Raw genomic sequence first — 57,671 nt, forward strand, 5'->3', positions numbered from 1 at the left:
CCGGAGGTGCCGGGAACGTCTCCCCCAGCGCCTCCTCCGCCGTGCGCCCGTAGCCGTCGAGGAACTCCTCCGTCCAGGCCTCGGCCACCCGCTCCGGAGTCCCCATCAGGTTGGGGTCGCCCTCCTGCCGCAGGCCGGCGGCGCGCAGGAAGTCCTGGATGGCGGCGGCCATGGCCACCCGGTCCGGCTTGCCCGCTCCTGCCGGCGGGGACTTCACGCCTCCTTGCACGCGACGCGCTACTCGGGGGTTTCCCACAGGCGAAGCTCCTTGAGGCCGTCGAGCTGGAGTCCCTCCCGGCCATCGATACTCAGGGGGCGGGCAACCTACCCGAAGCCGCCACCTGAATCTCGTCTCCGATGACACGTACAGCGTAGATGCGCACCCGCGCGCCGGGATGCGTGGGGCTGTCGCCGGTGCGGACGTCGAAGGCCCAGGCATGCAGGGGGCAATAGAGGAGGCACCCGTCCTGATCCCCCTCCGACAGGGGTCCTCCCCGGTGAGGGCAGGCCTGCTGCACCGCATGCAACCGTCCGTCGACCCGGACCAGGGCCACCCACTCCTCCCCTACCCTCACCACCGCCCGGCCCCGCTCATCCAGCTGAGCCAGACGTGCCACGGGAATGAAGTGCTCGTCGGCGTGTCCGTCCATCGCGCTCCCCAACGCACCGCGAAGCTCCACCCGTCCTCGCGTGAATACGGTGGGAGGGCCCTCGTCGCTCCCTTGACACCTCTATAGGGGACCAGTAGAGCAGATAATTACCGTTTTCCTGCCCGATGCGAATGCGCTCCCACATCGCTGGACACCTCCTTGCCCTGCTGGTGGTGGCGGTGTGGATCGTCCAGCCGCTGATCGCCATCGCCCATGCGCGGGAGCACGTGCACCGCTACTGTCCGACGCACCGCGCCTTCGAGGAGGCTTCGGCCAACGGGGGTACGGCGCGCGCCACGTGGATCCGGAACGCCAAGGCCCTCGAGAAGCAGCCTCCCGCCGCCTTCGGCCCCCTGCTCCATGAGGAGTGCGCCTTCGTGTCGGTCAGCGCGCGGGAGGAGCTGCCCGGGCCTCCCGAGGTCCAGCCCGTCGTCCAGGCCTGCCTCGAGGTGAGCCTGCCGGCCACCGCGCCGCCCCGGCCCCTCTGCGCGCTGTCCGTTCTCGATACCGCCCCCAAGGCCTCGCCTCCGGCGCGCGTCTAGCGCCGTCGAAGCGAAGTCATGGGTCGGCGTCCGCCCTCATCCGGACGTCTGGTTCGAGGAGTCCTTGTGTCCCCCACATCGCGCCGGCTCGCCGGCCTCGCCGTCTGCCTGTCGTTCTGTCTCTCCCCGTCCGCATCGGCCCAGACGTCGCCCGACGCGGGCACCCCTTCCGGGTCCTCCGACGCGGGCACGTCGCCCGAGGAGACCTCGCCGGACACGGGTGTCTCCGCCGAGGATCTGAAGGCGCTCGAGGAGGCGCTCGGGCAGGACGCCGCCGCGGCCGCGCAGTCCGGTGCCTCGGCCAGCACCCCGGCCCCATCGCCCTCCAGCGGCGTCACGATCAGCCCGACGAACATCAACATCCGGGGGCTGGAGCTGTCCTTCGTGCTGGACGTGGCGGGCGCCGCCTTCACCTCGAAGGAGCCCCTGCAGACGGGCGGGCATGATCCCACCGGCAGCGGCTTCAACTTCCAGCAGCTGGAGATGTCGCTCAACACGGCGGTGGACCCGTACTTCCGCTTCACCGGCAACATCGTCTTCAGCCAGTTCGGCGTCGAGGTGGAGGAGGCCTACGCCACCACCACCTCCCTGCCCGCCAACCTCCAACTGCGCGCCGGCCAGTTCCTCACCCGCTTCGGCCGGCTCAACCCCACGCACCCGCACGCGTGGGACTTCGTGGATCAGCCCTTCTCCATCGGCCGCGTCTTCGGTGGCGAGGGCAACCGCGGGCTGGGCGTGGAGGCCTCCTGGCTCACCCCGCTGCCCTGGTACGTGGAGGTGATCGGCTCGGTCACCGACGCCAGCGGCGAGGGCACCGCGCGCAGCTTCCTCGGCTCCTCGGGCAGCGGCGTCACCTCGCCCTTCGACTTCCAGTTCACCGGCACGGTGAAGCAGTTCTTCCCGCTGTCGGATGACCTGTCGCTGATGTGGGGCCTGTCGGGCGCCAATGGCCCCAACCCCACCGGCTACCACAACCGCACCGACGTCCTCGGCACGGACGTGTACCTCAAGTACCGGCCCATCTCCGGCGGCAGCACCACGATGGTGACCCTCCAGGGCGAGCTCTTCTACCGGCGCCGGCAGGTCCCCCAGGACGTGCTGTCGGACTTCAACGGGTATGGCCAGGTGCTCTGGCGCTTCGCCCAGCGCTGGGCCACCGCCGCGCGCTACGAGTTCGGCAGCCCGGCGCTCACCCGGGGCGGGCTCGTCACGGATGATCCGCTCGATCCCGAGTGGACCGACGACCGCCAGCGCATCTCCGCCAACCTCACCTTCTGGCCCACCGAGTTCTCCCGCCTGCGCCTGCAGGGCGCCACCGACCTCGCCAGCTGGCGCGAACGCCCGGACTACTCGGTCTTCCTCGCACTCGAAGTGGTGATGGGCGCGCACGGCGCCCACGCCTTCTGAAACCCTCTTGCTCCAGGAGTCTCCGATGAGTCCCTCTCGATGGATCGCGGCCCTGAGCGCCGCCCTCTGCGTCCTCCTCTCCTTCCCCGCGCGTGCCGACCTGAAGGTGGTGACGTCCGTGCCGGACCTCGCCGCGCTCGTCAAGGCGGTGGGCGGCGACAAGGTGCAGGTCACCTCGCTGGCCCTGTCCACGCAGGATCCGCACTTCGTGGACGCCAAGCCCAACCTCGCCCTGGATCTCAACCGGGCGGACCTGCTGCTCGCCATCGGCATGGAGCTGGAGATCGGCTGGCTGCCCACGCTCCAGAACGGCGCCCGCAACGAGCGCATCCTCACGGGCAACAACGGCTACCTGGACGTGTCCCAGTTCGCGCGCAAGCTGGAGGCCCCCACCACGCCGGTGGACCGCAGCCAGGGCGACGTGCACCCGGGCGGCAACCCGCACTTCCTCTATGACCCGCGCGCGGGCCTGGCGGTGGCCACGGGCATCGCCGACCGGATGATCTCCCTGGATCCGAAGAACGCGGACACCTACCGCGCCAATCTGGCGAAGTTCTCCACCGAGTTGGAGCAGGCGCGCGCTGGCTGGGAGAAGCGCCTGGCCGGGATGAAGGGCGTGCCCGTCATCGCCTACCACCGGACGACGGCGTACCTGGCGGACTGGACGGGCTTCCAGACCATCGCCTACCTCGAGCCCAAGCCCGGCATCCCGCCCAACCCCGCCCACGTGGCCCAGGTGCTGGGAATGGGGCGGCAGAAGAAGGCCCGGATGGTCCTCCAGGAGGAGTACTACCCCGCCACCACCAGCAAGCAGCTGTCGAAGCTCCTCCCCGCGCCGCTCGTCGTCCTCCCCGGCGGTACCAACTTCCGTGGCGGACAGACGTACCTCCAGCGCCTCGAGGAGATCGTCACGCGCCTGGAGAACGGCCTGAAGGGACAGGGGACCTGACCGATGCGACGCGCTCTCCTCTTGCTGTGGGGACTGACGCTCGGTGGCTGCGCGTGGGAGCCCGGCCAGGGCTTCGCGGTGGTGCAGCCCTCGGTGCGCGTGGCCTACGAGCCGCTCGCCGATCGCGCCACGAGCGACGGCTACCAGCGGCTGAGCTCGGACTACCAGGTGCGCGTGGACATGGCCATGATGCGGCTGTCCGGCATCGAGCTGCTCGCCAGCGCGGGCGGCGCCAGCGGCGCCTTCGATCCGTCCAACCCGCCTCCGGGCTACTCGCTGTGCCACGGTGGCCACTGCCACCGCGACGACGGGGCGCTCATCCCCTACGAGCAGATCTCCGCGGAGATGGGTGGCGGCGGAGGCTCCCGCACGGTGGTGACGCTCCCCGTCACGGAGCCACTCGATCTGCTCTCTCCAGAGAAGCGCACCGTCAGCTGCTCGCCCCGGTGTGCCCTGCCGGAGACCCAGGTGTCCCAGGGCCGCTGGGGCGTCGAGTCCCTGCGCTTGGAAGGCTCCGTGCGCGACGGGCGCGTTCCCCCGCGCATCGCCGACGCGCGCCGCTTCCGGGTGGACTTCGCGCCGGGCGAGGAGAGTGATGCCCCCGTGGCGATCCTCACCGGTGAGTTGGATCTGCCCTCGGACCGCTCCACCCCCCCGGAGGCGAAGCTGGACCTGGACCTGAAGTTGACGGCCGCGCTCTTCGATCCCCTGGACTGGAACCCGCTGAGCCAGGACGCAGATGGCGTGGTGATCATCAACGCCTCGAGCAACCCCGAGGCATACAAGGCGCTGGTGGAGCGGCTGGCCCGTTTCTCCCCCGAGGCGGAGGTGACCCGTGCAGACCCATGACCATGCCCATGCCCACACCCACGCGGATGGCCATGCCCATCACCAGCACGAGCACTCGTCCGACCTGCTGCTGTGCTGTGAGGACCTGGTCGTCGGCTACAACGGCAAGCCGCTGCTGCCGGCCATCAGCCTGCAGATCCGCCGAGGCACCTTCCTGTCCGTCATCGGCCGCAACGGCTCGGGCAAGAGCACCTGGTTCAAGACGCTGCTCGGCATGCTGCCGCCCGTCTCCGGCAGCGTGGCCCGCACCAGCGAGCACGTGAAGAGCGCCTACGTGCCGCAGACCTCCGGCATCGACGCGCTGCTGCCGGTGCGCTCGCGCGAGCTGGTGCAGTGGGGGCGGCTGTCCGGGTGGAACTTCCTGTGGCCCTTCCCCAAGAAGCAGGATCGGGCGGTGGTGGAGTCGGCGCTGGACTCGGCCGGAGCGCGGCCCATCGCCAACCGGCCCTACCGCGACCTGTCCGGAGGCCAGAAGCAGCGGGCCCTGCTGGCACGGGTGCTGGCCACCGAGGCGGACCTGGTGCTGCTGGACGAGCCCACCGCCTCCATGGACGCCGTGGCCGAGCGCGAGACCATGCAGCGGCTGGCGGAGCTGGCGCGCGGGCCCCGGCGGCTCGCGGTGGTGGTGGTGAGCCACGACCTGCAGATGGCCGCCGACTTCTGCGACCAGTTCCTCTTCGTGGACAAGGACGGCCCCGCCATCGTTCTGGGGGACGCGAACACGGTCTTCTGCCATCCTGCGTTCCGCCACAAGTACGGCGACGACTACTGCCCCACCCACAACCCCGTCCACCCTCGATAGGACAGCCGCTTGGATCCGCAGCTCGCCGAGACCTCCACCTGGGCACAGTTCTGGGATGCATACGAGCTGTTCAGGGACCCCATGCTCTGCGCCCTCATCGCCGGGTGCGCGCTGGGGTTCCTCAGCGTGTACGTGGTGCTGCGGCGCATGGTGTTCGTCAGTGCCGCCGTGACGCAGTCGGCCGGCCTGGGCGTGGCGCTGGCCTTCTTCGCGCAGATCCATGTGGGCGTCCCCATCGAGCCCACCCTGGGCGCGGTGGGCATGGCGCTGGTGGCCACGATGCTGCTGATGACGGATCCCTCCCGGCTGCGGCTCACGCACGAGAGCATGCTGGGCCTGGCCTACGCGCTCACGGGTGGCGCGGCCATCCTGGTGGGAGACCGCATCTCCCAGGAGGCCCATGACATCCAGGGCATCCTCTTCGGCACGGCGGTGCTGGTGGAGCGGCCCCAGCTCATCGCGGTGACCGTGGTGGGCACCACCACCCTCTTCCTCCACCTGTGGTGGTTCCGAGGCCTCACCTTCGCCAGCTTCGACCGCACCGGGGCCATGGTGCAGGGGCTGCCGGTGCGGATGCTCGACGCGGTGGTGATGATCTCCATCGGCCTCATGGTGGGCGTGTCGGCGCGGGCCCTGGGCGCACTGCCGGTGTTCGCCTTCTCCACCCTGTCGGCCATCGCCGCGCTGATGTTGGATCTGCGGCTGCCGTGGACCTTCCTGCTGGCCACGCTCGCCGGAGCCATCTCCGGCCTGGGCGGCTACCTCTTCGCCTACTTCTACAACTTCCCCGTGGGCGGCTCGCAGACGGTGCTCGCGAGCGCGCTGGTGGTGCTCGCGATGATCGTGCGGGCCCTGCGCCAGCTCTTCACGCACGGCACGTCCAGCTGAACCGGGCCCCGCCAGGCCCCTCGGGGGCCTGACAGGCAGCCGGCGGGTGGAGCGGAGGAAGCGGGCGCCTGATGCACCCTCCCCGGCCACCCATATTGGGCCTGGGAGGTCCATGAGAGGACAAGAGCGCCTCCCAGGGGGCCTTCCATGGTGGACACCACCTCTGGAGAGAAGAGCAAGCACCTGCCCACGGGCGTGACCGGGCTGGATGTCGTGCTCCACGGAGGGCTCCTGCGCGGCGCGATGTACCTCGTCACGGGCGCGCCGGGCACTGGCAAGACGGTTCTTTCGAGCCAGATCGCCTTCCACCGCGCGGCCGCTGGCGAGAATGTCGTCTACGTCACGACGTTCTCCGAGTCCCATGCACGACTGCTGTCCAACCTCGAGACCTTCACCTTCTTCGACCGCTCGCTCGTCCAGAGCCGCCTCACCCTGCTGAGCGGGGTCGCGGCGCTCGAGGAAGGCGGCCTCAAGCGATTCCAGGCGATGCTCAGCCAGGCGGTGCGCGAACATCACGCGTCCCTGATCGTCATCGACTCGCTGAACACGGCTTCCGAGCTGGCGTCCTCTTCCTTCGTCTACCGCAAGTTCCTGCGGGAGCTCGGCACCCTCCTGTCACTCGTGGGCTGCACGGCGCTGCTGGTCGCGCACAAAGGGGAAGGACAGGAGATGCTCCATCAGTTCGCCGCCGACGGCATCATCGAGCTCGACCAGAAGATGCTCGGGATGCGACTGACGCGCGAGGTCATGATCCTCAAGCAGCGGGGCAGTGCGCACCTGGGAGGCCGGCACGTCTTCGACATCGGAGACTCGGGCCTCACGGTCCACCCGCGAAGGGAAGCGCTCCTGCTCGATCGGGAGCTGGCCACCCGTCCTTCGGAGCACAAGAGCCGCTTCGGTATTCGCGGGCTCGACGACATGTTGGAGGGAGGCGTGCCCTCGGCGTCGATGACGGCGGTGATGGGCGCTCCCGGCAGCGGGAAGACCTTGCTCGGCCTCCACCTGCTGAAGGAGGGACTGAGCCTGGGGCAGCCGAGCCTCTATTTCGGATTCTACGAAACGCCCCCGCGGCTGATCGCCAAGGCGGAGGGTGTGGGCCTGCGATTGCGCGAGTCCGTGGAGTCCGGACTGCTGGAGGTACAGTGGCGGCAGCCGACCGAGCAGTTCCTCGATTCCATCGCCGAGCAGATATTGGAGAGGGTGTACCGCAACAAGGTGAAGCGGCTGTTCCTCGACGGCGTCGACGGGCTGATGCAAGCCGTGGCACACCCGGAGCGCTTCCCCGTCTTCTTCACCGCGCTGAGCAACGAGCTGCGCGCGCTCGGAGTGAGCAGTGCCGTCTCGATGGAGACGCCCTTCGGCGGCCCCGAGCTCGGCCTCGCCCCGGTGGGTCTGTCCGCGACTGTCGAGAACATCATCTTCGTGCGGTACGTGGAGCTCCGCGCGCGGCTCCACCGGCTCATCTCCATCTTGAAGGTCCGCGAGAGCAACTATGACCCGTCCATCCGCGAGTTCCACATCACGCCCCAGGGTCTCGAGGTCGCGAGCACTTTCGACAGTGCCGAAGTGGTGCTCGGCCAGATGGCCCTGGGAGGAATGAGGGCCCCCGCCCCCGGCCCTCCTTCCTCGCACTCCCGCTCCCCCCAGGAAGGCTCGGGAGAAGACGTATGAGTCATGTGCTCATCGTCGACGACGAGCCGGACATCGCGAGCGTGCTGGCGGAGCTCCTGGGTGATGAGGGCTTCGACGTCCGCGTCGTGCACGATGGCCGCCAGGCCCTGGCCGCCATGGCGGAGAAGAAGCCGGATCTGCTCATCACCGACCTGATGATGCCCAGGATGGACGGGCACACGTTGATCCGAGAGGTCCGCGACAGCGCGCCGCTCCGGGACATCCCCATCCTGGTGATGAGCGCCGGAACACTGGACAGGAACCTCGTCACCCCCAAGACGCGGTTCCTGCCCAAACCCTTCGAGTTCGACCGGATGCTCGAGGTGCTCAAGCAACTGCTCGGGTGAGGACTCAGAACACGCTGCGCACGAGGCCGCCGTCGACGCGGAGGGCCGCCCCGTTGATGGCGGAGGCGAGCGGGCTGCTCACGTAGGCGGCGAAGTCCGCGATCTCCTTCGGGTCGATGAGGCGCTCGATGAGCGACGTGGGACGGTTCTCCCGCATGAAGCGCCGCTCCGCCTCCTCGAGGGACACGCCGGGGAAGAGATCCTGGACGAACTTGCCGACCCCCTCGGTCCGGGTCGAACCCGGCAGGAGGGTGTTGACGGTGACCGCCGTCCCCTTGGTCAGCTCGGCGAGGCTGCGGGACACGGAGAGCTGCATGGTCTTCGTCGCGGCGTAGTGGGCCATCTCGGGCGAGGGGCTGATGGCGGACTCACTGGCGATGAAGATGATGCGGCCGGTCTTCTTCGCCAGCATGGCCTTGAGGTAGTGGCGGGCCAGGCGCACGCCGCTCATGATGTTGACCTCGAACAGGCGCTGCCAGGCCTCGTCCGTCTCGTCGAAGAAGCCCACGGCTTCGTAGATGCCGAGGTTGTTGATGAGGATGTCCACCTCGGGGAACTGGCGGAGGGTCTCCGCGGTGCCCTCGGCGGTGCCGTTGTCGGCGGCCAGCTTCTCGAGCTTCGCGCCCGGCACGCGGGCACGGATGTCGGCGATGGCGGACTCGACGCTGGAGGCGGTGCGTCCGTTGACGATCACCCTGGCGCCTTCACGGGCGAGCGAGGTGGCGATTTCCTTGCCGATGCCTCCAGAGGATGCGGTGACGAGGGCGAGCTTGTTGTCGAGTTGCAGATTCATGGGGGTGCTCTCTAACGAGGGAGGGCCTTCGATGCAGCCCTGAGGCAGGACACTAACGGACCGCGGCGGAGACCTTCTTGAACTCGGGAGTGCCCGCGCACCCGAGCAGATCGAAGAGCGCGGCCTCGACGGTGACGATGTGCGCGCCCGCCTCGCGGCACATCTCCAGGCCCACGCGGCGATCCTCCGGGCTGCGCGACATCACGGCGTCTGCGCAGAGAAACGGGGTGAAGCCCTTCTCGGTCAGGTCGCGCACCGTCTGGAAGACACAGACGTGCGTCTCCATGCCGATGAGGAGCACCTGCTTGCGCTCGCCGAGCCGCGTGGCCACGTCCGGCACACAGGCGGTGAACTCGAGCTTCTCCACCGCCGAGTAGTTGCCCAGCCGCATCTTCACCAGCGAGTGCGTGGGGCCCAGACCCTTGGGGTACTGCTCGGTGACGATGATGGGCAGCTCGAGCGCCTTGGCGCCCTCGATGGCGGCGTTGCAGCGGTTGAGCACCCGGTCGAGCGCGTCCCGCTCCATGGCGGCGCACAGCCGCTCCTGGATGTCCACGACGAGGAGCGAGGCCTGGTCTCTCTTGAGTCGGAAGGTGGGCATGGGGGCGGATTGTCCGAAGCCATGCCCCCTCGTCAAGCACGGCGCGCGGGCGATTGATGCCCCCCGAACGGGTCCGCTGGGGTATGCGGGAGCGTGATGAGCGCTCCCCTGCATCTGGATGACTGGGGTGGCACCGGCCCGGTGCTGCACCTCGCCCATGCCAACGGCTTTCCCCCGGGCAGCTACCGCAAGCTCATCGAGTCCCTCAAGCCGCGCTACCACGTCTTCACCCTCCGCAGCCGCTGCCTCGTGCCGGGGGCGGATCCGCGCTCGATGCGGGACTGGGACGACATGGCCGAGGATCTGGCCCGGGCGCTGCGCGCACGCGGGCTGGAGGGGGTGGTGGGCGTGGGCCACAGCATGGGCGGCGTGGCGACGCTGCTCGCCTCCGTGAAGGACCCGGGGCTCTTCCGGGCCGTGGTGGCGTTGGACCCGGTGCTGTTCACGGGCAAGCGACTGCTGCTGATCCAGGCGCTGAGCCTGCTCGGTCTGCGGCATCGGGTTCCCCCCGCGAGCCTGGCCCGGCGCCGCCGCGAGGCCTGGGGCTCCCGAGAGGAAGCCGCCACGAGCTACCGCAAGAAGGCCCTCTTCCAGCGGTTCGATCCCGAGTGCTTCCAGGACTACATCACCCACGGCCTCACCGAGGTGCCCGGAGGCGGCTTCCGGCTCACCATCCCCAGGGACTGGGAGGCCCGCGTCTTCGAGACCTCACCGCGCGGCGTCTGGCGGAAGCTGCGCGCGGTGCCCGTCCCCGCGCTCGTGCTGCGCGGGCGGGACTCGGACACGCTCCTCCCGGAGGCACTGGAGCGCGTCCGTCACACGCTCCCCGGTGTCCTCACCGAGGAGCAGCCCGGCACCCACCTCTTCCCGCTGGAACATCCGGAGGACTGCGGACGGCGCATCCTCTCGTTCCTCACGAGACACTCTCCAGGGCCCGGAGCGGGATGACGTTGGAGTGCGCTACGGCCTCCACGCCGAGCCCTCCTCCCCGGCTCGCCAGGAAGGCGCGGGCACGCCGGCCCTCGGGCAGGTGCGGATCCGCATCGAGCCAGCACTCCAGGACGGAGGCGAAGGCCGAGGCCGCCTCGGAGAGGGAGCCCCGGGCGACATGCGCCTCGGCCACGAGGAGCCAGGCATGGCCACAGCCAGGACGCTCCTTCACGAGCGCCTCGGCCAGGTCCAGGGCCCTGTCCGCCCTGCCCGAGCGCAGCCGAGAGCGGGCCAGCGTCTCACGCGCCGGGCGGGAGAAGGCCGCCGGACCCGCCGCGCGCAGCCGGCGCTCCAGCCGCATCGCGCGGATGAGCGTGGCCTCGGCATGGGCGTCATCCCCTTGACGGGACTCCAGCGCGCCGCGCAGCTCGCAGGCCGCCAGCTCCACCACCCGGGCGACGTCGCGCGGGCACAGCATGCGGCTGTCGCCCTTGCGCTCCTCGGACAGCGGCGGGTGCAGCGCGTCGAGCTCGTCGCAGGCCCGCTCCGCCTCCACGAGCTTGCCGGACTCCAGGGCGCGCAGCCCCCGCGCATACGTCTCCAGGCCCGTGAGGAACCCGCGCTCCGCCGGGCTCGCCTCGGGCGGCAGCTCCACGCGAAGCTCCGCCGCCGCGCGCCAGAAACCGAAGCGCAGGTGCAGGCTGGCGAGCGCGCCGGCCGCGAACACGAGCGCCTGTCCCGAGTGCGGCTGCACCGACTCCGCGCGGGAGCGCAGGCGGCGCGCCCAGGACTGGGCCTCGCCATAGCGCCCCGCGTCGGCGCACGCCACGGTGAGCAGGCGCAGCGCCTGGCCCGCCACCGGCGCGGCGGACTCGGGCAGCGACTCCTGGGCGAGCCAGGCGTCATCCGCGGCCACCGCCGCCTCCAGCACCTCACGCGCCTCGCGCGTATGCCCCACGCGCAGCAGCAGCCGGCCGGAGCCGAGCAGCGCCGTGCTCGCGCGAGGTGCCAGCAACCGCAGGCGCCGCGCGCTCTCCAGCGCCGCCTCGGGGCGGTGACTGTCCACCATCACCTGCACCCACGCATGGTGGACCCCCTCGTGGTTGGGGTGCGTGCGCAGCAGCTCGCGCAGGAGCGCCTGGGCATACGGCTGGCCCGCTCCGGGGCGCCCATCCGGCTCGTACCCGTCCGCGAGGAAGCTGGCGAGCAGCAGGCGCGCCTCGGCGTCCTCGGGGAAGAGGTCGACGAGGGACTCCATCTCGCGCACGAAGCCGTGGCGGCCGTTGGAGGGGCCCTTGTCGGCCAGGAAGGTGGCCGCGACGATGTAGCGCTGCTCCGCGTCCGTCACGTCCTCGCTGAGGGCCAGCGCCCGATGGATGGCCTCCGCCCGCTCCCCCGCGTAGCGGGCACCGGCCCCACGCGTCATCGCCAGGCCCCAGTACGCCATGGCCAGCCGTGGATCCCTCCGCGCGGCCTCCGCGAAGGCGCGCCGGGCCTCGGCACCCCACCCGAGGTGCAGCAGACGCAGGCCCTGATCGAAATACGCCTGGGCCAGGGGCACCCGGGTGCTCACCTGGAGGTGCGCGCGGCCGAGGCCCTCGCGCAGCGGTGGCGTGGACAGCTCCACGTCCGGGACGTCGTCCCAGGGGGCGGAGGGGAAGATGGAGGGTTCCTCGGCTCGAAGGAGTCGTGCCAGCATGATGACCTCTCTCACGCCCCGACGGGGGCGAACGATTCGTCCACAACGGGCCGCTCCAGCGCCTCGACGCGACTGGCCAGCCCCCTCCACGCCACCGCCAGCTTCTCCACGGGCACCGGCGGCGCCTTGCGCCGTGCCGCGACGCACTCGTGCCGCCAGCCCATCCCCATCACCTCCGCCACCCACTCCTCGTACCCGGCCAGCCATCCGGCCAGGCACACCACCGCGGCGCGCGCGGCGGAGCGCTCGTCCGGGGTGACGGGCTCGCGAGGAGCCCCGAGCCCCTCCGCGTGGAAGACCGGCCACACCACGTGGCCCTCCTCCACCAGGGACGGGGAGAAACCGTCGCGCGGCACGTAGACGGTCTCGCCGCACACGCGGCACAGCGCCCCGAAACCCCACAGCGTGAAGGCCCCTCCCCCCGGCAACGCACCCGAGTAGGCGCTGGTGCCCCGCTGTCCCGCTGGAATGCGCTCGCGCGTGAGGCCCCGGCGCAGCAACAGGTTGTCCTCGTGGGTGACATCGCGGCCGATGCACCACATGGAGACGTCGAACAGCCGCTCGCCCTCGCGCCGCACGTCCTGCGGGAGGAGCTGGAAAAGGGAGGAGCCCATGACGTGCCTCAGCTCGCCTTGGCCGCCGCGCCCTTGCGGACCGGCACCTCGCCGAACAGCGCCTTGAAGTCCACCTGCTGGCCGCCCTTCTTGCCCAGCACGGCATTCACCGCGCGCACCAGCTTGCCGCGCACCTTCGGCGGCAGCGGCTTGTCCTCCAGGGCGGCGTTCACCTGCTGCACGCTCACGCCCCGGCCGCTCTTCGGCTTGCCGATGCCCAGCTCCGCGTACGGCTTCGTCTGCTTCTCCTTGTCGCGCCGCTTGTCGGAGCGCTGCTTCGCCAGCTTGCGGTCATCCTCGGCGCGCGCCTCGAGCTGGCTGGACAGGCGCACGAGCGCCTCGGGCTGGAGCTGCTGATCGTTCAGGAACTGCTTGAAGGTACCCATGGTCGTCTCCTGTTGAGTGGGTGGAAGGGGTGGAGCGGGGGCGGACCGTGCCCCCGCTCCGGGTGTGACGTGTGCTCAGTGCTCGTGCTCGTGCTCTTCACCCTCCTCCTCGATGACGAGCGAGACGCTCGTCTGGGAGGTGGGGCCGAAGGTCAGCGTGTACGCGCCCACCTGGAGCTCGGCGACGTAGCGGCCCTTGATCTCGCTGCACGCCTCCGAGTCCTTGGCCGAGGACTCGAACGACACGGACGAGGACCCGGAGGTGCTGGTGATCCCCAGGTTCACGTCGGAGCCGAGGAAGAAGACGTAGTGGGCGGCCTCGCCCACCTGGAAAGACACCGAGCCCGTGTTGCCCCCGGTGCCCGCCGGCAACGAGATGTCGTAACGCTTGTGATCATTGCTCACGGCGGGCGCTCCGCTCGCCGTGGCGCTCGCGGTCACGGGGGCGCTGGGGCCTTCCTTGAGGTGCTCGCACCCCTCGGTATCGGCCTCGCTGGTATTGCCGCACCCCACGACAAGGGCACTCGACAGCAGGCAGGCGAACAGGGACTTCTTCATCATGGTGTCTGACTCCAGCTAGGGACTGCGTTGTGGTGCTGCGAACATCCCCACGCTCCCGTCCCGAGGACGACATGGGACGCCCGGAGCGAGGGGAAAGTCGTGAGAGTGGACGCTGAGCGGAATGGGCCTCGCCTCACGCGCCACGGCCCTGGATTCGGAGCGCCGTGGACATGCACGGACCGCGCGCTCCGAGCCTCAGCGAGGCACGGGCATGCGTTCGGGTGCGGGAAACGGATCCGAGTGGGCTGGGAGCGCTGGCGATGCGCGAGGGGATCACGGCCGCGCGCGAGGAGGGTCGATACCCTCACCCCGACCCTCTCCCAGAGGGAGAGGGAGGGGATGCGCGGAGCGGAAACCCCTTGGGCTCAGACCACGGGCGGTGAGGACTTGGGCGCCAGGTGGAGCCACTCCACCGGCGGCTCCACGCTCTCGCTGTCCACCACCAGCACCGGCCCCGACAGGACCGGCGCCTCTGGCGACAACATCACTCCGGCCGGCGGCGGCGCCACCCGGCGGAGGAAGACATGCGCACAGTGTGCATCCGCGCCGTGTACGGAGGCCTTCGCCTCCGCGCGCGTGATGCGCTCGTCCTCGAAGGACACCTTCGCCTGGACCTGCGCTTCACCCTGCTCCACTCCCACCTCGTGCAGCAGCTCGCCGTGCTCGAGGCACGTGGCGTGCTGTACCAGGACGAAGTGCGCCACACTCCCCAGGTACGCCAGCACACACAGCAGCACCAGCGGCAGCGCCAGCAGGCGCGACCGTCGGGACAGCAGGGGCTCGGAGAAGGGGCGGCTCACGGGAAACGTGGTTTCAGGGGAAATACAGTTGCGTCTTGGAGTTGTACGCGAGGGCGCGCCCGCGTGCAAGTGATTGCCGAGTCAGACGGCGTAGCCCATGGCGCCAGCCTTCACCGGGGCCTCCGGGTCGAGCATCACGTTGACGCAGGCCACCGTGCCACTGGCCAGGGCCCGCTCGAGCGCGGGGCGGATCTGCGCCGGTTCCGTCACGAGCTCGCCATGGCCGCCGAACGCCTCCACCACTTTGTCGTAGCGGGTGGGCGCCAGGCGCGTGCCCGGAGACTTGTCCTCACCGAACATCTGCACCTGGGGAATGCGGATCTGCCCCCAGGCGGCGTCGTTGCCCACCACGCACACCATGGGGAGCTTGAAGCGCAGCGCCGTCTCGAAGTCCATGCCGTTGAGGCCGAAGGAGCCATCGCCCTGGATGATCCAGTGCGTGCGCTCCGGGTGCAGCACCTTCGAGGCGAGCGCGAACGGCGCCCCCACCCCGAGGCACCCGAGCGGGCCTGGATCCAACCACCGGCCCGGCCGGTTCAGCTCGATGACCTTGGCCGCCATGGCGACCCAGTTGCCCCCATCGGCGATGAACACGGGATCCTGCCCCGGGCCGTTGGCCACCTCCGACATCTCCCGGGCCAATCGGTAGTGGTGGATGGGCACGCTGTCGTTCTTCGTCCACTCCTCGAGGTCGCGCAGCTTCTTCCGCTCGCGCTCACGTAGCTGGGAGATGAACGTGTCCCGCGTCGCCCTGGGCGCCGCGTCCGCGAAGGCGGTGAGCGCGCTGTAGCTGTCCGCGATGAGGCCCACGTCCACCGCGCGGTTGCGCCCCACCTCGGTGGGATCGATGTCCACCTGGACGATCTTCGACTCGGCGCTGAAGGTGGGCTCGGCGCCGTAGTTGAGCCGGAAGTCGAAGGGCGTGCCGATGACGAACACCAGATCCGCCCCGCTCAGCGCGTCCTTGCGCGTGTGCTGGAAGAAGAGCGGGTGGTTCGCCGGCAGGCAGCCGCGCCCCGCGCCATTGAGGTACACGGGAATGCGCGCCGTCTCCGCGAAGCGCCGCAGCGCGTCCCAGGCCCCGTCCCAGTACACCGACGAGCCCGCGATGATGGCCGGGCGCTCGGCGGACTTCAGCAGCGCCATGGCCTCGTCCACCTTGCGCGGATCCGGCGCCTGCCGCGCGTCCGTGCGGTAGCTCCGGGGCAGCTGCAGGGTCTCCTCGTCCACGCCGTTGCAGAGCACGTCCCACGCCAGCTCCAGGAACACCGGCCCCGGCCGCCCGGAGAGCGCCACGCGGAAGGCCTTGGCCAGGTACGCCGGCACCAGCTCCGGCGTGGGGATGCGGTCCGACCACTTGGAGATGCGGTGGAACAGGTCCACCTGCTCCATCTCCTGCAGGGAGCCGCGGCTCTGGTTGAAGATGGGGGCCGCGCCGCCCAGCAGGATCATGGGCGAGCTGGCCGCGTGGGCGTTGGCCACGCCGGTGAGCGCGTCCGTCACCCCGGGGCCCGCCGTCACCACCGCCACGCCTACCCCACGCGTCACCCGCGCATAGGCATCCGCCGCATGGGCGGCCGCCTGCTCGTGACGGGTGTCGATGACCTGGATGCCCTCCTCCACGCACCCCGCGTAGATGGGGGCCACATGCAGCCCCGAGAGGGTGAAGATGTGTCGGACGCCCTCCTTCTTCAGCATCCGTCCGACGAGCTGCCCACCGGTGACCATGCCCATGGCGTGCGTCCTCCCTGTGTTGGGAACCTCGGAAGTCCGGCCATCATGGCCGAATCCCGCCGCCCTGGAAGCCCCTGGATGCCCGGTCCCCCCTCGGCCGGCATGGAAAGGTGCGCCTTGTCCTGTCGAAGGCACTCCCCGGACGGCCCCGGGCGGGATAGGAAGGGCGCTCGAAACGAGAAGGATCCCCCCGTGCAAGAGTTCCTGGAAGTCCTGCGGCGTCAGGCGGTCCACTTCGGACCCGAGCTGGCCCGCACCGCATATGCGCGAGGCCTGGCCGTCACCCAGAAGGACGGCACCACCCGGCCCATCCCCGTCACCGCCACCCCCGTCATCCTCGACGCCGCGGAGATCCGCCGGCGCTCCGCCCTCTCCGCGCTCCTGGCCTCGGCCACGGTGAAGATGACGCGCGCGGTGCTCGCCAGCGACCAGCGCGAGCTGCTGCTCGGCGGTCTCTCCCCCCTGGAGCGCGCGCTCACCGAGCGCACCTTCGCCAACGTGCAGCGCCTGGCCACCACGCGGGTGGACTACTTCGTGGACTCGCAGCCGCGCGCCCTCGAGGTCAACGCCACGATTCCGGCCATGCAGGGCTACTCGGACATCGCGGCCCGCACGTTCATCGAGGTGGTGGGCCGGCACTTCCGCTACCCCGAGAAGGCCCTCCACGCGGTCATCACCCCCAATGGCAGCAACGCGCTCGCCCTGTACCGGGCCCTGCTGGACGGCTACGCCGCCGAGCGCGACGGGAAGATGCCGGAGACGGTCGCCCTGCTCTGCCGCCGCAACGACGCGCAGATCACCGAGCAGCGCTACCTGTGCGAGCGCTTCCGCGAGTTCGGCGCGGACGCGGACATCGTCCACCCGGACGAGGTGTCCGGCGAGGAGTACTTCGAGGTGCGCGGCAAGCGCTATGACCTGGTGTACCGGCACCTCTTCGTGCGGCGGTTGGAGGAGACGCCAGCGCCGTGGGTGGAGGAGTTCTTCGGCACGGTGCCAGGGCGCAAGGCGGTGCTGCTCAACCCGCCGGTGTCGCCGGTGGAGGTGAAGACGACCTTCGCGCTGCTCTCCCAGTCGCTCGTGGAGCCCGCGCTCGCCGAGTCCGCCGGGCTGTCCGCCGAGGAGATGGAGGCGGTGCGCGCGTCGGTGCCCTGGACGAGGCCCTTCCGGCACGGCCCCGGCGTGGGTCCGGACGGCGAGCGCGTGGAGGACCTGGTGGCGTGCGTAGTGGCGGAGCCCAAGCGCTTCGTCCTCAAGCGGGCGTGGGATTACGGCGGCCGGGCGGTGTACCTCGGCCGCTCGGTGGGCACTCCGGCGTTCGAGGAGCGCGCGCGCGCCGCCTACGGCACCGTGCCCACCTGGGCGGAGCTGTGCGAGCGGGCCGCCACGGATCCAGCGGGCGGCGGCTTCGTGGTGCAGGAGGTGGTGGAGACCACCCCCGAGGAGCACCTGCTGTGCGAGGAGAGCGGCGTGACGTCGCTGCGGCTCCACGTGGACTACTCCGCGTACGCCTCGGTGGGACTAACGAAGCAGCCGGCCTGGGGCGGGGTGTGCCGGGGCTCCACCTCGGAGATCGTCAACATCGTGGGCGGAGGTGGCGTGCTTCCCCTCATCACCACCGAGGTCGCCCAGAAGCTGCTCATGGCCTGGAAGGCGCTCTGATCGCGGCCCCACCGGACATCCGGGAAGGGATACCCGGCACACGGGTTGTAGGCGCGCTATAAAGACCGCGCCGGGTGGGAGTTCTCCGCCCGACGCAAGGAAAGGACACAGGAACCTATGTCTTGGGAATCTCCCGGTTGGCAGACGGCTCGCGCCGAGGTCAGTGACATCCTCGTGCAGGAGTCCCAGCGCGCCTTCATGTCGCGCGTGTACGGCTGGATGTTCGCCGGGCTCACCGTGACGGGCCTGGTGGCGCTCTTCGCGGCCTCCAGCGAGGCGGTGCTGACGCAGGTCATCCAGTGGCGCTGGCCGCTGTTCTTCGCGCAGCTCGGCCTGGCCTGGGGCCTGTCGGGGATGGCGCAGCGGCTCTCGGGCCTGGTGGCCGGGGCGCTCTTCCTCCTCTACTCGATCATCACCGGGCTCACCTTCTCGGTCATCTTCCTCATCTACACGTCGGCCTCCATCAGCAACGCCTTCCTGCTGACGGCGGGCACCTTCGGAGCGATGAGCATCTTCGGGACCGTCACCAAGAAGAACCTGAGCGGCTGGGCCACCTTCCTCATCATGGGCGCCATCGGCTGCGTCATCGCCAGCGTCGTCCAGGCCATCTGGCCCAACCCGATGCTCAACTTCGTGCTGGGGTGCGCGGGCGTGCTCGTCTTCGCGGGCCTCACCGCGTACGACACGCAGAAGCTGCGCGAGATGCACGCGGGCGCGGGTTACAGCTCGGCCGCCACGCTGAGCATCGTCGGCGCCCTGGTGCTCTACATCGACTTCATCAACCTCTTCATCTCGATGCTGCGCCTCTTCGGCGATCGCCGCCGGTAGACGCACTCGCGTTGGACGAGTCCGGGGCGGTGGGCTTCGCGGCCCACCGCCTTTTCATTTGGGGAGCACCTTCCGGTCGCGCGCCGGACGAACTGGTCTGACTGTCAGACCAGTTGCTCCCGAGCGCGCCCGGGACCTCCCCTGACAGGACCGCCCCTACCTGGCCTAGACTTTCCGGCATGGGCCAAGAGAACGGGCGACCACGGCGGGACGACGAGCTGGAGCTGGATTGGAAGGGGCGCACCGCACCGGAGGAGCGCGTCCAGCAGACCGCGCTCGCGGAAGCGGGGGCGGGCCGTGGAGCGCCGGGAGATCCCCGCTACATGGGACTGGAGCTGCGTAGCGTGCTCGGCCCGGTGATCGAAGGGCCGGGCCTGAGCATCCGGCAGATCAAGGAGTGGGCGGAGATCCTCGTCGGCTGGGAGACGCGCAACCGCTACGAGGCGATCGACGCCGACGGGCGCTTCATGCTGTACATCGGCGAGACGGGCGAGGGCTGGGGCAACGCGCTGCTGCGCAACCTCTGGCCCTTCCGCCGCGTGGAGCTCGAGTGCATGACGCAGGGAGGCACCCGGGCCCTGAGCATCCACCAGCCCTGGACGTTCTTCTTCACGTACGTGGAGGTGACGGCCTGGGACGGGCGCCAGCTGGGCTACATCCAGCAGCGCTTCGGGGTATTGCGCCGGACGTTCGACCTCTGCACCCCGGCGGGCGTGGTGATGGCCACACTGGAGGGGCCGCTGTGGAAGCCCTGGACCTTCCACGTCAAGCAGCGGGGCCAGGAGGTGGCCACCATCCGCAAGCAGTGGAGCGGGTTGGGCAAGGAGGTCTTCAGCGACGCCGACAACTTCGGGGTGGAGTTCCACTCCGGCCTCACCGACGCCCGGTTGCGGCAGATGGTGCTCGCCGCCACGCTGATGGTGGACCTCTGCTACTTCGAGGAGCGCAACCGGAGCGGCTCCTTCTGGGATTTTCTGGGCTTCTTCGACTGAGGCCGGTCTACTCGGCCTTCTTGCGCGAGAACGGCATCAGCAGCCGCTCCACGGGGTGCCCGCCCACGAGGTGCTCGTCGACGATGGTGGGCACATCCTCGGGCTTCACCGCGCCGTACCAGGTGCCCTCGGGGTAGACGACCACCGAGACGCCGAACGCACAGGTGTCCAGACACCCGGCCGCGTTGGCCCTCATCTGTCCCTTCAAGCCGCGCTTCTCCAGCTCTTCCTTGAAGCGGGCACGCACCTCCTCGGCGCCCTTCGACGCGCAGCACCCCTTGGGGTGCCCCTCGGGGCGCTGGTTGGTGCAGACGAATACATGACGCTTGAACGGAGGCATGTCGCCCTCCTAACGCGGCTTCCGTCCAAAAGCGATTAACGCAATCGGCACCTGTCTGTCCCTTTCTTGCCTCGGGGTCTAGGCGGCCGGACGATCCGTGCACAGACTCTCAGCAAACATCCGCTAGTGATCATCGGCCTTTCCGCAGGAGTGACCCTACATGACTCGTCATATGATGACGATCCACTGCATCGAGGGCTGCGCAAGAGAGTTGATCGGCGGCCGGGCAGGCTTTAGATCGGCACCCCCGGCGCGGTTCCGAGCCGTGGAAGGCGTTCCGGACGTGGACCGTCCAATCGGTCACACTCCCCTAGCTGTAGGTGGCTCAACGATGGCGGACACAAGATCTAGGGGTCACAGAACCTTGACGAGTCCGGAACGAAGATCGTACCTTTACTTACCTGTCTGCCCCCCAAGCGAGCAGGCGGGACCCCAAAAACAGAGAATTTGACCCATCGTTACGTACTCTTCCCTACCCGGGGAGGAGGCGTGTCGAAACGAGATCACTCGATCCCGAGAGATCTCGCGGGCTTGGCTTTTTGCAAATTTTGCATTCACACGCTGGGTGAAAGCAGTGGGAGGGACCATGGAGCACGAGCGGAGCGCCACGGCAGCGGTTCTGGATGGCAAGGAGACGGCGGCGGGGCTGAAGCCGAGAGGACCCGCTGGCGGGCTGCCGGTGGAGCGGTTCTTCACCACGCCCGGGGTGGATCCCGCCGATGAGCTGGCGTGGGAGCTGCGCACGGCGGCCATCTCCGGCGAGGACGGCAAGTCCGTCTTCGAGCAGAAGAACGTGGAGGTGCCCAAGTCCTGGTCCATGCTGGCCACCAACGTGGTGGCCTCGAAGTACTTCCGGGGCACGCCGGGCACCCCCGAGCGCGAGACGAGCGTGCGGCGGCTGGTGGGGCGCGTGGTGGACACGCTGACGCGCTGGGGCGTGGAGGGCGGCTACTTCGCCACGGCGACGGACCGGGACGCGTTCCACGCCGAGCTCACCCACCTGCTGCTGCGCCAGAAGGCGGCGTTCAACTCGCCCGTCTGGTTCAACGTGGGCGTGGAGGAGCACCCGCAGTGCTCGGCGTGCTTCATCAACTCGGTGGGAGACTCGATGGAGTCCATCCTCGGGCTGGCGAAGACGGAGGGCATGCTCTTCAAGTACGGCTCGGGCACGGGCAGCAACCTGTCCACCATCCGCTCGAGCAAGGAGCTGCTGGCCGGTGGAGGCACCGCGTCGGGCCCGGTGTCCTTCATGAAGGGCTTCGACGCGTTCGCCGGCGTCATCAAGAGCGGCGGCAAGACGCGCCGCGCCGCGAAGATGGTCATCCTCAACGCGGACCACCCGGACGTGCTGGACTTCATCCGCTGCAAGTCCAGCGAGGAGAAGAAGGCCTGGGCGCTCATCGAGGCCGGGTATGACCCGAGCTTCAACGGCGAGGCCTACTCGTCGGTGTTCTTCCAGAACTCGAACAACTCGGTGCGCGTCACCGACGAGTTCATGCGCGCGGTGGTGAACGACAGCGCGTGGACGACGCGCGCGGTGCGCGACGGGCGTCCCATGGACACCTTCAAGGCGCGCGACCTGTTCCGGGAGATCTCCGAGGCGGCGCACCTGTGCGGGGATCCGGGCCTGCAGTTCGACAGCACCATCAACAACTGGCACACCTGCTCGAACACGGACCGCATCAACGCGTCCAACCCGTGCTCCGAGTACATGTTCCTCGACGACTCGGCCTGCAACCTGGCGTCGTTGAACCTGATGCACTTCCGCACCATCGACGGGGACTTCGACGTCACGGCGTTCAAGCACGCGGTGGACGTGGTGCTGCTGGCGATGGAGATCATCGTCGGCTTCTCCAAGTACCCCTCGGAGAAGATCACCCAGAACAGCCACGCGTTCCGGCCGCTGGGACTGGGCTACGCCAACCTGGGCGCGCTGCTGATGGCCACGGGTCTGCCGTACGACTCGGACGCGGGCCGCAACTACGCGGCGGCCATCACCTCGCTGATGTGCGGCGAGGCGTACGCGATGAGCGCGCGCATGGCCGGGAAGATGGGGCCGTTCGCGGGCTACAAGAAGAACGAGGAGCCGTTCCTCGGCGTCATCCGCAAGCACCGCAAGGCGGCCTACAACGTGCAGCCGGTGGGAGTGAGCGAGGAGCTGTTCGAGGCCCAGAAGAAGGCCTGGGACGAGGCGCTCGCGCTGGGCACCGAGATGGGCTACCGCAACAGCCAGGTGACGGTGCTGGCGCCCACGGGGACCATCGGCTTCATGATGGACTGCGACACGACGGGCATCGAGCCGGACATCGCGCTCATCAAGTACAAGAAGCTGGTGGGCGGCGGCATGCTGAAGATCGTCAACCAGACGGTGCCGCAGGCGCTGGAGAAGCTGGGCTACCCGCAGACCCAGGCGCAGGACATCATCACGTGGCTGGACAAGCACGAGACGATCGAAGGCGCCCCGCACCTCAAGCCCGAGCACCTGCCGGTGTTCGACTGCGCCTTCAAGCCGGCGAAGGGCCAGCGCAGCATCCAGTGGATGGGCCACCTGAAGATGATGGGGGCGACGCAGCCGTTCCTGTCGGGGGCCATCAGCAAGACGGTGAACATGCCGTCGGACGCCACGGTGGAGGACATCGAGAAGGCGTACCTGGAGGCGTGGAAGCTGGGGCTGAAGGCGGTGGCGGTGTACCGCGACGGCTGCAAGCGGACCCAGCCGCTGAACACGTCGAAGGACAAGGTGAAGGACACGAAGGCGGCGGTGGCCGAGCCCGCGCTGGCGGCGGCGAGGGACGCCAACGCGATGCGCCGGAGGCTGCCGGACGAGCGGCAGGCGATCACGCACAAGTTCTCCATCGGTGGCCACGAGGGCTACCTGACGGTGGGCATGTACGAGGACGGGACGCCGGGCGAGCTCTTCTGCGTGATGGCGAAGGAAGGCTCGGTGGTGAGCGGGCTGATGGACAGCTTCGCGACGGCGGTGTCGCTGGCGTTGCAGTACGGGGTGCCGCTGCAGGTGCTGGTGGACAAGTTCAGCCACACGCGCTTCGAGCCGAGCGGCTTCACGGGCAACCCGGCGGTGCCGATCGCCAAGTCGATCGTCGACTACATCTTCCGGTGGCTGTCGCTGAAGTTCCTGCCGAGCGAGCAGGCCGAGGGGATGGAGGAGGCGGTGGAGAAGCAGGTGGCGGTGGAGGCGGCGAAGCCGGTGCAGGTGGCGTCGGTGGCGCTGCCGATGTCGACGCCGCGCAAGACGTACCTGAACCAGGCGGACGCGCCGCCGTGCCACACGTGCGGAGAGATCATGGTGCGCAACGGGGCCTGCTACAAGTGCAGCAACTGCGGCACCACGAGCGGCTGCAGCTGAGCTGAAAAATAAAGAGGCAGCGACTGTATAAGGCGCTGCCCCTGTCGCTTTTCCACCAAGCCCCAACGGGTAACCGTTGGGGCTTTTATTAAGCCCACAGCCTGAACATCCGAGCAGCAACACGGGAACATAGGCGCAAGAGACAACGAGGATTAACCATGAAGAAAGATTTGTTTTTCCTAAAAAGGCCGGCTGAACCCAGCAAACACAAAGGATTGACAACGGATGCGGGCACAATGTCACCGTTCTCAGGAACCGGCATCACTCCGTCTCGGCTGCCATCGCCGCCACCCGCCCAAGCCACGCCATTTCCGCCCTCATCCAGCAGCAATAGCAAAGGCGAGAAGTAGATATGACATCTGAACGAGCCCCGGTGCACCTCAGCAAGCTCGTAATCGGAAGTGAATCCAAAAGAGTTGGGCGTCTCGACGGGCTCGACGTAGATGCCACACCGCACAGCCCGTTCGCAGCAGCTGCCGTTACTCCCGCCCGGCTTCAATCTAAAGCCAACGCCGCTCCGCCTCCTCCGACACCACCCAAGCAGGAAACCAAGACAGGGTGAGCGAGGTACAACCTTTGGCAACGAAGAAAAAGCAAGCTGCAGCCCTTTGGGCATGCCCAATCCCGTCGGCGCCGCGACAGCACGGTGGTGGCCTTGATGGCCTCGATCTCGACGCACTCAGCAAGAATCCATTTACCAGCACAAAGACAAAGCCAAGTCGACTCAAGCCTTCGACTCAGGCCCCAACTCCCACCAACACGACCTCTCGAATGAGCGCACGGCCCACTCAGAAACCGAAAAAGAAACGTTAGCACCTGTTCATGAGCGCCAAACACATACACATCACCATCGAGAGATACTCATTTATCCAACCCAACGGCGACATCGAAGAGTACGTCGCATATGCGCTTCAAAACAACGGCAGCACTCCACACCCATTATCTGGCAAGCATTTCCATCACGGCCTCACCGATTCCGAGAATACTGTTCTCATGGCATCCGATGGCTTGAGCGGATTCCTTGACCCCCATGGTGGATGCGAATTTGCCACCATGCCGAACGGAGTCTTTCTGGTGGCACTTAATTTGCGCGGCCACATAGCACCTGGAAAGGCTCGTATCGTTGGCGTGCATGTGCGACGCCGAAAGCTCGCCAATGCCCAACCCAACGAAGCCAACCTCGACGACCCGCTTACAAGACGAGAGTTCAGCGCATTTCCAGACGCAAGGATAGAAGCCGTTGTCGTTTACGTATTCCCAGTCGACCCTATTCGGCGCGAGATATCAGCAACTGGGGCTATACTCAAAACCACACGATTAGTAAGATGGGAATACACACCCCACCCCAACATACTCGAACGCTGGCGAGCAAGAGCACTGGACGCCATTCTTCCGCCCGCCACATTCAGCATCGACGATGCAATTGCCGAATTCTATCGAGTCTTTGCAGCTGATGCCGCCGGTACTGTACATGAACCGGCCGAGGCAATACGCCTTCTTGAGGAGCTTCCAGAAAGCTTCGCTAACGCTACGATAGAAGCACGGCAGTTTCTCATACAATATCGGACGTATCCCTTCGAGGAGCGCCAAATACGCGCTCGCCAACTCGTAACAACGCTCCATTCACTGCGCGATCGAATTACTGTCACCCCCATGCCACTGGGGGCCAAACATCTCGATGTATTGCGCTTCACGATTCAAGACGTCCGCAACAAAATAGACGAACACGGCATTCTAAGCCCGCCTCCGCGCAGTCTGCAAACTGTCGTAAGCCACCTGCTCCGCTTCGCCGACTCATGCAGGCAAGGCAGCCCTTTCGGGAAGAACGTGCGCGAGAAAGACTTTCATCAGCGCCTACTAACGTTCCTGCAAGGGGCGAATGGGCCAGTGCAGTCTGAGGTAACAATGGGGCAAGGGAGAATCGACCTCGTCCTCGACGACACACCAATCGAGCTGAAGGCAAAGAAGCTCGGCAAGAACCCTGCACAAGGCATCACTCGTCACTTCGAGCAAGCAGCAAGTTACGCATCTGGCCGAACAGTGGCCGCCGGGGTCTTGGTAATATTGGACCTAACCAACCACACTCACGAGACGCAGCATAGCGCACCACTGTCGAGCAACATCAAGGTTGTCCCGGTTAAAACCAAAAAGACAATTCGCGGCACGAACCATACCGTGCTTGTTGTTTTGGTCATAGAGGCATTCCCTCCAACGCCATCGAGTCTTGGCGTAAAGGGGAAGCGTAACCCATCGGCACGACGTACCGGAACTCGCGCATCCTCATCGCCACGTGGTCGCAGCAAGCCAGCCCGCAGAGGACAGGGCGAGACATCTCGTGTCTAACTCAGCTGCAGCAATATGAGTGACTACAGCTGAGTTCTCTTTGCTATCCCTCGATATTGGGCAGAGGACGCAGCCATCGCGCATCACCCGAGGCCACCGTCCGCGACGTACCCGAGGCCCGCTGAAGCACCCGAAGCACACCGGCCGCGTCACACGCGTAGAGACCCGAGCTCCATGCGGGGTTCAGCTCCACCACGGCCCACCCTCGCCCCTCGATGCGTCCCACGTCGAGGACGACCGCCGAGGGGAACGAGTCCCCTGCCCTCGCGAGCACCTCGGCCGCGAAGGTCCTGGCCCCCTCCAGATCGAACGAGGCCAGAGAAGACTCCTCGCGCTCGCCCTTCCAGGCGTAGGGGCTCGCGGTCACGACACGGCCCTCGAGAACGAAACAGCGGTACTCGTCGAGCCAACACACGGGCTCGGCCGTCAGGACGGGAAGACCGTCCTCGAGCACCTCGGGACCGGGAAGCTCCGCACCCGAGTGATAGACCGAGGCCCTGAACTGCTTCTCGTCGGCGGGTTTGACGAATCGCGGGAACCGCTCGCCCCGGGCCGCGCCGAGCGTGGTGAATCGCACGTCCCGGCGCACGAGTTCCTCGGGCAGGAGGGACAGCGTGTCGGCGGCGGGCTCGAGCAGGGCCAGGCCCAGCGCCTTGCCGATGGTGTCCGCCAGCAATGACTCCCCGTAGAAGACGAGGTCCTCCTCGGCCAGCCGCGCGGGAGGACGCCGATCGTGCAACCGGTGGACCCGCCACGAAAGCCGCGAGGCCTCCGTGGCGAGCGCGATCGAATCCGAGCTGAAGCGAGGCGACAGCAGGAGAACGGGCACGGCGGCTCCCCGCTCAGAACGAGGAGCCGCTCAACCGGCCGTAGGCCTCGGACGCAGCGGACACGAGCTTCTCCAGGTCGTCGAGCTCCTCCGCGCCGAACGGAGAGGGACCGCCATCGAGGACGACGAAGCCCACGGTGCGCTCGCTCGCGCGGATCGGCGCGGCCATCAGGTGCGAGAACGACTCGCCCAGGGCCGCGAAGAGGGCCTCGTCCTCCTGGCTCTCCGGCATGCTGGAGACCACGAGCCTGCCACCGGCCGCGGCCATGGCGAGGAGCGAGGGCGCATCGAGATCCACCTGCAACGCGTTGACCGCGGGCTTGTTGCTCCCGGGGCCGTACCCGCGCCCCACCCGGGCGAAGCCGAACGTCTCTCCCAGCAGGAAGCCCCGCGGGAAGCGCCCCTGGCAGTAGGACAGCAGCACCTTGCCCAGCGCGCCTCGCGTCGTCGCCTGCCGCAGCGCCTCGAGCGCCTCCTCGAGCTGCACCAGCTGCCCGCCCTGGGAGTCCCCGCCCTGGGCGCTCTCGGCCGAGTCCGAGGAGCTCGCCGCCGACTCGGCGGACGGATCCCAGGTCGGGATGAACTCGTGGACGGATGCCAGGGGGATCTCCTCCTGCGCGCCGGAAGAAGCGGCCTGGATGGCGCTCGCGGCATCGGACGAGAAGTCCACCTCGATGGCCCGCCGCTCCCAGGGAGACACGGGCTCGGCGTCCGCTCCGGCCTTCGCCGCCTCCGCCTGGCGCCACTTCATGAGCTCCAGGTTCGACGTCACCTCCAGCTCCCTCGAGGGCATTCTCGGTAGCTCGACGGGCGCGGGCGCGACCCTGGCCTTGCGCTCGGAATCCGCACCGCTCGGACCCGCCTCGGACGCAGACGGCACCACCTCGGACGCCTCGGGAGCCCGCTCCTCCTTCTTCGGCTCTGGCGTGAGAGACGGAGTGGCGGACACGAATTCGGCCGCCAGAGGTGCCTGGACCGCGGCATCCGCGGGCTCCTCCATGGGAGCAACGAACGCCTCGCTCTCCACCACGAGCGAGACCGCTTTCCGATCCTGCTCGAACGAGGGATCCGACTTCTGTGCGGGTGCTTCCACGGGCGCCGCCGGAGCGGGCACGGACTGAGCGGAGGCAGCGGGAGGCTCGGCCTGCGCGGAGACAGGAGCCGGAGCCACCGCGCCCGGCGAGGAAGTCACCTCGGGCTTGTGCGCGATGTCCGGCGAGGACCCAGCAGGCTTCACCTCCGGTGCCGAGGCAACGGGAGCGGGAGGCGCGGCCTGGGCCTGTCCCACGGGCGGAGAGGACTGCACGCCACCCGGAGCCGAGGCCTGTGGCGCGGAGGGCGAGGCCTGCGAGGCGGTGGGCGCCGGAGCGCCCGGAGCCCGAGCTGAAACAGGCGCGGCCTGTGAAGCGGGAGCGCCAGGAGGCACCGACGCGCGCGGTGCACCAGCCGCGGGCTGCGGAGTCCCCGGGCCCGGAGGCGTTGCCTTCTGGGCCGGTGCGGGCTGCGAGGAAGGGCTCGCCCCCGGAGCAACGGCCGAGGGAGCCGGTGCCTGGCCAGCGGGAGGAACCGCTCCGCTCTGCACGGGCGCGGGCCCGGGGCGACTCGAGGCACTCGCGGGCTCCTGACGCGACGACATCCCCGGAGGAGGCTGGGCCCCGGGAGGACGCGCCGTCGCGGGCGCACCCGGAGGCACCTGGGCACCAGGAGGAGGCGGCAACACGCCAGGCGCCGGAGGACGCACGGACGCCGCTCCCGGCGTCGCCCCCTGAGCAGGAGGAACCGTGGCGGCCCCGGAGGGAGCCGTTCCCGGGGCACTCCGAGGCAACATGCCCGGAGGCAGATTCGGACCGGGGTGCGAGGGGGCACCCGTCGTGGGCACGGAACCCGCCGGCTTCGCAACCGCCGGAGCGCCCGGCGAAGCAGACGTTCCAGGGGAGGCGGGCTGCGAGGGCGCGGCGCCGGCCGGTGCCGAGCCCGGAGCCGTCGGCCCGACAGGCGGCTTCGCCGCTGGAGACTGTGCACCCGTTACTCCAGGCGTCGTGGACACTCCGGCCGCCGGGGCAGGCCGAGGAGGCACGGCGGCGTTGGGCGCGGCGGCGGGTTTCGGCGCGGCGGCAGCGGAGGTGGGCTGAGCGGGTGCGGAACCCGCCGGAGCACTCCCCGGTGCGGCGGGCGCGCCAGGAGCCGCCTGAGGCCGCGAAGGCACCGCCGCGCCAGGCGGCGGGGACGTCCCCGCCGCCGGCGGCTGCGCGGAAGGCCCCGCCCCCGGCGCACCGGGAGCACCCGGAGGACGAGGCGAGGCGGCCCCGGCCGGAACACTTCCCGGAGCCCCTGGCACTGGAGCACCCGCCGTCATCGCGGGCTTCGGAGCAACCGCGCCCACGGGGGCACCAGCGGGCGCTCCCGCCACGGGTGCCGCGGGCTTCGCGACGGGCCCGGCGGCCGAGGGCGCGGGCCGCATGCCGGGAGGCTGGTTCGCCACGGGAGCCGCCGCGGACGGCGCCTGAGGAGCCGCCCCTGGGTTGGCACCCGGAGCACCCGCGGCCGGAGGCCCCGCACGCACGGCGGCGGAAGGAGCCCCGGGCGCTGGCGAGGGCTGCGCCGGAGTCGAAGGAGCTGGAGCACCCGCGGCCGGAGGCCTCGGCGCGGACGCGGCCACCGGCTGTGCCGGAGCAGGAGGCACCTGCGCGGGCTGAGCCTGCAACGGCTGCGGAGCAGACGCGGGCTTCGGAGCCGGAGCAGCGCCCTGCCCCACCGCGAGCTTGGGCTGACCGGGGCGAGTGGGCCGCGTCGGCTTGGGGATGCCGTAGCGCTTCTCCAGGAAGTGGAAGAGGCGCAGCTCGGGCACGATGGAGGGCACGATGCGCATGCCCGTGGCGAAGCCGAGCGCGTCCAGGTGTTTCGGATCGAACGGCGCCACCATGGCCGCCTTCATGCGGCGACCCTCGATGGCCAGCGGGAAGGCCAGGTGGCTCCGAGCCAGCTCGGGTTTGAGTTGGGCGAGCGTCTCCGCGGGCACCGCTTCCATCTCCGCGTCCGTCGCGAGGGGGAAGTGGTACACGTCCGACAGTGCCTGTCCCAACGCATCCAGGTCGAGCACACCCAGCTCGACCAGGTTGATGCCCAGACTGCCGCCGTAGATGAGTTGCGACTTCAGCGCTTCATCGAGCTGAGGCTGAGTGATGAGGCCCTTGCGGACCAGGTGCGCTCCGAGCTGTTCGGCCATGGGGCTCCGATACTAGACCGGACCAAGCCCAAGAGCGCACGCGACTCGCTTCCCAGCCGTGCGGCACCCCACAGCCGTGCCCGGGTGCCCCGGCAGCGAGCTAGTAGGCGTTCTTCGACAGGAAGCCGCCCAGTGCAGTGCGGATGAGAATCTTCAGGTCCATCAGCAGCGACCAGTTCTCGATGTAGTACAGGTCGTACTCGATGCGCTTCTGGATGGACGTCTGCCCGCGCAGGCCGTTGATCTGCGCCCAGCCGGTGATGCCGGCCTTCACCTTGTGGCGCAGGTGGTAGCGGGGAATCTGCTTCTTGAACTCCTCGATGAACACGGGCCGCTCGGGGCGGGGGCCCACCAGGCTCATGTCGCCCCACAGCACGTTGAAGAACTGGGGCAGCTCGTCGAGCGAGTACTTGCGCAGGAAGGTGCCGATGGGCGTGCGCCTCGGGTCCTCCTTGCTGGCCATCATCGCGCCACGGACCTCGGCGTCCACGCGCATGGTTCGGAATTTGAGAATATGAAAAGTCTCGCCATCCATGCCCATGCGCTCCTGGGCGTAGAGGATGGGGCCGCGGCTGGTGAGCTTCACCGCGAGGGCCACCAGCAACATGATGGGGGCGCTCACCGCGATGGCCACCAGCGCGAAGAGGATGTCGAAGACGCGCTTGGCCACCATGTTCCAGCCCGTCATCGGATCGCCCTGGAGGCTGATGATGGGCAGCCCGCCGAACTCCTCGAGCCCGCCGTACAGGGTGACGTACTGGTAGAGGTCCGGCACCACCTTCACGTCCACCGTGCGCAGCGCGAGCTGCTCCATCAGCGGCTTGACGGCGGCCTGATCCTCGAGCGGCACGGCGATGACGACCTGATCCACCGGGCGCGCATCCAGCACGGTGTCCACGTCCTTCACATGGCCGATGACGGGCACGCCCCGCACCTGCTGGCCCACCTTCTCGGGCCGCAACGTGAGGATGCCCACCACGCGGAAGCCCAGCTCGCGGTGGCTCTCCACCGTCTCGATGACGCGCTGGCCCAGCTCGCCCGCGCCGATGAGCAGGATGGACTTGAGGTTGTAGCCGCGCCGGCGCACCTCGTTGAGCACCTCGCGCAGCACCAGCCGCACCAGCGACACGCCGAGGAACGAGTAGCCGGAGAAGAAGGCCAGCATCAGACGCGAGTAGCGCTCGCGGGTGAAGTACGTCAGCGCCACCACGATGAGGGTGGCCATGACGGTGGCCTTGAAGACCTCGAACACCTCGCCGATGTGCGTGCGCGCCCGGTTGGTGGCGTACAGCCGCGACTGACGGTAGGTGACCGGGAAGACGACGAGCACCGTCGCCAACGACAGCAACGTGTCATCCAGGGGCGGCAACCCGTGGAACACGGGGATGGGGCCCTCGAAGCGGGTGACGTAGGCGAGCGCGAACGCCACCGTCAGCATCACCACGTCGGCGGCGACCTTGATGGACGTATAGAAGCGCTGGAACCGGCTGAACACGCGGGCCTCCTTCTGTGGCCTGCAAAACGCTCGGCCGCCACCTGCAATCGTCGCACCCCACCCCGACACGCCGTCCACAACCACATACCCCATGCGGCCGGAGCGCTCCTAACACGGAAACCGCCCGGAATCCAAGGGGTTGCCCCTGCTTGTGGCCAACAGTGCGAGCCTCCCGGACCCCGGGAGACCCCTCGGAAAAGGGGGGCACCCAGGACAGCGATGTCAGGGTACGGCGGCCCGGATGGAGGACGGGGTCGAGGTCCCCATCACCGCGTCCACCTCTGCCTGGATGGAGCGCAGGAAGGCGGCCCGGCTGAAGCGCTCGGCCTGGGCGCGGGCGTCGGCGGGGCGGAACTCGGGCTCCCACTGCTCGAAGCGGCGCACGGCCTCCACCAGCGCGTCCGGCGTCTGCGCGTCGAAGAAGAGGCCCGTGCGAGGGCTGACTGTCTCCAGCGCCCCACCCCGCCCGTAGGCGATGACAGGACGTCCGCAGGCCTGCGCCTCCAGCGGGACGATGCCGAAGTCCTCCTCGGCGGTGAAGATGAGGGCGCGGGCGTCGCGATAGAGGCCGGCGAGCGCCTCGTCCGACACGGGACCGAGGAAACGGATGTGCGAGGGCAACGCCCCCGAGGTGAGCCTGGCCGCCTCCTGACCGGTGCCCACCACCCAGAGCGGCGCGTCCAGCTGGCGGAAGGCCTCCAGCGCGATGTCGAGCCGCTTGTACGGGGCGAAGGCACCCAGCCACAGGTAGTAGCCGCCCTGGCCGAGTCCCTCCAGCGGGTGCTGGCAGAAGCGCTCCAGGGCGACGGGCGGGTACACCACCTGGGCCTCGCGGCCCCAGAAGCGCCGCACCTTGCCGGCGATGTGCTGGCTGTTGACGAGGATGCGGTCGACGCCGGCGGTGCTCTCGCGGTCCCACTTCTGGAGGTACGGCCGCACGGCGTGCGCCGCCACGCGCACCGGGAGCGAGGCGCGCCCGGGCCCGAAGTAGTCGTCGAACAGGTCCCACATGTAGCGCATGGGAGCGTGCACGTACGCGAGGTGCTTCGCCCCGGGCGGCTTGCGGATGCCCTTGGCCACGCAGTGGCTGGAGGAGACGACGAGGTCGTACCCCTCCAGCCGCATGGACTCGATGACCTGGGGCAGGACGGGGAGGAAGTGCCGGTAGAGCTTGTGGATGCGCGGAATGCGCTGGAGGACGGAGGTGTGGATGGGCCGCGACTCGATGCGCGGGTGCACCACACCGGGGCGGTGGACGAGGGTATGGATGTCCGCCTGCGGGAACAGCTCGCACAGTGCCTCGAGCACGTGCTCACCGCCGCGCTGGGTGACGAGCCAGTCGTGGACGAGGGCGACCTTCACGGGCGGGCCTTGTACCACCGCTTGGCCCCGATGCCGACAACCGGGCAACCGAGCCCCCCACGGAGGCCCGCGCGTGTGGTAGTGCCTGCTCCGTGGCGAGCGTCCTCATCGACCTGCGGATGGTCCGTGGCCGGCTGCACGGCATCGCGCGATACGCGCTGGAGCTGGCGTGCCGGCTGCCGGAGATGGCCCCGGACCTGCGCTTCAGTGGCCTCACGGGCCCGGAGGGGCTGCCGGCGGGGCTCGGCGCCCTCACCCCGCGCATCCCCCTGCACCGCTGCCCGGCGAGCTTCCTGTCGCCGCTGGAGCAGCCGGCACTCGGGGCCTCGCTCGCCCGGCTGGGGCCGGACCTGTTTCATGCCACGTCCTTCTCCGTGCCCGCGCTGTGGCCCGGACGGCTGGTGGCCACGCTGCACGACGCCAACCACCTGGTGCTGTCCGAGCAGTACGGCCCGGGCCGCCGCGCCTACTACAAGCTCATCGTGGGCCCTCGGGCGAAGACGGCGCGGGCGCTCATCACCGTCTCCGAGTTCTCCCGCGAGGAGCTGGCGCGCGAGCTCGGCCTGTCGCCGTACCGCCTCCAGGTGATTCCCAACGGGGTGGACGCGCGCTACCAGCCGCCAGCGGCCTCGGAGCTGAAGGACTTCCGGGAGCGCCGGGGACTGCCGCCACGCTTCTTCCTGGCGGTGGGCAACACGAAGGCCTTCAAGAACCTCGGGATGCTGGCGGAGATCGCACCGTCGCTGCCGGTGCCCATCGTCCTGCTCGCGGGAAAGAAGGCGGTCTGGGAGTTGGGCTTCCCGGACAGCACCATCGAGCTGGCCGACCTGCCCGAGGACGACATGCCGCGCCTCTACGGGGCCGCGACCGCGCTGTTGCTGCCCTCGCGCTACGAGGGCTTCGGACTGCCCGCGCTGGAGGCGATGGCCTGCGGCACCCCGGTGGTGGCCGCGCGAGCCACGTCCCTGCCGGAGGTGGTGGGTGAGGCCGCGCTGCTGCTCTCCCCGGACGATGCGAATGCCTGGCGCGAGACGGCGATGAAGCTGCTGCGCGACGACGCCCTGCGCCGGGAGCTCACGGAGAAGGGGCGCAACCGCGCCGCGCTGTTCAGCTGGGAGGACTGCGCCCGGAAGACGCTGGCCACCTACCGCCGGGCGCTCGAGGCACGCTGAGCCCCGCGCGGTGGCATGGCGAGACGCGCGGGGAGGACTTCACCACGCGATGCCCCGCCACCCTTCATCAGCATGAGACTCGCCCTTTCGCATGCGCTCGACGAGCGCTGACAATGAGGCGCGGAGCACCTCGTGCGGAGCATGGTGCCGGCCTCCATGGCCGGCGAGCACCCACTCGAAGCGCACGGAGTCGACGAGCCGGGCGAGCGATTCGGCCTGCTTCTCCCACGAATACCAGCACTGCCTCTGGAAGGCGGAGAGCCGCTGGTTCTCGCGGCTCCAGTACAGCGAGTCGCCGGTGAACAGATAGCGATCCTCCAGCAGGAACATCATGCTGCCCCGCGTATGTCCGGGCACGGGCAGCGCGACCAGACCCTCACGTATCGTCGCCGGTTCCTGGCCCCGCACCAGCGAGGTCGCATAGGGCGCCGCATGGCGGTCTTCCTCGTGAATCCAGACACGCGCGCCGAAGTGGGCCGCATACCGGTCCGCGTCGGCCACGTCATCGCGGTGCGTGAGGAGGATGTCCTGCACCCCTCCGAGTGACTCGAAGCGCTTCACGAGCGGCGGCACGAAGCGCGGCGAGTCCACGAGGAAGTTCCCGGCCTTCCGCACCGCGAAGAACGAGTTGGACCCGTAGGATCTCGACGAGTTGAAGCCGCACAGGTACACCCCCGCCTCGAGCTCCAAGGGGAAGAGCCCCTCGGTGCGCGGTTCGAGCCCCACCACTCCGATGGAGTTCGTGGGGCAGATGAGCATCGCGCGCGTGGCGGCCACGATCTCGGCCTCGGTGGAGGGCTGGCGCAAGACGACCGTCTTGCCATCCTTCTCCCCGAACAGCTCGGGCGCGCACTGTCGCGAGGCATCACAGTCAGTGCACATATCATCGACGAACCAGGGGCCGGGCGCGTTACCCGGGTGACGGCGCGAAGGCTGAGCCATGGTGGGATTCCACACCCGCCCCTCGGGACTGGCAACGAAAAGAAGTGTCGCTCGCCTTCCGGATTGCCGAGGGCTCCACCGTCGCTCAGGATGGAGACATGCGACGTCTCCATCCGTTCGTTCTCGTGGCGCTCCTTCCATTCCTGGTCGGGATGACAGGAGTGGAATGTTGGCCTGCTGTCCAGCAGCAAGCGACTGCGGCTACGAACCTGGAAGGCTCGCTGAACCTTGATGAAGTACCCGCGACTCCTATTCTGGAGACAATCGCTGGCAAGCGCCCCGGCTCGCGTTTTACGCAGAAGGACAAGCTCACGGTCAAGCAGGACAATGCTTCTCGCAATGGAGGCAAGACACAATGTGAGAAGTGTGGTGTCGAGACGGTTCCAGCTCAGCAACATCAGAAAGGTATTACACCTCCCAAGAACGAGACACAGGTCGATCATGTGATTCCCAAGTCCAAAGGGGGCCCTGGAACTCCCGATAACGGGCAGGTCCTTTGCCGGGATTTCAATATCAAGAAGAGTGACAAGGAGCAGTGAAGGTAATTCGACCATGACGGAGCCCGCTCCCGAGCAGTATGTAAAACTGTTGTTCGAGCTGGATCAGGACGAGGACGGTTACCCGCCAGCCAGTGCGGAGACGCTCTGGGCCATCAAGGTGGGTGAGGGTCTCTTCAAGCTCGACAACATTCCGTTCTTCGCGCTCGGCGTCGCCGTGAACGACATTGTCTCAGCCGTGCCGGAGGAGAACGTCTTTCGCTTCAAGGAGGTCGTTCTTCCCTCGGGACACAGTACGATTCGGGTCATCGTCTACGACCCGTCGGATGTGCCGGCTGCTCGTGCGCACTTTCAGCAATTGGGCTGCTCGACGGAACAGAGCCATCTTCCCCGGCTCATCGCCATCGACGTGCCGCCCACGGTCTCACTGGAGAAGCTGAGGCAGGAGTTGGACTCCGGCAAGGATGCGGAGCGATGGGGTTACGAGGAGGCTTGTCTGGGACAGCCTTGACGGAGACCCCCTATCCTGGAGAGTCCCCCTCGAAGCCCGACACTCCCGTCCGGACAAGACCAGATACCGACACGGTCCGCTCCAGCTCGGCGGGGTTGAGACGGAACCAGCGAGCCACGAGCAGCACCTCCTGCGCCTCGTGGGCGCGCAAGCCCACCGTCCTGGGCTCTGGCCGCTCGAAGATCTCGCTCACCTTCTCCTCCAACATCTGTCGCTCTCCGGAAGTCCGCGGAGCAGACAGTTCGGCGCGCACGCTGCCCCGGCGCACGATGTAGACCCGGTCCTCTCCGTCATGGCCGGGCACCGTGTAGAGGAAGGAGAGGCGCTCCACGTCCTGCCCGATCCGGACCAGCTCGGCCTGCACGCCCTCCAAGGTCTCGGCCCGGTCACGGAGATCCGCGGCGTATTCGAACTGGAGGCAACTGGACGCCATGCTCATGCGCTCGCGCAGGTGGGCGAGCGGCTGCTCCGTGAGTCCATTCAGGAAGGCTCGCGCCTGGGCAACACGGGCGAGGTACTCGGTGCGCGTGCACCCTCCCGCGCACGGCGACACGCAGCGCCCGAGCTGTCCCCGGATACAGCGCGGATCCTCCTTCAAGCCGAACAGGTCGATTTGATCCGCGAGTCGCATGGGCGTGTCCGAGGGACAGTCCCGCAGCTCCAGCAGATCCGATACCGCACGCACGGCCTCCACGGCGCGCTGCCGTCCCCGGATGGGCCCGAAATACTCACAGCCGTCGTTGATGACCTGCCCCACGACCAGCAGGCGGGGCACCGGCTCGCGCGTCAGCTTGATGAAGCACAACAGGCTGTCCCGCTTGTGCTCCACGTTGAAGGGCGGACGCCAGCGCTTGATCAACCGGAACTCCTCCAGCAACGCGGCGAACTCGCTCGGGACGTACTCCCACTCCACCCCGTGCGCATGTCCGATGATCTCCGCGGCCTTCTCCCCTCGCTGCGCCCGGAAATAGGAGAGCAGCCGCGTCCGCACCTTCACCGACTTGCCCACGTAGAGCACCTCTCCCGAGGGTCCACGCATGCGGTAGACCCCGGGACGGTTCTCGGCACGGGCGCGGACGTCCGCGCGCAGTTGTGGGAGGCGGCTCGAGCTCACGGAACCGCCAAAGGTACAACCCACGCACACCGGGCGCCGACAGCCAGCGGGGCGGGCGCCTCGGGAACGGCGGAGGGGGGAGCGGAAGAGCAGGCGCTCATTCCGCTCCCAAAGCGCCCTCCTTACTTCCTCACTGGTCGTCGCACGGCGTCCCCAGACGGACGCCCGTGTACACGCCAAGCTCGTTGTAGATGAGCGGCAGGTTCTCGGAGAGAGGCACCGTGCGCAGCTCGGTCTTCTTCTTCTTCTCGATCCACGTCGAGGGCGCCTCCTTGTCCACCACCAGCCGGAGGTCTCCCTTCTTCGTCGAGAAGATCTCCCCCTCCGAGTCGGACACCACGTCCGTCATCTTCTGCTGCTGCAGGTTGCCCTTGGGGCCGATGAACACCCGGAACTTCTTCTCCTCGGACGGATGGAAGCCGCGGTCCACCAGGTAGTAGCGGCCCTTCTGATCGCGCAGCAGCGCATAGGGCACGAACTTCTGCGGGTTCGGCTCGAAGGTGGCCTTGCTCAGCACCTCGCGCACCTTCTCGGACTCGAGCATCGAGAACGGGATGGTCCGCTCACCACAGCGGACCTCGCAGAGCTTCTGCTCCTCCTTCACGTTCACCTCCGAGTACACGCGCATGTCGAGCCCGCGGAACGAGGAGTTCATCGTCTTGTTGAAGAAGCGCGGCTCCAGGAAGTGATTGCCCGTGAGCACCCAGGGCGGAGGCGCCACCGCGACGAACTTGCTCCCGTCTCCATAGGACAACTTCACGCCCTGCTCCTCACCCGGCGCCACCACCACGTAGTGGCCCTTCCCATCCGTGCACACGTGCGTCTTCGCCAGGCGCATCCCCTCCTTGAGCTTCTCTCCCTGGCCTCGCGAGGACTCGAGGTTCTCCTCGAAGTACTTCGTGGCGAACTCCTCCTGGTTCGACGCGTCCAGGGCCGTCGTCCAGCCCACCCGGCCCGCCTGCACCTCCAGCTTCAGCGCCTCGCCGAACTGGCAGGAGACCTCCTTCACCTGGGCCTGGATGGCCTTCTTCGCCTCGGCCGACTCGCACAGCCTCCGCAGCGACTCGAAGGGCGTCCCGCAGTAGGAAGCGATGCTGTACTTCTTGAGCAGATCGTCCGAGATACGGCCCCAGTCGAGCGTCACCTTCACCGAGGTGCCACACGCCTCGTTCATGGACTTCACCGACTCGGCGAGGCCCTCCTCCGCCTGAGCCGTCTCGGCCTTGCGATCGAAGGCCATCAGCTTCGTGAGCGTGCCGTCCGACTGCTGCTTCTTGTGCAGCGCGTACACGTCCTGGGCCTTCAGGGCCTTGGTGCGCGCTTCGTCGAAGGAGACCTTGAGGCTGTCACGCTGGCCGGGCAGGTTGAGGTAGTTCGTCTTGCGGCCCGCGTGCGTGTCGATGACGAAGGTGGAGAAGCTCCGGCCCCGCCACTGCGTGGTGTAGTACACGTCGTCGCCCGACTCGCGGACCTCGTAGGGGAGGACCTTGCCGTCGAGCTCGCTCCCCGTCCCCTGGACCTGGATCAGGGCCTTCTTGCTCTCGATGGGGGTGAGCGGGACGACCGCCACCTGCTCACCCTCGGGGCCAGAGAATACCTTCCCCGCTTCCACGGGAGCCGCCCGCGCGGGGACAGCGCTCAGCATTGCTACCGCGATGAACGTCGCCAGAACCGCTCTCACATCTTCCTCCTGTCGGGTGCGCCCGGACCTGCTCCGGTGGGCGCGAGTGCTCACAACCAAGCCACGTGGGGTAGGTCCTCTCAAGAGGGAGGTCCCGGGCGCGCTCGGGCTCAACTGGTCTGACTGTCGGACCAGTTCGTCCGGAGCGCGACCGGAAGGTGCATCGTCCTTTCCTGCAAGAGCACCCCTGAAAGAACCTACTCCAGCTGGCCTAGAGCTGGATCTCGTGCTTCTTGCAGAACCGGCGGACCCGGTCACGCTCCGTTTCGGACATCAGCGTCTTCCCCTGCCGCCAATTCCCGTTGGCGTCGCCAAGAGACCCCAGGCGGCAGTGGGCACGGGTGCGCAAGGAGAACCCCGCTCCAGACGGGCGGATCCGCAGGCTCCGTGAGGCGAGCTCGAGCGCTTCATCGGTCTTGCCATCGGCCAGCGCGAGCTCGCCTTGCCGCAGCATGCTCCGCACCTCTTCCGGCAAGGTCTCGCTCGACGAGGACACTCGCGAGGCGGGGCGGCGCTCGATGACAGCAGGAGCCACTGGAGGAGCAGGGGCGACCACCACCGGGGCGGGCGCGACAGGGGACGCGGGAGGAGGCGCCTTCATGGCCGAGGCCGCGGGTGCCACCATGACGACCGGCTCGATGGGTTCCCTCGCGAACCGGGGCCCGAACCACCAGCCCGCGGCCACGCACCCGAGGAGCAGCACTCCCGCTCCCGCCATCAGGCCCGTCCTTGGCGCGGGGCGACTCAGAGTCACTTGCGGCGCGGTGGCGGGGACGACCGGAGCGGCGACGGGCCGCTGCTGGGACATCGCCGTCGGCTCGGGGACGAGCGTCGCCGCGAATCCAACGTCATCCGCCTCGGCGGCGACCGGGGCCGGGAAGCGCGCCGTGGACGAGGGCACATGCGTCGCGGCGAACCCGCCTTCATCCCCCACGTTGGAAGGAGCCGGGAAGCGCGCCGTGTTGAGGGGCACGTGCGTCGCGGCGAATCCACCCTCCCCCTCCGGGGCCGGCACGGAGCGCGCCCGCGAGGAGGAGAACGAGGGCACCGCGATGCCCGTGAGCGACTGGAGCGGACTGCCGGTCAGCTCCAGGATGAAGGTGGCCACGTCCGGCTGGCGCTCCGCCGGGTCCTTCGAGAGCGCCCGCTCCACCGCCACGACAACCCGCTCGGGCAGGTCCGGACAGAGGGCCGCCAGGAGCTCGGGCCGCACGTGGACGATCCGGAAGATCACCTGCACGACGCTCGCGCCATCACCAGCGAAAGGCGGCGTTCCGGAGAGCATCTCGTAGACGATGCACCCGAGCGCGAAGAGGTCCGTCCGGGCATCGATCTCCCGGTTCTTCCCCATCGCCTGCTCGGGCGACATGTACTGCGGCGTGCCTATCAGCACCGCCTCCTGGGTCTGGAGCGTCTGCGAGTCGAGCATCTTCGAGATGCCGAAATCGAGCAGCTTCACCTGCTCGCCCACCACGCCGCCGGAGTCGGTGGGGACGAGGAACACGTTGGCGGGCTTGAGATCGCGATGGACGACCCCGGCGCGGTGGGCCGCCTGGAGGGCCGAGCCGATCTGCCGGATGATGGGAAGCGTCTGCTCGAGCGGGAGCCGGCCCCGCTCCAGCCGCTGCTCGAGGCTCTCGCCGCGCAGGCACTCCATGATGAGGAAGGGCGTGCCATCCGGCAGGGCGTCGAAGTCGAGCACCTCGACGATGTTGGGATGGCCGAGCTTGGAGGCGATCTCCGCCTCGCGGCGGAAGCGCGCGTAGGACTCGGGGTTCAGGCTCGCGCTGTTCTGGAGGACCTTGACCGCCACCTGCCGGCCGGGCAGTCGGCGATGTTGGGCCAGGAAGACCGAGCCCATGCCTCCCTTTCCGAGCAGCGAGGTGATCTCGTACGTGTCCTGCAGGACCGTGCCCACACGAATTTCACTGGCAGCAGGTTGGGTCATGGGGAGTCGGGCGCACCTGGGCCCACCCCGAGACTTAGCCCGCCTCGGCCCCCCTTCGCCAGTCACCCCCCGGCGAACCGCCGGACGGTGTCGACGAGAGAGGAGAGATCGAAGGGCTTGCGCAGCACGCCGGAGAGGGAGGGATGTGACACCGGCAGGGCGCTGATGGCGACCACCGGCACCGCGTCGAGCCCCGGAGCGGCCCGCATCCGCTCGAGGAAGGTCCAGCCATTCATCCGGGGCATGATGAAGTCGAGCAACACCAGCGCGGGCCTCCGACCTCCGCACAGCCACTCGAGCGCTTTTTCGCCGTCGGCCATGCACTTCACCTGGAACCCCTCGTCCCTCAGCAGCTCCTCGATGGTGTCCCGCAGGTCGGACTCATCCTCGACCAGCAGAATGACTGGCGGGGCTCCCGCCGGGGTGGACATGGTGGGCGCTGCTTAAGCCAGCGAGCGGCGAAGAAACAGGGAACATCCGCCGGGTCCTACCCAGCGGATCCTCCGGGTCTCAGCGCTCCTCGAACATGGCCTGGAGGACACGCCAGGCGAGCTGGAGCTCGCGTCCGGAGCGGCGCGAGAGGAAGTCGCAGATCTCCGCGACATGATCGGGCCGCTCGCGCTCGAAGTTGTGGAACAGCGTCCTCAAGGACACGTTGAGCCCAGCCGAGAGCTTCGACAGCGTCTCGAGGGAGGGAGAGAACGAACCGCGCTCGATGCGCCGGATGGCGTCGACGGACAGTTCACTGCGCTCGGCGAGCATCTCCTGGGTGAGTCTCCGTGCGGTTCTGAGACGCCGCATGTGGTCGCCGAACCGGAGAGGCAGACGTCCCGCCCCGGCCAGCTTGTTCTTCTCGTTGTCCATACGCACCGCAAATAATTGGTGGGCTACCTCGCGGTGTGAAGTGCACATGTTCGGGGCTGGACCCTGCTTTTGCTCTGGGCCATGCAATGACCCCCGAACCGTCCAACTTCAGTCCTCGCCCAGGGAGGGAAATCGTTCAGCGGTACAATGGACGAGGAAGTCAACTGGGGGTGGAGCGCGAGGGCGGCCCGCTCAACCCCGCGCCCAGCACCAGCATCAGGGCCTGCGAGGCCTGCACGTGGAAGAGCGGATCGTGCAGCAGCGACAGCAGGCAGAAGAAGGCGAGCGCCCCGAGTGCGCCCAGGCCCTCGGGCCGCTTCAGCGGGAAGCGCCAGGCGAGCCAGCCCAGCAGCACCACGAAGAGGATGGCACCCGGCACGCCCGCCTCGGCGGCCATGCTGACGAACTGGTTGTGCGACTTGCCGACGTGATCGCGCGCCTGCTGCGGCATGTCCGGAGTGGCGTAGAGGCGGGCCTGGAAGCGTCCCGCGCCCACGCCGGTGATGGGATGCTGGCGCACCGCGCACAGGCCCGTCTCCAGCAGCGCCGTCCGGCTCCCCGAGCCCTTCTCCGTGGTGCTGTTGAGGAAGCGCTCGCGCAGCGGCTGGTTGAGGGCCAGCGCCAGCCCGGCCAGCCCCAGCACCGCCGCGCACGCGGGCAGGCCCACGCGCCTCGGCAGGCCGAGCACCACCACCAACCCCATCACCGCCACCAGGGCCACGCTGGCCGCCCGCGCGTACGGGAAGAGGCCCACGGCGACGAGCCCCACCACCGCCACGGTCAGCGCCATGGCGCGCCGACGGCCTTCCAGGTGCAGCCCCACGCCCAGCGCGAAGGCCACCGCCATGCCGCCGATGTGCGAGAACTTCAGCCGGTGGAACAGCAGTCCCCCGGCCATGAAGCGATCCTCCGTGCCGGGAACGATCTCGTAGACGCGATCGAACGGGAGGCGCGTCCACGCGAGCGGCGCCCAGGCCTCCGGCGACGGCCACACCCCGAAGTGCTGAAGCCCCGCCACCGCGCACGAGGCGAGGAACACTCCACCCAGCACCCACGCCAGGCGCACCCGCCGCGCCTCCGACAGGGCACCGAGCGCCACCGCCGCCACGGGGATGCCCACGAAGTCCAGCAGGCGCGCCACGCCCGTGCCTCTCGGTGGGTGTCCGGAGAGCAGCGGCGCCAGCAACGCCCACGCGAGGAAGGCCACCAGGGGCGCCCAGGCGCGCAACGCCCCGCGCACGGTGACGCCGCTCCGCCGGGCCACCACCAGCGCGCCCAGCGCGCACCCCGCGAGCCCCACCGCGGACAGGGCCTCCAGGAACAGGCACCCCACGCCCCACAAGGCCAGGAACACCAGGAGCCAGCGCTCGAGCGCCTCGGGCCGCACGTTCACGTGCCTGGCCTCCGCAGCAACCCCTCCCCCTGCATCCACAACAGGACCGCGGCCACCACCAGCAGCACGACCGGGAGCCACGCGGCCACCGGCGGAGGCATGCGCTCGGAGATCGCCAGCGTGCGGGTCACCACCATCAGACCCCACATCGTCACCGAGACGAGCAGCCCCTCGACGATGGCCACCGTCAGGTGCCCCTTGCGCCCCGGACGCAGCGCCAGCCCCACCGCCAGCAGCGCCGCGGGAAAGCCCGCCAACGGGTAGGCGAAGCGGTTGTGGAACGCGAGCGAGAACTGCCCCGTCTCCAGCCCCACCTCCCGGCGCGCCTGGATCTGCTCGCGCAGCACTGGCAGCCGCATCTGCTCGGGCCGGCCGGGGCGGATGCGGAAGGTGTCCGGGGTGACGCCCAGTTCGAACTCGGCTTCGTCCAACTGGCGCACCTGGGACTGGCCGTCCTTCGTGAAGGAGCGCTCCACCACGCCGCTCAGCTTCCAGCGGCTGCCCTCCATCGGGGACATCGTCTTCGCGTCCAGGCGCCTCGCCAGCCGGAAGTCCGGCGTCACCGTGAGGATCGCCACGTTGCTGAAGCCCTCTCGCGCACTGCCCTCGCGCAGGTAGAAGATGTTGTCCCCCCGGCGGAACCACTGCTTGGGGCTGTGGTACAGGCCCCAGTCACCCCAACGGTTGAACTTCTCGGTGGTGATCTGCTCCACGCGCCGGGCCGCCTTGACGACGACGAGCTCGTCGAAGGCGACGAGCCCCACGCAGGCCACCGCCACGCACAACGCCACGGGCAGATAGAGGGCGCCCGGTCCGAAGGTCAGGGCGCGCATCGCCGTCACCTCGCCCCGCTTGCGCAGGGAGGACACCGAGGCCCCCGCGGCCAGCAGCAGCGCCGCCGGCCCCACCTGCTGGATGGAGACCAGCGCCTTGTTGGCGTACAGCACCGTCACGTTCCAGACCCAGCCCTCGCCGGTGTAGTTGCGCGCCCGGTCCACGAAGTCCACGACGAGGAACACCGTCACCACCGCGGCGAGGATGCCCACCGCGAACTGGAGGTACGTGCGCGCCACGTAACGGAAGAGCGTCCGGTTCACCGCACCGTCCCCGAACGGTTGACGCGGTACATGGCCACCACGCCCGCCGCGCAGAAGAGGATGTTGGCGAGCTGGCCCGCCAGCGGCACCGGCAGCTTGCCCTGCTGTCCCATCTGCTCGAAGAGCCGCATGAGCAGGTAGAAGAGCACGTAGCCGCCCAGCGTGAAGAGGTAGCCCCACGCGCGTCCGCCCTGCCTCCGTCCAATGGCCAGCGGCGTTCCCAGCAGCGCGAAGGACAGCGGCGCGAGCGCGTGCCCCACGCGGTTGTGCAGCGCCATGAGGAAGGGCCGGGCGTCTCCCCCGGTGCGCTCGGCCTCGTCGGCGGCCTGGAGCAGCTCCACCGGCGTCAGCTCCTCCTTGGGCGAGCGGAAGCGGTTGCGGCGCCCCATGGAGCCCTCCACGCCCACGGCGATCTCTCCCTTCTGGAAGGTGACGACCGAGTAGGCCGAGGAGGTCTGGTTGGCCCGGTGCGCCTCGCCATCGCCGAGCACCAGCGTCAGCACCTGTCCGGAGGTGTTCGTGTTCACCTGCCCGTTGTGCGCGAGCATCAGCAGGGGCGAGGACGGCTCGCGGTCATCGTACAGCAACACGTTCGTCCACCGGCGCTCCTCGCCCTCCACCGTCTCGGCGTAGAGGGTGAGGTTGGACAGATCCTCGTAGAAGACGCCCGACTTCACGTCGCCCACCACGTTCTTCTTGATGATCTCCGCCACGAACCCCTTGACGCTGGTGAGCCCCCACGGCTCGGCGGTGGAGGTGAGCAGCAACATCAAGCCGGCCAGCACCGCGCCGATGGCCAGCGGCCCGGCGAGCAGCTGCACCGGACCGATGCCGAGCGCCTGCAGCGCGGTGAGCTCCCGGTCCTCCGACAGCCGGCCCAGCCCCAGGAGGATGGCCAGCAGGAAGGCGATGGGCAGCGCCATCATCAGGAAGTGCGGCGCGAGGTAGAGGAGGAGCTGCCCCATGTCCTGCAGCGTCACCGCGGACCCGAGGAGCACGTCCGTGCCCCGCAGGAACTGCATGACGAAGAGGAGCAGGAAGAGGAACGCCACCCACACCCCCAGGGGGATGACCAGCTCCTTCAGCAGGTAGCGCGCGAGCAGCTTCACGGCGTCGTGCCAGGCGCCCGTAGCCCCTTGGCGCCGATGTCCCGGCGGAAGTGCATGCCCTCGAAGCGGATGCGGTCGATGGCGGCGTACGCCTTGGAGCGGGCCTCCGCCAGGTCCGCGCCACGCGCGCACGCGGTGAGCACCCGGCCACCGGCAGTGAGCCACGCACCGCCCTTGTCCTCCACGCCCGCGACGAACACGGGCGCATCGGCCGGGACGGAGTCGACGCCCTGGATGCGGTCACCCTTCCTCGGCGCCTCCGGGTAGCCATGGGCGGCGAGCACCACGCCCACCGAGGCCCCCGGGTGCACGGCGAGCGGGCGGGACTCCAGCCGGCCGCGCGCGCACGCATCCAGCAGCGGCAGCACGTCTTCCGCCAGCTGCATCATCAACACCTGCGTCTCGGGGTCTCCGAAACGCGCGTTGAACTCGAGCACCCTGGGTCCGTTGCGCGTCAGCATCAGCCCCGCATACAGCGCACCCCGGAAGGGGATTCCCCGCCGCCGCAGCGTCGCCAGTGTCGGGGCAATCACCTGCTCGCCCACCTCGGACAGCTGGGCGGAAGACAGGAAGGGCGCCGGGGCATACGCGCCCATGCCGCCGGTGTTGGGGCCCGTATCGCCCTCCCCCACCCGCTTGTGATCCTGCGCCGGAGGGAGCAGCACATAGCGCTCACCGTCGCACAGGGCGATGACGGAGACCTCCTCGCCCTCGAGCAACTCCTCCAGCACCATGCGCTGGCCCGCCGCGCCCATGAGGCCCACCGCGCGCACCGCCTCGCGAGCGGCCTGGACGTCCTGCGCCACGATGACGCCCTTGCCCGCGGCCAGTCCGTCCGCCTTCACGACGATGCGGCCCTGGGCCATGGCGTAGGCCTCGGCGTCGGCCACGTTGTCGAACACCTGGAAGGCCGCCGTGGGCACGCCCGCCTCGGCCATGATCTCCTTGGCGAAGGCCTTGGAGCCCTCGATGAGCGCGGCCCCGGCCACCGGACCGAAGCAGGGGATGCCCGCTGCGGCGAGCGCATCCGCAACGCCCGCCACCAGCGGAGCCTCGGGGCCCACCACCACCAGGTCCACCTTCTCCCTCCGGGCGACCGCCACCACCGCGTCGGGAGCGTCCGCCTGCACCGGAACGTTGGTGCCCACGCGGGCGGTCCCCGGATTGCCCGGACCGATCAGCAGCTTCGTCAGCAGCGGACTCTGGGACAGCTTCCAGGCGAGCGCGTGCTCTCGCGCGCCGGAGCCGAGGAGAAGGACCTTCACGTCAACCTCGTTTTTCGAGCTGGTAGAGGACGCGCTTGGCGGGCAGGTACGACGGATCGAGCCCCAGCAGCCGCACCAGCCGGGCGCGCACGTCATTCCGGCTGGTGGCCGCCTCCAGCTCGGCGAGCTTCACCGCGGCGGCATACAGCTTCGGGGAGAGCGTCACCGCCTCGCGCAACGAACGCTTGGCCGGCTCCACCTGCTTGGACTCGATCATCACCAGTCCCTGCACGAGGTGGGCGATGGCCACCTGGCGGCCACCGGCCACGGCGTGAGCCGCGTGGTTCTTCGCCGCCTTCATGTCCTTGCGCTCCATGGCGATGAGGGTGCGGTAGGCGAACGAGGGCGCGTTGTTGGAGTCCACCTCGGCCACCTTCTTGAGCATCTTCTCCGCCGCGGCGTTGTCGCCTTGGTGGAAGCGCAGCAGGCCCTCGTAGAGGTGGGGCAGCAGGTCGTCGTCTCCCCGGGCGATGGCCACGATGGAGCCCTCGAGCCCCTCGAGCAGATCCTCCGAGCGCATGTAGAAGGTCGTGAGGACGGGCCGCGGAGCGAGCCGCAGCGGATCCGCCTGGAGCACCTGGGCGAGCACGCGGAAGGCCTCGTCCCGGCGCCCGTCCTGGGCGGCGGCCACTCCGGCCAGCAGCATCGCGTCCGCGCGGCGAGGATCGAGCCGCGCGGACTCCAGGAGGACCGCCAGCGCCTCGGCGGGCTTGCGCTCGAGCAGCCGCAGCCGGCCTTCCAGCATCTTCTCCAGCGCCGGATCGTCGAGATGACCCTTCAGGGTGGCGAGGTGACCGGCCGCCGCCGCGGCGTCCTTGCGCGCCACGGACACCAGGAAGAGCTGCAGGTTCGCCGCCGGGTTGTTCTTCACCAGCTCCTGGGACTCGCGGGCCGCCTTGGCCGACGCCTCCAGATTCCTGGACACACGCTCCACGGCCGACAGGTGCAGCAGCAGCTCCGCCACCTCGCCCGGCTCGTACTTGTCACGGTTGCGCAGCAGGCCACGCAGGGCCCCCAGGGCGCCGGGCACGCCACCCTCCACCTGGTAGCGCATCACCGCGATGGCCAGCAGCGCGTGGAAGTCCCCCGGCGAGCTCTTGAGACGCGCCTCGTACAGCTGGCGCGCCTTCTCCGTCTCGCCCACCTCCAGGTAGATGCGGGCCAGGGTGGACCGGGTCTCCCAGTGGTCGGGATCCTGCTCGAGCCGCTTCTGCAGCCGATCGATCGCCAGCGGGTAGTCGCCCGCCGTCTCGTCGGCCAGCGCGCGGTAGTAGTGCACGCGGTGCAGGTCCGAGGCGATCGCCAGCGCCGAGTCGAAGTGCTGGTTGGCCAGCTCCCGGGACGACGTCAGGAACACGCGGCCCAGCACCAGGTGGGCCTCGGCCTTCTGCGCCACGACGCCCTCGCCGCTCCCCGCCAGCACCTCCTCGGCGAGCTTGCGCGCCTGCTCCAGGTTCTCCGACTCACGGGAGCGCGCGAGCAGCAGGTTGGCATGGGCCACCAACAGGTTCGCGTCGCGGCTGGCCCGGCCCTCGGCGGCCTCGATGAGCGAGCGCGCCTCCTCGAAGGTCGTGTCATCCATCCCCGAGCCGAGCCCCAGCGAGATCGCCTGCACGTAGCCACCGATGGCCGAGTCGTTCCTCGGATCCAACAACAGCGCGCGCTGGAAGGACTCCGCCGCCCGCGAGTAGGCCAGCCGCTGATCCTTGTCGAGCAGCGTCTGCCCCTCGGAGAGGAGCTGCTTGCTGTCACCGCCACTGGCGTCCACGAACATCAGCCGCCAGCGCGGCAGCACGGCCTCCACCGCCGGAGGCAATGGGGCCCCCTCGGGCTGGCTCGACTGCTTCGACGACGCCCCACTCCCGCCGGACTTCCCGCCCACCAGCTCCTTCACCTGGGGCACGAACATGTACGCGGCCCCACCGCCGCCGAGCAGCAGCAGGACCACCAGGGCCGCCACGAGCCCACCCCGCCCCCCGCTGGAGGCGGTCACGGCCACGCCCGCCGTCACGGGACGCTGGGCCCCGGCACGGGCGGAGCTACGCGGCTCGGCCGACAGCATGGGCGCGGACGCGGAGGACCGTGCACCACTGCCCGGCTCGGGCGGCAGGGACGCGGGCATGGAACCCGACACGTCGCCCGACATCGGCGGCAGGTCGAGGACCTCCACGGACCGGACCTCGGACACGGGAGCGGCCGTGGACTTCTGCAAGCGCTGCCGGCAGTCCTCGCACGCGCCGAGCGCCTGATCGAACGGATCCACCAGCGACTTGCCGCACTCGCGGCACGCCTTGGGCGTCGCGGCGGGCGCGGCAACGGGAGCCTGGGCCCTGGCGGGCGCGGGCGCCGCCTGGGGCTGGGAAGGCGGAGTTCCGAAGAAGTCGAGAAGCGGATCACCCTCGGGAGCCGCGGCGGCCGCCGGAGCAGCCGCGGCGGGCGGCGTATTGAAGCCAGGCGGCGCGTTGAAATCGAAGATGCCGTCGTCCGCCGGCTCCGGAAGCGCCGGAGCGGCCTGCGCGGAAGGCGGAGCGCTGAATCCAGGCGGCGCGTTGAAGTCGAAGATGCCGTCGTCCGCCGGCTCCGGGAGCGGAGCGGGCGCGGCCGGCTTCGGCTGCGGAGCGGCGGGCCTGGCCTGCACAGGCGCGGCCGGCTTCGGCTGCGGAGCCGGAGGCGGCGCATCGAAGCCGGGCGGCGAGTTGAAGTCGAACAGCGCGTCGTCCGACGGCACGGAGAAGGCCGGTGTAGCGGGCTTCGGCTGCGGAGCCGGAGCGGCGGGCCTGGCCTGCACGGGCGCGGCCGGCTTCGGCTGCGGAGCCGCAACGGGCGGCGGGGGCGGTGCGATCTCGTCGAACAGCAGATCGCCCGACGGAATCGCATAGCCCGGCGTGGCCGGCTTGGACTCGAGGATCGGATACGTCGGATTGGACGGAGACGACTGCGTGAGATCCGCGAGATCGCCGAACAACGCGTCCTTCGACAGGGCCGGCGAGGGCGGACTGCCGATCGACGCGAGGTCGTCCATCAACGAGTCCGCCGCGTCCACGTTGGGATCCGGCGCGGGCTCGAGATCTCCGAGGTCCCCGAAGAGCTCATCGGTCAGGGACGCGGACGGCGTGGCGGGCCTCGCTGCCGCGGAAGGAGCGGCGGCGGGCTTCGCCACTGGCGCGGCGGGCTTGGGCGCGGCAGCGGGCTTCGCCACCGGCGCAGAGGGCTTGGCCACCGGCGCGGCGGCGGGCTTGGGCACGGGGGCCGAGGCTACGTCCGGTTGCGCGGGAGCATCCTCGCGCTTCACCAACTGCAGGTGGCGACAGCGCGGACACTGCGCGCGCACACCCTTGGGGGTGATGACCCGGTCATCGATGGCGTAGGCCGCCGCACATTTCTGGCAGGTAATCCGCATGGCTCAGTGGCGGAAGTGTCGCACTCCCGTGAGCACCATGGCCATGCCATGTTCATCGGCCGCCGCGACGATCTCTGAGTCGCGGACCGAGCCGCCAGGCTGGATGACGCAGGTGGCCCCCGCCCGGGCCGCCTCGTCGAGCCCATCCCTGAAGGGGAAGAAGGCATCCGAGGCCACGGCGCTCCCCTTGAGGGCCTCGCCACCCCGGGCGGTGGCGATCTTCGCCGAGTCCACCCGGCTCGTCTGCCCGCCACCCGCGGCCAGCAGCTTCGAGCCATTGGAGAACACGATGGCGTTGCTCTTCACGTGCTTGCACACCTTCCAGGCGAAGCGCAGGGCTCGCTCCTCCTCGGGGGTGGGGGCTCGCTTGCTGACCACCTTCCACTCGAGCGGCGGCTCGACGGAGTCCTTGTCCTGGAGGACCAGGCCGCCAGACACGCTCCGGGCCTCCAGCTGGGACCTCGGGCGGGCGGTCGGCGAGGCCAGTCCGGGGCCGGCCTCCAGCAGGCGCAGGTTCTTCTTGGCCGACAGCACCTGGAGGGCCTCGGCGGAGTAGGTCGGGGCGATGACCGCCTCCAGGAACGTCTCCGCGAGCGCCTCGGCGCAGGTGCGATCCACCTCGCGGTTGAGCGCCACGATGCCACCGAAGGCGGACACCTCGTCGATGGCGCGCGCGGTGCGGTAGGCCGTGGTCAGGGACGCATCCACCGCCACGCCGCACGGGGTGTTGTGCTTGATGATGACCGCGCAGGGCTGCTCGGGGAACTCCAGCACCAGGCCGAGCGCCGCATCCAGGTCCAGGATGTTGTTGTACGAGAGCTCCTTGCCCTGGAGGACGCGCGAGAAGGCCACGGTGGGCTCCGCGGGCGCGGCGTGCTCGCGGTAGAAGGCGCCGCGCTGGTGCGGGTTCTCCCCGTAGCGCAGGCCCTGCACCTTGCGGAACGGGAGCGCCAGCTCCTCGGGGAACGGCTCGCCGGCCTGGGCCGACAGCCAGCCCGCGATGGAGGCGTCATAGGCCGCGGTGTGCGCGAAGGCCTTGCGCATCAACCGCCGGCGCGTCTCCTCGCTGGTGGCGCGGCTCTTCTCCAGCTCGGCCAGCACGGCCTCGTAGTCGTCCGGATCCACCACCACCGTCACGTGGCGGAAGTTCTTCGCCGACGCGCGCACCATGGCCGGCCCGCCGATGTCGATCTGCTCGATGACGTCGGCCTCGGGGGCACCGGAGGCCACCGTCTGCCGGAAGGGGTAGAGGTTGACGGCCACCAGGGCGATGGGAGCGATGCCATGGGCGGACATCTCCGCCCGGTCGCTCTCCAGGTCCACCCGGCCGAGGAGGCCACCGTGGATGCGGGGGTGGAGCGTCTTCACCCGGCCACCGAGGATCTCCGGACTCTGCGTATGCTCGGAGACCTTCTTGGCGGGGACACCCGCCGCCTGGAGCGCGGCGAGCGTGCCCCCGGTGGAGAGCAGCTCGAAGCCGAGCCGGACGAGACCCTGCGCGAAGGGGACCAGACCGCGTTTATCGGAAACGCTGAGGAGAGCCAGCACGGTGTCGCACGCCTCTGTCAGAGAGAGGCGGCTCGTCTAGCAACCACCCCCCTGGGTGTCAACGAAGCGTACGGTCCGTGTCGGACAGTGGCTCCCACCCCGATTTTCAGGGCTTGCGGGCGGAGACCGGGGGTTCTGCCTCGGTGGCCTCGCGCAGCTTCATCAGACCGCGCGTCTCCACCTGGCGGATGCGCTCGCGGGTGAGGTTCATGATGGCGCCCACCTCCTCGAGCGTGATGCCACCCTTCTCCGCCACGTCCAGGGCGCAGGTGTGCTCCAGCTCCCAGATCTCCTTGTCCGGGAAGTTGAGCTTGATGGAGCCCGTCTCCGGGTTCACATCCAGATAGAGGTTGTGCTTGCAGGACACGAAGAGGCACGGGCGCGGACCGTTCACACAGTCCGCCCGCGTCTTCGGACGCTGCGAGTCGACCGCGTTGAGGAGATCTCCCTCCTCCGGGTCGATCTGGCCCGTCAGGCGACGGCGACGCAGGTCCCTCGCCATCTCCTTGCGCGACATCGTCTTCGAGCGACGGCGCTCCGCCCCACCCTCCGCTTCCGCGGGCGCCTCCTCCTCCGGCCGCTGCTGCTTCACTTCAGACATGTCCCCTCCAGCAATGTTTCCACTCTACCCCTCACCAGCCCCCCATCCTATTGCGAACGGAGCTTTTCGTCTCGGTGCGCGGTAACCGCACTCCCCAGCCGGGCCACGTCCCTGACCAGCTCCCGGGCCCTCGCCTTCAACGTGGCCAGCTCCTCCTCCAGTGTATGCCGGTACTCCGAGCCAAAGGCGCGATCCCTCAGCTGATCCTGAAGACCATCGAACACCTCGGACAGACCCCGCTCGAGCTGATCGATGTGGTTCTTGTGGAAGAGGAAGGAGCGCTTGATGTCCTCCAGGGTGTGACCTTCCGCCATCATTTTTTTGATGGCGTTGATCCGCCGGACTGATTCCACCGGGTACAGCCCCCGGCTTCCCTGGTGCTTCCCCTTGCGCCCCACACGGCGGCTCCGGGGCAGCAGGCCTACCTGCACGTACTTGCGGAACGTGGCCTCGGAGAGCTGAACGCCCCGGGGCTGGAAGATCTCGACGATCTGCCTCGCCGGCAGACCGCCAGCGAAGTCGCGCTCGATGCGCTCTAGCTCCTCGGGATCCAGCAACCGCGTTCCTTCCATTGAATAGATGCTACTGAATGGACCACACTGAATGCCAGAGACGCCGTGAAGCTGTCAAGAAAGACCTGTAGCGAGCGGTAGCACCGGGCGTGCGGATGCCGGGCGCGACCGGGCGGAACCGGGCGGGTGTTGGGGAGTTACGCGCGAACGCGAGGCGCGGCTGGACGCACTACCGCTTGGCGCGGAAGGTCTTCGTCACCTTGCCGCCGGGCGCGAGGGTGAAGCTCTGCTCCTCGGTGTTGGCCGGGTGCTCGAAAGTGAGCACATGGTTGCCCGGCGCCACCTGGAAGCTGGCGCGGCCCTGCACTTCCTTCTTGAGGATCTTTTTGTCCAGGTAGACGTCGGCGTACGGGGTGACCACGACGGTGAGGGTCCCCTTGGCCTGGGCCACGGGCGCGGCCGCCGGCTGTGGGGCGGGAGGAGGCTCGACCGGCGGCGCCACGGCCAACACCGTGCCGGCATCGGAGGGAGGCGGCGTGGGAGGAGCCTCGGGCTTCACATCGGCCTTCACCTCGGACCCGGCGACGGAGCCCTTCTGCGAGGCGGTGGAGGAGGTCCCGGCAACCTCCTGGGAGTTCGCCGTGACGGTGGGACCGGCGGCCGGGGCCGGGGGAGCCGACGGCTTCGGCCACACAAAGGCCGCCACTCCACCGATGAGCACCAGGGCGCCCACGCTCACGCCCGCCCAGAGCCCCTTGCCCCCGCGCTTCGCCGGAACGGCGGGAACCACCTGGGCCACCCGCATGGAGGGCTCGGCCACCGGCGCGCTCCCCTGCCCCGCCGGGGCGGATGCGGCGGTGACCGGAGAGGGCGGCTCGGACGATGCGGCCCGGGTGTCCCCCCCCTTCTCCGCGTCGCGAGTCAGCACCTGGGTGGACGCCGAGACCAGGGAATCCTCGGGCGGGGTGGAGCGCACGGACCCGCTGCGCCCCGAGACCGCGCCCGGGGAGCGCATCACCGCGGTGGGCTCGCGCTGGACGGGCGCCCGCTGGAGGGTGGGGTCCGCCGCCGAGGGCGTCTCCCCCGTGCGGCTCCGCGCGCGCGCGCTCCGCTGCGAGCGCTCCATCAGCGCGGCCGGCATCTGGATGACCTGCGTGAGGGGCACGTCGAGGAGCTGCCGTACGAAGGTCCCCACGTCCGTGTCGTCCACGCTCCGGGCATGGCGCAGCACGCACTGGGCCAGGGCGCGCTCCAGCTCGCCGGCCGACTGGTAGCGGGCCTCCGGGTCGCGCTCGAGCGCGATGGCCACCACCTCGTCCAGCTCCTCCGGCACGTCCGGGTTGAGACGGGCCGTCGAGGCGATGACGCTCTCCTGCACCGCCCGGAGCACGGCGATCTCCGAGTCCCCGTCGAACAGCCGGCCTCCGGTGAGCATCTCCCAGAGCACCACGCCGAGCGCGAAGACGTCCGTGCGCGCGTCCACCGCCTCGCCGCGCGCCTGCTCCGGGGACATGTACGCGAACTTGCCCTTGAGCATGCCCGGCTGGGTCAACTTGTTGCCCGCCTTGGCGATGCCGAAGTCGGTGAGCTTCACCGCTCCGTCGAGCGACAGCAGCACGTTGTGCGGGGTGACGTCGCGGTGCACCAGGTGCAGCGGCATCCCCTCCGCGTCCTTGAGGCGGTGCGCGTAGTGCAGTCCGGCCGCCACCTGCGCGCCGATGTGCGCCACCAGCACCGGCGGGACGACCACGCCCTTCTCGCGGCAGCGCTTGCGCAGATCCCACAGCGAGCAGCCGCGCACGTACTCCATCGCCAGGTAGTACGAGTCCTCGTGCTTGTCGAAGTCGAAGATCTGCACCACGTTGGCGTGGTTGAGCAGCGAGGCCAGCCGCGCCTCCGCGATGAACATCTGCACGAAGCCCTCGTCCCCCGACAGGAACGAGCGCACCCGCTTGATGACGACTTCCTTCTCGAAGCCCTCGGGCCCCGTGGAGGCGGCGAGGTAGATCTCCGCCATGCCCCCCTCGGCCAGCTTGCGCTTGATGACGTACTTGCCGATGGGAGTGCCAGCTTCGAGTGTCACGACGGATATCCCGGAGAACGAGCTAGAACTTCACCAGCACTCGCGTGTGGGTGTTGGCCTTCACCTCGACCCGTTGGGTGCGCGTCCCCATCTCCGGGTTCGAGAACTTGCATTCGTACACGCCAGCGGGCAGCTGCACGTCCGGCAGCGGCGTCGTCCCCAGGTTGCGCCCACCGCAAGCCACCTCGGCCCACGGAGTGACCGCGAAGCGCACCGAGCCCCGGCGCGTCTCCTGCGAGGACGGGCGCTCCACCGCGGCCACCGCGGCCCGGGCGGGCTCCGGCTTGTGCTCCTCGCGGGGAGACTCGGCCAGGGGCTCGAGCTCCAGCACCACTTCCTGCGTGGGCCCCTCCCCCACCCGCACCGTCCTGGAGAGCGGGCGATGGCGCGGGGCCTCCGCGAGCAGGTTCAGCTCCTGTCCGGGCATGGCCGACACCACCCCCTGACCCTTCTCGAGCGGCTTGCCATCCACCGTCAGCGCCACCTGCTCGGGCTTCGTCCGCAGGGTGAGCTTCACGGAGGCGGCCACGGCCGGCTTCGGGGTCTCGCCCGGGGACGACTCGGACGGCTTCGGCTCCACCGGGCGCTGCGCCGTCGCGGGCCGGGTCGCCTCCGGCGCGGGAGTGGAGCTCAGGGCCCACCATGCGCCCAGGCCCAGACCCACCAGCACCCCCGCCGTCACTCCCACCACGGCGAGCCGTTTCGACTTGCGGCGTGGGGGCACGGCCGGCTGCTTCGCCCGGCTCACGCGCACCGCGGGCTTCTCGGAGGGAGTGGAGCGCGGCGGCTCCTCCACGGGCTCGGGGGCCGGGGCCCGGCGGATGTCCACGGTGCGCCGGGGCTCCACCCCCTTGCGCTCCGAGGTGCCGCGCGACTCGCTCCGGGAAGGCCGGGCCGGCATACGCCCCGTGCCGAACTGGCCCGCCGTGGACTCCAGGGGCTGGGTCCGGGCGGCATCGGCCTCGTTGCGCGCGCTCGCCTCGTCCTTCGAGCGCGGCGCCGCCATCGTCTCCGCGCCGGACTTCTCGACCGCCTTGAAGCCTCCCGAGAGGATCTCTGCCTCCTCCACCAGCACGTCGCCCAGCCGGGCCTCCTCGGCCAGCCGCGCGGCGTAGAGGTCCTGCATGAAGGTCGACACGTGCGCCGAGGACGACGGCAGCTGGTGGGCGACGAGCCAATCCTCCAGCGCGAGCTGCAGCTGCACCGCCTCCGCGTACCGGTCGGCCGGATCCCGCGTCAGCGCCTTCATGACAATGGGATCCAGGTGCGCCGGGACGCGCGAGTTCACCTGGGAGGGCGGCAGGATCTTGCACTCGGCCACCGCCTGCAGCGTGGACATGTCGCTCGGGCGCTTGAAGAGGCGCGTGCCGGTGAGCAGCTCGTAGAGCACCACGCCCAGGGCGAAGATGTCGCTGCGGCGGTCCAGCTTCTGCCCCGCCGCCTGCTCCGGCGACATGTACGAGTACTTGCCCTTGAGCACCCCCGAGCGCGTGACGGTGGCCTGGTCCGCCGCCTTGGCGATGCCGAAGTCCACCACCTTCACCCGCCCCTCGAACGTCACCAGGATGTTCTGCGGGGAGATGTCCCGGTGGACGATGCCCAGCGGCTTGTTGTTGGCGTCCGTCTTCTTGTGCGCGTAGTCCAGGCCGGCGCAGGCCTCGATGATGATGCGGCACACCAGCGGCACCGGGATGAGCTGCCCGCTGCGCTCGGCGCGCTTCCACACACGCCGCAAATCCTCACCATGGATGTACTCCATGGCGATGAAGAAGCTGTCGTCCTGCGCGCCCAGGTTGAAGATCTGGACGATGTTGGGGTGGTTGAGCCGAGCGGCGATGCGCGCCTCGTCCAGGAACATCCGGACGAAGTCCTCGTTCTCCGCCAGGTGCGGGAGGATGCGCTTGACGACCAGCAGCTTCTCGAAGCCCTCGGGCCCCCGCTGGCGCGCGAGATAGATCTGCGCCATGCCGCCCATGGCGAGCCGCTTGATGAGCTGGTAGTTGCCGTAGGTTTCGATCGACACGGTGCGCCCGGGCGCGGAAGGCCCCGAGCGTAAGCGCCCTGGCGGGGAGGGTCAAACCTCCTGTCGCACGTTTGGTTCCTACCCCCCTCGGCGGGCGGGGGCGCGGACCTGGCGGGTCTCACGCATGAGCACCTCCAGCTCGTCCAGGTGCCGCTGCAGCACGGGCATCAGCAGGGGCGCGGCGTCCACCCGGTCGAACAGGTCCAACACCCGGTCCACCCGGCGCTCGATCTCCGCGGCCCGCGTCGGGGTGATGCGGCGCAGGAGCAGATCCACTCCCGCCTCCATGAGGACCCGGGCCACCGCGTCGCGGGAGACCAGCGGCTCGTCCTGCCGGCGCTGCCCTCCGCCTTCGATGACGCGCAGGCCGCCCGGCGAGCGGGCGGGCGTGGACGTACGACGCGTGAGCGGACGCTCGGAGGGGGAGTTGTCGTCGTGCTGTCGGGAGCTCACCGTCGCCTCCTGCTGCGGGGACGCCCTCAGGGTACTCAGCATGGGTTGCTCTCCAATTTTCCGGTCAACCGCACAGACCGGTGCAGAGCTGTAGCACCCGGGGCCGACATGTCTCGCCGGAGGCCGATTGGTCGGCCCCGGCGAGATGACCCTCCCCCGCTCTCAACCGCCGCAGGCGCGGCGGTAACGGATCTCCACCTTCGCGCCCGGCGAGGGCGCCGTGGAGAAGACAACGCTGTTGGTCGCGCCGTCATATGACCAACCCGTGGTCACCGGGGAACCATTCACGCGCACCACCAGGCTGCCCGCGTCCGGGGCCTCGCTGAGAGGGAACCGGTCCTGGGCGGAGAAGGCCTTGTTGGCCACCGCGCGCAGCAGGGGCGCGTAGTCGGGGGTGCACACGGAGAGCACTTCGCCACCGGTGCGGGCCGCGGCCTCCGCGTAGCGCGTGCCGGCGCCGCCCGAGGTGGGGCAGCCCGAGGCCGTGGGCGCGATGGCGTAGATGGTCATGCGCTGCGGCTGGTTCACGCCCTTGCGCCCCTGGAGGAAGCGCACGTAGGTGTCCACGCTGTCGGGCGAGTGGTCGTCCTCGTCGCCCATGAAGACGACCACCAGCGCCGCCTCATCGCGCAGGAAGCCCTTGTTGCCGTCGTTGCGCTCCGGCGTGCGCGGGTCATCCGCGCCGTTCACCAGCGGATCCGACAGGGCGCGGCGCACGGCCTCGAAGCCCTGCTCCACCGCGGCGCACTGGCCCACGTCCACGTTCTTGCGCAGCACCCCCGCCAGGTCCGGCG

At 69.2% G+C, this 57,671-nt stretch carries 50 protein-coding genes (2 of these 50 cut by a window edge); 17 read left to right on the forward strand and 33 right to left on the reverse strand.

The window, feature by feature from the left end:
* A protein-coding gene (gene folE, locus JRI60_RS33055) for a GTP cyclohydrolase I (RefSeq protein WP_204229195.1) crosses the window boundary here: on the reverse strand, positions 1–172 show its beginning. 389 nt of this gene lie to the left of the window's left edge; 172 of the gene's 561 nt are visible here — the first part of the coding sequence; the start codon lies at positions 170–172; its stop codon lies beyond the left edge, outside the window.
* Between the two features lie 136 nt (positions 173–308).
* On the reverse strand, positions 309–650 hold the full coding sequence (locus tag JRI60_RS33060; RefSeq protein ID WP_204219915.1) for a Rieske (2Fe-2S) protein: 342 nt from the start codon (positions 648–650) through the stop codon (positions 309–311).
* 131 nt (positions 651–781) lie between these two features.
* Between JRI60_RS33060 and JRI60_RS33065 the strand changes: the two genes are divergently transcribed.
* From JRI60_RS33065 to JRI60_RS33100, 8 genes are all read left to right on the forward strand, one after another.
* Complete coding sequence (locus JRI60_RS33065) at positions 782–1,192, forward strand: hypothetical protein (protein WP_239469848.1); 411 nt, start codon at positions 782–784, stop codon at positions 1,190–1,192.
* A 66-nt stretch (positions 1,193–1,258) separates the two neighbouring features.
* On the forward strand, positions 1,259–2,599 hold the full coding sequence (locus JRI60_RS33070) for a zinc-regulated TonB-dependent outer membrane receptor (RefSeq protein ID WP_204219917.1): 1,341 nt from the start codon (positions 1,259–1,261) through the stop codon (positions 2,597–2,599).
* Positions 2,600–2,624: 25 nt separating this feature from the next.
* Complete coding sequence (locus JRI60_RS33075; protein ID WP_204219918.1) at positions 2,625–3,548, forward strand: metal ABC transporter substrate-binding protein; 924 nt, start codon at positions 2,625–2,627, stop codon at positions 3,546–3,548.
* Between the two features lie 3 nt (positions 3,549–3,551).
* The gene (locus JRI60_RS33080) at positions 3,552–4,397 is read left to right on the forward strand and encodes a hypothetical protein (protein ID WP_204219919.1); all 846 of its coding nucleotides are present in this window, start codon (positions 3,552–3,554) and stop codon (positions 4,395–4,397) included.
* Between the two features lie 64 nt (positions 4,398–4,461).
* Positions 4,462–5,199, forward strand: coding sequence for a metal ABC transporter ATP-binding protein (locus tag JRI60_RS33085; RefSeq protein ID WP_239470869.1), 738 nt, complete (start codon positions 4,462–4,464; stop codon positions 5,197–5,199).
* A 9-nt stretch (positions 5,200–5,208) separates the two neighbouring features.
* The gene (locus JRI60_RS33090; protein ID WP_204219921.1) at positions 5,209–6,087 is read left to right on the forward strand and encodes a metal ABC transporter permease; all 879 of its coding nucleotides are present in this window, start codon (positions 5,209–5,211) and stop codon (positions 6,085–6,087) included.
* 147 nt (positions 6,088–6,234) lie between these two features.
* Positions 6,235–7,758, forward strand: a complete 1,524-nt coding sequence (locus tag JRI60_RS33095) for an ATPase domain-containing protein (RefSeq protein WP_204219922.1) — start codon at positions 6,235–6,237, stop codon at positions 7,756–7,758.
* Positions 7,755–8,105 carry a response regulator gene (locus tag JRI60_RS33100; RefSeq protein ID WP_204219923.1) on the forward strand — a complete coding sequence of 117 codons (351 nt, stop codon included), beginning with the start codon at positions 7,755–7,757 and terminating at the stop codon, positions 8,103–8,105. The genes JRI60_RS33095 and JRI60_RS33100 overlap by 4 nt, the downstream gene beginning before the upstream one ends.
* A gap of 4 nt (positions 8,106–8,109) precedes the next feature.
* Here the strand turns inward: JRI60_RS33100 and JRI60_RS33105 are convergent, their stop codons facing one another.
* Positions 8,110–8,898 (reverse strand): SDR family NAD(P)-dependent oxidoreductase, encoded by a 789-nt coding sequence (locus JRI60_RS33105; RefSeq protein ID WP_204219924.1) that lies wholly within the window; start codon positions 8,896–8,898, stop codon positions 8,110–8,112.
* 52 nt (positions 8,899–8,950) lie between these two features.
* Positions 8,951–9,499 carry an isochorismatase family protein gene (locus JRI60_RS33110; protein ID WP_204219925.1) on the reverse strand — a complete coding sequence of 183 codons (549 nt, stop codon included), beginning with the start codon at positions 9,497–9,499 and terminating at the stop codon, positions 8,951–8,953.
* Between the two features lie 96 nt (positions 9,500–9,595).
* Between JRI60_RS33110 and JRI60_RS33115 the strand changes: the two genes are divergently transcribed.
* Positions 9,596–10,447: an alpha/beta fold hydrolase gene (locus tag JRI60_RS33115; protein WP_204219926.1), complete on the forward strand. Its 852-nt coding sequence runs from the start codon at positions 9,596–9,598 to the stop codon at positions 10,445–10,447.
* Here the strand turns inward: JRI60_RS33115 and JRI60_RS33120 are convergent.
* From JRI60_RS33120 to JRI60_RS33145, 6 genes are all read right to left on the reverse strand, one after another.
* Complete coding sequence (locus JRI60_RS33120; protein WP_204219927.1) at positions 10,413–12,128, reverse strand: tetratricopeptide repeat protein; 1,716 nt, start codon at positions 12,126–12,128, stop codon at positions 10,413–10,415. The genes JRI60_RS33115 and JRI60_RS33120 overlap by 35 nt on opposite strands.
* Positions 12,129–12,139: 11 nt before the next feature.
* Positions 12,140–12,742, reverse strand: a complete 603-nt coding sequence (locus tag JRI60_RS33125; protein ID WP_204219928.1) for a hypothetical protein — start codon at positions 12,740–12,742, stop codon at positions 12,140–12,142.
* Between the two features lie 8 nt (positions 12,743–12,750).
* Entirely contained in the window at positions 12,751–13,128 is a 378-nt protein-coding gene (locus JRI60_RS33130; protein ID WP_204219929.1) for a hypothetical protein, read from the reverse strand.
* A gap of 75 nt (positions 13,129–13,203) precedes the next feature.
* Positions 13,204–13,689, reverse strand: a complete 486-nt coding sequence (locus JRI60_RS33135; protein ID WP_204219930.1) for a hypothetical protein — start codon at positions 13,687–13,689, stop codon at positions 13,204–13,206.
* 365 nt (positions 13,690–14,054) lie between these two features.
* Entirely contained in the window at positions 14,055–14,489 is a 435-nt protein-coding gene (locus JRI60_RS33140; RefSeq protein ID WP_204219931.1) for a hypothetical protein, read from the reverse strand.
* A gap of 81 nt (positions 14,490–14,570) precedes the next feature.
* Positions 14,571–16,223, reverse strand: coding sequence for a thiamine pyrophosphate-binding protein (locus tag JRI60_RS33145; protein WP_204219932.1), 1,653 nt, complete (start codon positions 16,221–16,223; stop codon positions 14,571–14,573).
* Between the two features lie 192 nt (positions 16,224–16,415).
* Here JRI60_RS33145 and JRI60_RS33150 point away from each other — a divergent pair, with 192 nt between their 5' ends.
* The 3 genes from JRI60_RS33150 (at position 16,416) to JRI60_RS33160 (ending at position 19,702) form a co-directional block, all read left to right on the forward strand.
* Positions 16,416–17,882: a hypothetical protein gene (locus tag JRI60_RS33150; protein ID WP_204219933.1), complete on the forward strand. Its 1,467-nt coding sequence runs from the start codon at positions 16,416–16,418 to the stop codon at positions 17,880–17,882.
* A 117-nt stretch (positions 17,883–17,999) separates the two neighbouring features.
* Positions 18,000–18,710: a Bax inhibitor-1/YccA family protein gene (locus JRI60_RS33155; RefSeq protein ID WP_204219934.1), complete on the forward strand. Its 711-nt coding sequence runs from the start codon at positions 18,000–18,002 to the stop codon at positions 18,708–18,710.
* 179 nt (positions 18,711–18,889) lie between these two features.
* A complete protein-coding gene (locus JRI60_RS33160) occupies positions 18,890–19,702 on the forward strand; it encodes a phospholipid scramblase-related protein (protein WP_204219935.1) in 813 nt (270 codons plus the stop codon).
* Positions 19,703–19,709: 7 nt separating this feature from the next.
* On the opposite strand, the gene JRI60_RS33165 is transcribed toward JRI60_RS33160, so the two are convergent.
* Complete coding sequence (locus JRI60_RS33165; protein ID WP_204219936.1) at positions 19,710–20,042, reverse strand: (2Fe-2S) ferredoxin domain-containing protein; 333 nt, start codon at positions 20,040–20,042, stop codon at positions 19,710–19,712.
* 586 nt (positions 20,043–20,628) lie between these two features.
* Here JRI60_RS33165 and JRI60_RS33170 point away from each other — a divergent pair.
* Positions 20,629–23,409 (forward strand): vitamin B12-dependent ribonucleotide reductase, encoded by a 2,781-nt coding sequence (locus tag JRI60_RS33170; RefSeq protein WP_204219937.1) that lies wholly within the window; start codon positions 20,629–20,631, stop codon positions 23,407–23,409.
* A gap of 822 nt (positions 23,410–24,231) precedes the next feature.
* Positions 24,232–25,752 (forward strand): hypothetical protein, encoded by a 1,521-nt coding sequence (locus JRI60_RS33175; protein WP_204219938.1) that lies wholly within the window; start codon positions 24,232–24,234, stop codon positions 25,750–25,752.
* A 43-nt stretch (positions 25,753–25,795) separates the two neighbouring features.
* Here JRI60_RS33175 and JRI60_RS33180 read toward each other — a convergent pair whose 3' ends face one another.
* The 4 genes from JRI60_RS33180 to JRI60_RS33195 all read right to left on the reverse strand — a co-directional run bounded on the left by JRI60_RS33180 (position 25,796) and on the right by JRI60_RS33195 (position 32,664).
* The gene (locus tag JRI60_RS33180) at positions 25,796–26,581 is read right to left on the reverse strand and encodes an ATP-grasp domain-containing protein (RefSeq protein WP_204219939.1); all 786 of its coding nucleotides are present in this window, start codon (positions 26,579–26,581) and stop codon (positions 25,796–25,798) included.
* Positions 26,582–26,594: 13 nt separating this feature from the next.
* Positions 26,595–29,807 carry a hypothetical protein gene (locus JRI60_RS33185; RefSeq protein ID WP_204219940.1) on the reverse strand — a complete coding sequence of 1,071 codons (3,213 nt, stop codon included), beginning with the start codon at positions 29,805–29,807 and terminating at the stop codon, positions 26,595–26,597.
* 100 nt (positions 29,808–29,907) lie between these two features.
* Positions 29,908–31,302: an undecaprenyl-phosphate glucose phosphotransferase gene (locus JRI60_RS33190; RefSeq protein WP_204219941.1), complete on the reverse strand. Its 1,395-nt coding sequence runs from the start codon at positions 31,300–31,302 to the stop codon at positions 29,908–29,910.
* Between the two features lie 222 nt (positions 31,303–31,524).
* On the reverse strand, positions 31,525–32,664 hold the full coding sequence (locus JRI60_RS33195; RefSeq protein ID WP_204219942.1) for a glycosyltransferase: 1,140 nt from the start codon (positions 32,662–32,664) through the stop codon (positions 31,525–31,527).
* 119 nt (positions 32,665–32,783) lie between these two features.
* Here JRI60_RS33195 and JRI60_RS33200 point away from each other — a divergent pair, with 119 nt between their 5' ends.
* Positions 32,784–33,836 (forward strand): glycosyltransferase family 4 protein, encoded by a 1,053-nt coding sequence (locus JRI60_RS33200; RefSeq protein WP_204229196.1) that lies wholly within the window; start codon positions 32,784–32,786, stop codon positions 33,834–33,836.
* A gap of 39 nt (positions 33,837–33,875) precedes the next feature.
* Here JRI60_RS33200 and JRI60_RS33205 read toward each other — a convergent pair whose 3' ends face one another.
* Positions 33,876–34,778 carry an MBL fold metallo-hydrolase gene (locus JRI60_RS33205; RefSeq protein ID WP_204219943.1) on the reverse strand — a complete coding sequence of 301 codons (903 nt, stop codon included), beginning with the start codon at positions 34,776–34,778 and terminating at the stop codon, positions 33,876–33,878.
* A gap of 44 nt (positions 34,779–34,822) precedes the next feature.
* Between JRI60_RS33205 and JRI60_RS33210 the strand changes: the two genes are divergently transcribed.
* Positions 34,823–35,317, forward strand: coding sequence for an HNH endonuclease (locus JRI60_RS33210; protein WP_204219944.1), 495 nt, complete (start codon positions 34,823–34,825; stop codon positions 35,315–35,317).
* A 13-nt stretch (positions 35,318–35,330) separates the two neighbouring features.
* Positions 35,331–35,786: a DUF4265 domain-containing protein gene (locus JRI60_RS33215; RefSeq protein WP_204219945.1), complete on the forward strand. Its 456-nt coding sequence runs from the start codon at positions 35,331–35,333 to the stop codon at positions 35,784–35,786.
* Between the two features lie 10 nt (positions 35,787–35,796).
* Here JRI60_RS33215 and JRI60_RS33220 read toward each other — a convergent pair whose 3' ends face one another.
* The 17 genes from JRI60_RS33220 to JRI60_RS33300 form a co-directional block, all read right to left on the reverse strand.
* On the reverse strand, positions 35,797–36,900 hold the full coding sequence (locus JRI60_RS33220; protein ID WP_204219946.1) for a nuclease: 1,104 nt from the start codon (positions 36,898–36,900) through the stop codon (positions 35,797–35,799).
* Positions 36,901–37,030: 130 nt separating this feature from the next.
* The gene (locus JRI60_RS53690; RefSeq protein ID WP_239469849.1) at positions 37,031–38,581 is read right to left on the reverse strand and encodes a hypothetical protein; all 1,551 of its coding nucleotides are present in this window, start codon (positions 38,579–38,581) and stop codon (positions 37,031–37,033) included.
* Between the two features lie 211 nt (positions 38,582–38,792).
* On the reverse strand, positions 38,793–40,499 hold the full coding sequence (locus tag JRI60_RS33230; RefSeq protein WP_343213349.1) for a serine/threonine-protein kinase: 1,707 nt from the start codon (positions 40,497–40,499) through the stop codon (positions 38,793–38,795).
* Positions 40,500–40,591: 92 nt separating this feature from the next.
* Positions 40,592–40,960, reverse strand: coding sequence for a response regulator (locus JRI60_RS33235; protein WP_204219948.1), 369 nt, complete (start codon positions 40,958–40,960; stop codon positions 40,592–40,594).
* 79 nt (positions 40,961–41,039) lie between these two features.
* A complete protein-coding gene (locus JRI60_RS33240; RefSeq protein ID WP_204219949.1) occupies positions 41,040–41,393 on the reverse strand; it encodes a helix-turn-helix domain-containing protein in 354 nt (117 codons plus the stop codon).
* 160 nt (positions 41,394–41,553) lie between these two features.
* Complete coding sequence (locus JRI60_RS33245) at positions 41,554–42,786, reverse strand: O-antigen ligase family protein (RefSeq protein WP_204219950.1); 1,233 nt, start codon at positions 42,784–42,786, stop codon at positions 41,554–41,556.
* Positions 42,783–43,883 (reverse strand): LptF/LptG family permease, encoded by a 1,101-nt coding sequence (locus tag JRI60_RS33250; RefSeq protein ID WP_204219951.1) that lies wholly within the window; start codon positions 43,881–43,883, stop codon positions 42,783–42,785. The genes JRI60_RS33245 and JRI60_RS33250 overlap by 4 nt, the downstream gene beginning before the upstream one ends.
* Complete coding sequence (locus JRI60_RS33255; RefSeq protein ID WP_204219952.1) at positions 43,880–44,992, reverse strand: LptF/LptG family permease; 1,113 nt, start codon at positions 44,990–44,992, stop codon at positions 43,880–43,882. The genes JRI60_RS33250 and JRI60_RS33255 overlap by 4 nt, the downstream gene beginning before the upstream one ends.
* A complete protein-coding gene (gene purD, locus JRI60_RS33260; protein WP_239469850.1) occupies positions 44,989–46,257 on the reverse strand; it encodes a phosphoribosylamine--glycine ligase in 1,269 nt (422 codons plus the stop codon). The genes JRI60_RS33255 and purD overlap by 4 nt, the downstream gene beginning before the upstream one ends.
* A 1-nt stretch (position 46,258) precedes the next feature.
* Positions 46,259–49,657: a tetratricopeptide repeat protein gene (locus JRI60_RS33265; protein WP_204219954.1), complete on the reverse strand. Its 3,399-nt coding sequence runs from the start codon at positions 49,655–49,657 to the stop codon at positions 46,259–46,261.
* 3 nt (positions 49,658–49,660) lie between these two features.
* Positions 49,661–51,205, reverse strand: a complete 1,545-nt coding sequence (gene purH, locus JRI60_RS33270; protein WP_204219955.1) for a bifunctional phosphoribosylaminoimidazolecarboxamide formyltransferase/IMP cyclohydrolase — start codon at positions 51,203–51,205, stop codon at positions 49,661–49,663.
* Between the two features lie 106 nt (positions 51,206–51,311).
* Positions 51,312–51,806, reverse strand: a complete 495-nt coding sequence (locus JRI60_RS33275) for a sigma factor-like helix-turn-helix DNA-binding protein (RefSeq protein ID WP_204219956.1) — start codon at positions 51,804–51,806, stop codon at positions 51,312–51,314.
* Positions 51,807–51,853: 47 nt separating this feature from the next.
* Complete coding sequence (locus JRI60_RS33280; RefSeq protein ID WP_204219957.1) at positions 51,854–52,378, reverse strand: MerR family transcriptional regulator; 525 nt, start codon at positions 52,376–52,378, stop codon at positions 51,854–51,856.
* Positions 52,379–52,547: 169 nt separating this feature from the next.
* The gene (locus tag JRI60_RS33285) at positions 52,548–54,401 is read right to left on the reverse strand and encodes a serine/threonine protein kinase (RefSeq protein WP_204219958.1); all 1,854 of its coding nucleotides are present in this window, start codon (positions 54,399–54,401) and stop codon (positions 52,548–52,550) included.
* Positions 54,402–54,423: 22 nt separating this feature from the next.
* Complete coding sequence (locus tag JRI60_RS33290) at positions 54,424–56,424, reverse strand: serine/threonine protein kinase (RefSeq protein WP_204219959.1); 2,001 nt, start codon at positions 56,422–56,424, stop codon at positions 54,424–54,426.
* Positions 56,425–56,502: 78 nt separating this feature from the next.
* Positions 56,503–56,919 (reverse strand): hypothetical protein, encoded by a 417-nt coding sequence (locus tag JRI60_RS33295; protein WP_239469851.1) that lies wholly within the window; start codon positions 56,917–56,919, stop codon positions 56,503–56,505.
* A 120-nt stretch (positions 56,920–57,039) separates the two neighbouring features.
* Positions 57,040–57,671: the 3' portion of a choice-of-anchor D domain-containing protein gene (locus tag JRI60_RS33300; RefSeq protein ID WP_239469852.1), read on the reverse strand. The gene runs 2,323 nt beyond the window's last position; only the last 632 of its 2,955 coding nucleotides appear in the window; its start codon lies beyond the right edge, outside the window — the gene reads right to left on this strand; the stop codon is at positions 57,040–57,042.

It is taken from the genome of Archangium violaceum (genome assembly GCF_016887565.1).
GTDB classification, from domain to species: Bacteria; Myxococcota; Myxococcia; order Myxococcales; family Myxococcaceae; genus Archangium; species Archangium violaceum_B.

What these genes read in the sequence shown, in the direction of transcription:
- JRI60_RS33205 (WP_204219943.1), bottom strand. Translation starts at nt 34,778, where the DNA reads ATGGCTCAGCCTTCGCGCCGTCACCCGGGTAACGCGCCCGGCCCCTGG.
- JRI60_RS33060 (WP_204219915.1), bottom strand. Translation starts at nt 650, where the DNA reads ATGGACGGACACGCCGACGAGCACTTCATTCCCGTGGCACGTCTGGCT.
- JRI60_RS33155 (WP_204219934.1), top strand. Translation starts at nt 18,000, where the DNA reads ATGTCTTGGGAATCTCCCGGTTGGCAGACGGCTCGCGCCGAGGTCAGT.
- JRI60_RS33065 (WP_239469848.1), top strand. Translation starts at nt 782, where the DNA reads ATGCGCTCCCACATCGCTGGACACCTCCTTGCCCTGCTGGTGGTGGCG.
- JRI60_RS33100 (WP_204219923.1), top strand. Translation starts at nt 7,755, where the DNA reads ATGAGTCATGTGCTCATCGTCGACGACGAGCCGGACATCGCGAGCGTG.
- JRI60_RS33115 (WP_204219926.1), top strand. Translation starts at nt 9,596, where the DNA reads ATGAGCGCTCCCCTGCATCTGGATGACTGGGGTGGCACCGGCCCGGTG.
- JRI60_RS33130 (WP_204219929.1), bottom strand. Translation starts at nt 13,128, where the DNA reads ATGGGTACCTTCAAGCAGTTCCTGAACGATCAGCAGCTCCAGCCCGAG.
- JRI60_RS33295 (WP_239469851.1), bottom strand. Translation starts at nt 56,919, where the DNA reads ATGCTGAGTACCCTGAGGGCGTCCCCGCAGCAGGAGGCGACGGTGAGC.
- JRI60_RS33170 (WP_204219937.1), top strand. Translation starts at nt 20,629, where the DNA reads ATGGAGCACGAGCGGAGCGCCACGGCAGCGGTTCTGGATGGCAAGGAG.
- JRI60_RS33125 (WP_204219928.1), bottom strand. Translation starts at nt 12,742, where the DNA reads ATGGGCTCCTCCCTTTTCCAGCTCCTCCCGCAGGACGTGCGGCGCGAG.
- JRI60_RS33215 (WP_204219945.1), top strand. Translation starts at nt 35,331, where the DNA reads ATGACGGAGCCCGCTCCCGAGCAGTATGTAAAACTGTTGTTCGAGCTG.
- JRI60_RS33095 (WP_204219922.1), top strand. Translation starts at nt 6,235, where the DNA reads ATGGTGGACACCACCTCTGGAGAGAAGAGCAAGCACCTGCCCACGGGC.
- JRI60_RS33105 (WP_204219924.1), bottom strand. Translation starts at nt 8,898, where the DNA reads ATGAATCTGCAACTCGACAACAAGCTCGCCCTCGTCACCGCATCCTCT.
- JRI60_RS33200 (WP_204229196.1), top strand. Translation starts at nt 32,784, where the DNA reads ATGGTCCGTGGCCGGCTGCACGGCATCGCGCGATACGCGCTGGAGCTG.
- JRI60_RS33235 (WP_204219948.1), bottom strand. Translation starts at nt 40,960, where the DNA reads ATGTCCACCCCGGCGGGAGCCCCGCCAGTCATTCTGCTGGTCGAGGAT.
- JRI60_RS33145 (WP_204219932.1), bottom strand. Translation starts at nt 16,223, where the DNA reads ATGGGCATGGTCACCGGTGGGCAGCTCGTCGGACGGATGCTGAAGAAG.
- JRI60_RS33165 (WP_204219936.1), bottom strand. Translation starts at nt 20,042, where the DNA reads ATGCCTCCGTTCAAGCGTCATGTATTCGTCTGCACCAACCAGCGCCCC.
- JRI60_RS33110 (WP_204219925.1), bottom strand. Translation starts at nt 9,499, where the DNA reads ATGCCCACCTTCCGACTCAAGAGAGACCAGGCCTCGCTCCTCGTCGTG.
- JRI60_RS33240 (WP_204219949.1), bottom strand. Translation starts at nt 41,393, where the DNA reads ATGGACAACGAGAAGAACAAGCTGGCCGGGGCGGGACGTCTGCCTCTC.
- JRI60_RS33175 (WP_204219938.1), top strand. Translation starts at nt 24,232, where the DNA reads ATGAGCGCCAAACACATACACATCACCATCGAGAGATACTCATTTATC.
- JRI60_RS33120 (WP_204219927.1), bottom strand. Translation starts at nt 12,128, where the DNA reads ATGCTGGCACGACTCCTTCGAGCCGAGGAACCCTCCATCTTCCCCTCC.
- JRI60_RS33080 (WP_204219919.1), top strand. Translation starts at nt 3,552, where the DNA reads ATGCGACGCGCTCTCCTCTTGCTGTGGGGACTGACGCTCGGTGGCTGC.
- JRI60_RS33160 (WP_204219935.1), top strand. Translation starts at nt 18,890, where the DNA reads ATGGGCCAAGAGAACGGGCGACCACGGCGGGACGACGAGCTGGAGCTG.
- JRI60_RS33185 (WP_204219940.1), bottom strand. Translation starts at nt 29,807, where the DNA reads ATGGCCGAACAGCTCGGAGCGCACCTGGTCCGCAAGGGCCTCATCACT.
- JRI60_RS33280 (WP_204219957.1), bottom strand. Translation starts at nt 52,378, where the DNA reads ATGGAAGGAACGCGGTTGCTGGATCCCGAGGAGCTAGAGCGCATCGAG.
- JRI60_RS33265 (WP_204219954.1), bottom strand. Translation starts at nt 49,657, where the DNA reads ATGCGGATTACCTGCCAGAAATGTGCGGCGGCCTACGCCATCGATGAC.
- JRI60_RS33275 (WP_204219956.1), bottom strand. Translation starts at nt 51,806, where the DNA reads ATGTCTGAAGTGAAGCAGCAGCGGCCGGAGGAGGAGGCGCCCGCGGAA.
- JRI60_RS33075 (WP_204219918.1), top strand. Translation starts at nt 2,625, where the DNA reads ATGAGTCCCTCTCGATGGATCGCGGCCCTGAGCGCCGCCCTCTGCGTC.
- JRI60_RS33135 (WP_204219930.1), bottom strand. Translation starts at nt 13,689, where the DNA reads ATGATGAAGAAGTCCCTGTTCGCCTGCCTGCTGTCGAGTGCCCTTGTC.